This is a genomic window from Pseudomonas sp. S3_B11 (assembly GCF_054667715.1).
Genome location: NZ_CP162749.1, coordinates 5,503,162 through 5,559,946, shown reverse-complemented (window position 1 = coordinate 5,559,946; position 56,785 = coordinate 5,503,162). Strand labels below are relative to the sequence as shown.

Annotated in this window: 49 protein-coding genes, 1 tRNA gene and 2 pseudogenes (2 of these 52 running past the window's edge); 29 read left to right on the top strand and 23 right to left on the bottom strand. The window is 61.3% G+C overall.

The features are described from left to right. The 9 genes and pseudogenes from AB4O22_RS24920 to panM form a co-directional block, all read right to left on the bottom strand. Positions 1 to 79, bottom strand: the 5' portion of a protein-coding gene (locus AB4O22_RS24920) for a biliverdin-producing heme oxygenase (protein WP_003196803.1). The gene continues 527 nt to the left of window position 1, outside the view; only the first 79 of its 606 coding nucleotides appear in the window; the start codon lies at positions 77 to 79; its stop codon lies off the left edge, out of view. A 161-nt stretch (positions 80 to 240) separates the two neighbouring features. Then, positions 241 to 756, bottom strand: a pseudogene (locus tag AB4O22_RS24915) (PDDEXK nuclease domain-containing protein); the annotation flags it as partial. A gap of 126 nt (positions 757 to 882) precedes the next feature. Further along, positions 883 to 1,290, bottom strand: coding sequence for a hypothetical protein (locus AB4O22_RS24910; protein WP_003196808.1), 408 nt, complete (start codon positions 1,288 to 1,290; stop codon positions 883 to 885). 61 nt (positions 1,291 to 1,351) lie between these two features. Then, positions 1,352 to 1,681, bottom strand: a complete 330-nt coding sequence (locus AB4O22_RS24905; RefSeq protein ID WP_003196810.1) for a DHCW motif cupin fold protein — start codon at positions 1,679 to 1,681, stop codon at positions 1,352 to 1,354. A gap of 116 nt (positions 1,682 to 1,797) precedes the next feature. Then, a tRNA-Phe gene (locus tag AB4O22_RS24900) sits at positions 1,798 to 1,873 on the bottom strand. A gap of 102 nt (positions 1,874 to 1,975) precedes the next feature. After that, complete coding sequence (locus AB4O22_RS24895; RefSeq protein ID WP_003196814.1) at positions 1,976 to 2,248, bottom strand: oxidative damage protection protein; 273 nt, start codon at positions 2,246 to 2,248, stop codon at positions 1,976 to 1,978. Then, the gene (gene mutY / locus AB4O22_RS24890) at positions 2,245 to 3,312 is read right to left on the bottom strand and encodes an A/G-specific adenine glycosylase (protein ID WP_003196816.1); all 1,068 of its coding nucleotides are present in this window, start codon (positions 3,310 to 3,312) and stop codon (positions 2,245 to 2,247) included. Before mutY ends, AB4O22_RS24895 begins: the two co-directional genes overlap by 4 nt. Next, entirely contained in the window at positions 3,309 to 5,540 is a 2,232-nt protein-coding gene (locus AB4O22_RS24885; protein ID WP_460097368.1) for an AsmA family protein, read from the bottom strand. The genes mutY and AB4O22_RS24885 overlap by 4 nt, the downstream gene beginning before the upstream one ends. Positions 5,541 to 5,723: 183 nt before the next feature. Further along, positions 5,724 to 6,122 (bottom strand): aspartate 1-decarboxylase autocleavage activator PanM, encoded by a 399-nt coding sequence (panM, locus tag AB4O22_RS24880; RefSeq protein WP_223471092.1) that lies wholly within the window; start codon positions 6,120 to 6,122, stop codon positions 5,724 to 5,726. Positions 6,123 to 6,384: 262 nt separating this feature from the next. Here panM and AB4O22_RS24875 point away from each other — a divergent pair, with 262 nt between their 5' ends. The 7 genes from AB4O22_RS24875 to AB4O22_RS24845 all read left to right on the top strand — a co-directional run bounded on the left by AB4O22_RS24875 (position 6,385) and on the right by AB4O22_RS24845 (position 12,184). Further along, on the top strand, positions 6,385 to 8,046 hold the full coding sequence (locus tag AB4O22_RS24875) for an OFA family MFS transporter (protein WP_003196821.1): 1,662 nt from the start codon (positions 6,385 to 6,387) through the stop codon (positions 8,044 to 8,046). 282 nt (positions 8,047 to 8,328) lie between these two features. Further along, complete coding sequence (gene hisB / locus AB4O22_RS24870; protein WP_003186751.1) at positions 8,329 to 8,922, top strand: imidazoleglycerol-phosphate dehydratase HisB; 594 nt, start codon at positions 8,329 to 8,331, stop codon at positions 8,920 to 8,922. Next, the gene (gene hisH / locus AB4O22_RS24865; RefSeq protein ID WP_003196824.1) at positions 8,922 to 9,560 is read left to right on the top strand and encodes an imidazole glycerol phosphate synthase subunit HisH; all 639 of its coding nucleotides are present in this window, start codon (positions 8,922 to 8,924) and stop codon (positions 9,558 to 9,560) included. Before hisB ends, hisH begins: the two co-directional genes overlap by 1 nt. Beyond that, on the top strand, positions 9,560 to 9,814 hold the full coding sequence (locus AB4O22_RS24860; protein ID WP_003196826.1) for a DUF2164 domain-containing protein: 255 nt from the start codon (positions 9,560 to 9,562) through the stop codon (positions 9,812 to 9,814). Before hisH ends, AB4O22_RS24860 begins: the two co-directional genes overlap by 1 nt. Before the next feature lie 42 nt (positions 9,815 to 9,856). After that, positions 9,857 to 10,594, top strand: a complete 738-nt coding sequence (gene hisA / locus AB4O22_RS24855; protein ID WP_003196828.1) for a 1-(5-phosphoribosyl)-5-[(5-phosphoribosylamino)methylideneamino]imidazole-4-carboxamide isomerase — start codon at positions 9,857 to 9,859, stop codon at positions 10,592 to 10,594. Positions 10,595 to 10,603: 9 nt separating this feature from the next. Next, entirely contained in the window at positions 10,604 to 11,374 is a 771-nt protein-coding gene (hisF, locus tag AB4O22_RS24850; RefSeq protein ID WP_003196830.1) for an imidazole glycerol phosphate synthase subunit HisF, read from the top strand. A 63-nt stretch (positions 11,375 to 11,437) separates the two neighbouring features. Then, positions 11,438 to 12,184: a substrate-binding periplasmic protein gene (locus AB4O22_RS24845; protein WP_223471091.1), complete on the top strand. Its 747-nt coding sequence runs from the start codon at positions 11,438 to 11,440 to the stop codon at positions 12,182 to 12,184. A gap of 23 nt (positions 12,185 to 12,207) precedes the next feature. Here the strand turns inward: AB4O22_RS24845 and AB4O22_RS24840 are convergent, their stop codons facing one another. The 4 genes and pseudogenes from AB4O22_RS24840 to gpmI all read right to left on the bottom strand — a co-directional run bounded on the left by AB4O22_RS24840 (position 12,208) and on the right by gpmI (position 17,403). Further along, a complete protein-coding gene (locus tag AB4O22_RS24840; protein WP_223471090.1) occupies positions 12,208 to 12,990 on the bottom strand; it encodes a divergent polysaccharide deacetylase family protein in 783 nt (260 codons plus the stop codon). A gap of 1 nt (position 12,991) precedes the next feature. Further along, on the bottom strand, positions 12,992 to 14,308 hold the full coding sequence (locus AB4O22_RS24835; RefSeq protein WP_003196836.1) for a S41 family peptidase: 1,317 nt from the start codon (positions 14,306 to 14,308) through the stop codon (positions 12,992 to 12,994). Positions 14,309 to 14,340: 32 nt separating this feature from the next. After that, positions 14,341 to 15,632, bottom strand: a pseudogene (locus AB4O22_RS24830) (murein hydrolase activator EnvC family protein). 241 nt (positions 15,633 to 15,873) lie between these two features. Beyond that, complete coding sequence (gene gpmI / locus AB4O22_RS24825; RefSeq protein WP_013692069.1) at positions 15,874 to 17,403, bottom strand: 2,3-bisphosphoglycerate-independent phosphoglycerate mutase; 1,530 nt, start codon at positions 17,401 to 17,403, stop codon at positions 15,874 to 15,876. A 152-nt stretch (positions 17,404 to 17,555) separates the two neighbouring features. On the opposite strand from gpmI, the gene AB4O22_RS24820 reads away from it, so the two are divergent. From AB4O22_RS24820 to secB, 3 genes are read left to right on the top strand one after another with little or no spacing between them, the layout of a single operon-like run. After that, complete coding sequence (locus AB4O22_RS24820; RefSeq protein WP_003196840.1) at positions 17,556 to 17,969, top strand: rhodanese-like domain-containing protein; 414 nt, start codon at positions 17,556 to 17,558, stop codon at positions 17,967 to 17,969. A gap of 1 nt (position 17,970) precedes the next feature. Beyond that, positions 17,971 to 18,225 carry a glutaredoxin 3 gene (gene grxC / locus AB4O22_RS24815; RefSeq protein WP_003196844.1) on the top strand — a complete coding sequence of 85 codons (255 nt, stop codon included), beginning with the start codon at positions 17,971 to 17,973 and terminating at the stop codon, positions 18,223 to 18,225. A gap of 41 nt (positions 18,226 to 18,266) precedes the next feature. Then, a complete protein-coding gene (secB, locus tag AB4O22_RS24810) occupies positions 18,267 to 18,749 on the top strand; it encodes a protein-export chaperone SecB (protein WP_057449148.1) in 483 nt (160 codons plus the stop codon). A 177-nt stretch (positions 18,750 to 18,926) separates the two neighbouring features. Here secB and trmL read toward each other — a convergent pair whose 3' ends face one another. Then, entirely contained in the window at positions 18,927 to 19,382 is a 456-nt protein-coding gene (gene trmL, locus AB4O22_RS24805; protein WP_003196848.1) for a tRNA (uridine(34)/cytosine(34)/5-carboxymethylaminomethyluridine(34)-2'-O)-methyltransferase TrmL, read from the bottom strand. On the opposite strand from trmL, the gene AB4O22_RS24800 reads away from it, so the two are divergent. Then, positions 19,381 to 19,821 carry a hypothetical protein gene (locus tag AB4O22_RS24800; protein WP_013692070.1) on the top strand — a complete coding sequence of 147 codons (441 nt, stop codon included), beginning with the start codon at positions 19,381 to 19,383 and terminating at the stop codon, positions 19,819 to 19,821. The genes trmL and AB4O22_RS24800 overlap by 2 nt on opposite strands. Before the next feature lie 541 nt (positions 19,822 to 20,362). Here AB4O22_RS24800 and ntrC read toward each other — a convergent pair. The 6 genes from ntrC to glnA form a co-directional block, all read right to left on the bottom strand. Continuing rightward, entirely contained in the window at positions 20,363 to 21,799 is a 1,437-nt protein-coding gene (ntrC, locus tag AB4O22_RS24795) for a nitrogen regulation protein NR(I) (protein WP_013692071.1), read from the bottom strand. Further along, positions 21,796 to 22,881, bottom strand: coding sequence for a nitrogen regulation protein NR(II) (gene glnL, locus AB4O22_RS24790; protein WP_053117539.1), 1,086 nt, complete (start codon positions 22,879 to 22,881; stop codon positions 21,796 to 21,798). The genes ntrC and glnL overlap by 4 nt, the downstream gene beginning before the upstream one ends. 253 nt (positions 22,882 to 23,134) lie before the next feature. Next, entirely contained in the window at positions 23,135 to 23,758 is a 624-nt protein-coding gene (locus AB4O22_RS24785; protein ID WP_460097366.1) for a DUF4124 domain-containing protein, read from the bottom strand. Continuing rightward, positions 23,755 to 24,273, bottom strand: a complete 519-nt coding sequence (locus tag AB4O22_RS24780) for a DUF4124 domain-containing protein (RefSeq protein WP_460097365.1) — start codon at positions 24,271 to 24,273, stop codon at positions 23,755 to 23,757. Before AB4O22_RS24780 ends, AB4O22_RS24785 begins: the two co-directional genes overlap by 4 nt. Positions 24,274 to 24,597: 324 nt before the next feature. Beyond that, positions 24,598 to 25,161: a chorismate mutase gene (locus AB4O22_RS24775; RefSeq protein ID WP_028237803.1), complete on the bottom strand. Its 564-nt coding sequence runs from the start codon at positions 25,159 to 25,161 to the stop codon at positions 24,598 to 24,600. Between the two features lie 121 nt (positions 25,162 to 25,282). Beyond that, positions 25,283 to 26,689 carry a type I glutamate--ammonia ligase gene (gene glnA / locus AB4O22_RS24770; protein WP_003196860.1) on the bottom strand — a complete coding sequence of 469 codons (1,407 nt, stop codon included), beginning with the start codon at positions 26,687 to 26,689 and terminating at the stop codon, positions 25,283 to 25,285. A 328-nt stretch (positions 26,690 to 27,017) separates the two neighbouring features. On the opposite strand from glnA, the gene thiI reads away from it, so the two are divergent. Then, entirely contained in the window at positions 27,018 to 28,472 is a 1,455-nt protein-coding gene (gene thiI, locus AB4O22_RS24765; protein ID WP_460097363.1) for a tRNA uracil 4-sulfurtransferase ThiI, read from the top strand. A 138-nt stretch (positions 28,473 to 28,610) separates the two neighbouring features. Then, on the top strand, positions 28,611 to 30,431 hold the full coding sequence (gene typA, locus AB4O22_RS24760) for a translational GTPase TypA (RefSeq protein ID WP_003186725.1): 1,821 nt from the start codon (positions 28,611 to 28,613) through the stop codon (positions 30,429 to 30,431). A 206-nt stretch (positions 30,432 to 30,637) separates the two neighbouring features. Here the strand turns inward: typA and AB4O22_RS24755 are convergent, their stop codons facing one another. Beyond that, the gene (locus AB4O22_RS24755; RefSeq protein WP_003196865.1) at positions 30,638 to 31,075 is read right to left on the bottom strand and encodes a YkgJ family cysteine cluster protein; all 438 of its coding nucleotides are present in this window, start codon (positions 31,073 to 31,075) and stop codon (positions 30,638 to 30,640) included. Positions 31,076 to 31,328: 253 nt separating this feature from the next. Here AB4O22_RS24755 and AB4O22_RS24750 point away from each other — a divergent pair, with 253 nt between their 5' ends. From AB4O22_RS24750 to AB4O22_RS24730, 5 genes are all read left to right on the top strand, one after another. Further along, positions 31,329 to 33,779, top strand: coding sequence for a glycogen/starch/alpha-glucan phosphorylase (locus AB4O22_RS24750; RefSeq protein ID WP_003196867.1), 2,451 nt, complete (start codon positions 31,329 to 31,331; stop codon positions 33,777 to 33,779). 316 nt (positions 33,780 to 34,095) lie between these two features. Beyond that, a complete protein-coding gene (locus tag AB4O22_RS24745) occupies positions 34,096 to 37,734 on the top strand; it encodes a DUF2339 domain-containing protein (protein WP_460097361.1) in 3,639 nt (1,212 codons plus the stop codon). Then, positions 37,731 to 39,107, top strand: a complete 1,377-nt coding sequence (locus tag AB4O22_RS24740) for a DUF3999 domain-containing protein (RefSeq protein ID WP_042956372.1) — start codon at positions 37,731 to 37,733, stop codon at positions 39,105 to 39,107. The genes AB4O22_RS24745 and AB4O22_RS24740 overlap by 4 nt, the downstream gene beginning before the upstream one ends. A 234-nt stretch (positions 39,108 to 39,341) precedes the next feature. Further along, the gene (locus AB4O22_RS24735) at positions 39,342 to 40,352 is read left to right on the top strand and encodes a class 1 fructose-bisphosphatase (RefSeq protein ID WP_014336119.1); all 1,011 of its coding nucleotides are present in this window, start codon (positions 39,342 to 39,344) and stop codon (positions 40,350 to 40,352) included. A gap of 3 nt (positions 40,353 to 40,355) precedes the next feature. Beyond that, on the top strand, positions 40,356 to 40,952 hold the full coding sequence (locus AB4O22_RS24730) for a DUF924 family protein (protein ID WP_460097358.1): 597 nt from the start codon (positions 40,356 to 40,358) through the stop codon (positions 40,950 to 40,952). 132 nt (positions 40,953 to 41,084) lie between these two features. Here the strand turns inward: AB4O22_RS24730 and AB4O22_RS24725 are convergent, their stop codons facing one another. Beyond that, complete coding sequence (locus AB4O22_RS24725; protein ID WP_013692077.1) at positions 41,085 to 42,977, bottom strand: methyl-accepting chemotaxis protein; 1,893 nt, start codon at positions 42,975 to 42,977, stop codon at positions 41,085 to 41,087. A gap of 282 nt (positions 42,978 to 43,259) precedes the next feature. Here AB4O22_RS24725 and AB4O22_RS24720 point away from each other — a divergent pair, with 282 nt between their 5' ends. Together AB4O22_RS24720 and AB4O22_RS24715 are read left to right on the top strand one after the other, a co-directional pair. Beyond that, a complete protein-coding gene (locus tag AB4O22_RS24720) occupies positions 43,260 to 43,514 on the top strand; it encodes a hypothetical protein (protein ID WP_003196877.1) in 255 nt (84 codons plus the stop codon). 31 nt (positions 43,515 to 43,545) lie between these two features. Next, positions 43,546 to 44,115, top strand: a complete 570-nt coding sequence (locus AB4O22_RS24715) for a lipocalin family protein (protein WP_027911769.1) — start codon at positions 43,546 to 43,548, stop codon at positions 44,113 to 44,115. A 120-nt stretch (positions 44,116 to 44,235) separates the two neighbouring features. On the opposite strand, the gene AB4O22_RS24710 is transcribed toward AB4O22_RS24715, so the two are convergent. Continuing rightward, complete coding sequence (locus tag AB4O22_RS24710) at positions 44,236 to 45,600, bottom strand: formimidoylglutamate deiminase (protein WP_223471082.1); 1,365 nt, start codon at positions 45,598 to 45,600, stop codon at positions 44,236 to 44,238. A gap of 143 nt (positions 45,601 to 45,743) precedes the next feature. On the opposite strand from AB4O22_RS24710, the gene hutC reads away from it, so the two are divergent. From hutC to hutH (AB4O22_RS24665), 9 genes are all read left to right on the top strand, one after another. Continuing rightward, positions 45,744 to 46,454 carry a histidine utilization repressor gene (gene hutC, locus AB4O22_RS24705; protein WP_460097757.1) on the top strand — a complete coding sequence of 237 codons (711 nt, stop codon included), beginning with the start codon at positions 45,744 to 45,746 and terminating at the stop codon, positions 46,452 to 46,454. Further along, on the top strand, positions 46,451 to 47,020 hold the full coding sequence (locus AB4O22_RS24700) for a HutD/Ves family protein (protein WP_460105894.1): 570 nt from the start codon (positions 46,451 to 46,453) through the stop codon (positions 47,018 to 47,020). Before hutC ends, AB4O22_RS24700 begins: the two co-directional genes overlap by 4 nt. A gap of 397 nt (positions 47,021 to 47,417) precedes the next feature. Beyond that, a complete protein-coding gene (gene hutU / locus AB4O22_RS24695) occupies positions 47,418 to 49,106 on the top strand; it encodes a urocanate hydratase (protein ID WP_003196887.1) in 1,689 nt (562 codons plus the stop codon). A gap of 148 nt (positions 49,107 to 49,254) precedes the next feature. Then, positions 49,255 to 50,721: a purine-cytosine permease family protein gene (locus tag AB4O22_RS24690; RefSeq protein ID WP_223471080.1), complete on the top strand. Its 1,467-nt coding sequence runs from the start codon at positions 49,255 to 49,257 to the stop codon at positions 50,719 to 50,721. Positions 50,722 to 50,791: 70 nt separating this feature from the next. Then, positions 50,792 to 51,760 carry an ABC transporter substrate-binding protein gene (locus tag AB4O22_RS24685; RefSeq protein ID WP_223471079.1) on the top strand — a complete coding sequence of 323 codons (969 nt, stop codon included), beginning with the start codon at positions 50,792 to 50,794 and terminating at the stop codon, positions 51,758 to 51,760. 71 nt (positions 51,761 to 51,831) lie between these two features. Then, a complete protein-coding gene (locus AB4O22_RS24680; protein WP_003196893.1) occupies positions 51,832 to 52,683 on the top strand; it encodes an ABC transporter permease in 852 nt (283 codons plus the stop codon). Beyond that, entirely contained in the window at positions 52,680 to 53,510 is an 831-nt protein-coding gene (locus AB4O22_RS24675; RefSeq protein ID WP_003196894.1) for a quaternary amine ABC transporter ATP-binding protein, read from the top strand. The genes AB4O22_RS24680 and AB4O22_RS24675 overlap by 4 nt, the downstream gene beginning before the upstream one ends. Positions 53,511 to 53,680: 170 nt before the next feature. Then, on the top strand, positions 53,681 to 55,204 hold the full coding sequence (hutH, locus tag AB4O22_RS24670) for a histidine ammonia-lyase (protein WP_223471078.1): 1,524 nt from the start codon (positions 53,681 to 53,683) through the stop codon (positions 55,202 to 55,204). Between the two features lie 129 nt (positions 55,205 to 55,333). Then, positions 55,334 to 56,785: the 5' portion of a histidine ammonia-lyase gene (hutH, locus tag AB4O22_RS24665; RefSeq protein ID WP_003196898.1), read on the top strand. The gene runs 81 nt beyond the window's last position; the window shows 1,452 of its 1,533 coding nt (coding positions 1–1,452); the start codon lies at positions 55,334 to 55,336; its stop codon lies off the right edge, out of view.

Below are 56,785 nucleotides of genomic sequence, written 5' to 3'. Positions count from 1 at the left end.
TTTCCAGTGCGACGTGCAGTTCAGCGGTTTCGGTCCGCAATGCCTGGATCAGAGAAGGGTGGGGCGCGGCCGGTGACATGCAGGATGAAGCTCGTTGACTGAAGCATTGCTGGAAAAAAAGCGCGCCAATCTTACATGGGTTTTTTGAGTGTGCGCTCATCAGGTTGGCCTTCACTTCTTCAAGTCGCGGTACCCGATTGCCGCCCCTCTTCAAGTCGCGCCTGTTCGCGATCCAGCTCGTACAAAGCACTTGAGCAGGTAGTTGTAGAAGACCAGGTCGATGTAGAAGTCTTTGCTTTCGGTGCTGATGCGCTGTTGGCGGGCGACAAAGGCGAAGCCTTTTCCCAGTTCCAGAAGGAAGCCTTGTAGCTGGTCGATCAGGGCTTGTTCGAGGTCGGTTTCCAGCGGCATGCCGGTATTGGGCAATCCTAGGAACTCAAGGACCACGGGATCCCTGACGATGTCCCTGGGACCGAAATCCTGCTTCTCAAGATTGGCGGCCGCTTCCTGCTCTACCGCAGGCCGGTCGTGGCTTGCCAGGAGACGTTCGTAATAGAACGTGCCGATCTGTCGTTCCAAGGCGCGGGTGGACCAGTTTTGAGTGACGGCTTCTTTCATGTACCAACGGCATGCATTCGCATTTTCGACGCGTGGCAGCGTTCGATAGTGAGTCCAGCTCAATTCGTGACGCAGTGCGTCACAGATTGGAAACGCCTGATAAAAGAGGCGCATGTAGCGCAAATTTGAGAGGAAAAATAGCTGATTGACGCAGGACGGGTATGACGCCGTCCCATGTTGGTTGACCTTGGCTTGTAGGAACTATTCCCGCAGCCTGTCAGCCACCGCGAACCCCTTCGCCACAAAGCGCTTGGCGGGTGACAGTCAGACCTTGCCTTGCGCCAGTGCCTGGGATGCAGCCACATAATCGGCCTGGAATTGCTTGCTTTCCACCCAATCCAGCGCGGTCTGTTCATCCACACCGGTGGTCAAGCGGCGGTATTCGATCAATGCGGTAAAGATGAAGTCGGTCGCTTCTTCCTCACCTTCCTGCTCCAGCACCAGCTCCAGCAGTGGATGCCCCAGGAAGGCGATGCACATGGCCTGCTGGCTGATCTTTTCGGCAGCGCCCATGAGTTGGAACATCTCCGTCAGGTCCACGGTTTCCAGATCGATGCGCTCGTCGTTCGGGTCGAGGAAATCGTTCGGCGCAGCAGCACGCTTGGTACGGTTCTGCTTGGCTTTCGCCTTGGCGCGCTGGCTGCGCTTCTGCTGTTTGTTCGCCGATGACATAGTCGGATTCCTGATGGATAAGGCTATCTATCCTACAGCTTCAGCGGGAGTGCTTCGAATCTCAATCCACTACGAAGAGCGTAGCCCCCGATGAAGTGGAGGATCGATGGGGCTCGGCCTGGTCGGCTACCTGGTAGCTCATGCCGGGTTTGAGCAAAAATTGCCGGCCATCTTCAAGTTCAGTATTGAGCTCGCCCTTGAGGCAAAACAGGATGTGGCCCTTGGTGCACCAATGGTCGGCCAGGTACCCCGGCGTATATTCCACCATCCGCACGCGAATGTTCCCGAACTGTTGGGTGCGCCAATAAGCGATTCCGGTGATGCCTGTGTGCTCGGTGGGTTCGATGGTTGACCAATCGGTGGTGCCAAAGGGGATGCCGGTGATGTCCATGTCGACTCGCTTGCTGGAGGGGAGCGGACGAATGTAGCCGAGTCGATAAGGCGGAGGAAGAAAATCCCGGACAATAAAAAACCCCGATCAATTTCTTGATCGGGGTTTTCGGTATTTGGTGCCCAGAGACGGAATCGAACCGCCGACACGGGGATTTTCAATCCCCTGCTCTACCGACTGAGCTATCTGGGCAACGGGGCGCATTAAACGGGTTTTTCAGGGGGGCGTCAAGCAAGTTTTCAAAAAATATTTAACTATTACCGTCGCTTACGATCCGCCCCCGTACTGAACAGCTTATTCGGACGGCGGTACGTAGCCTTCGGCCTTGGCGTAATCTTCGCCGGAAAAGTACTTGTCCATCTCGCCCTGAAGGTATTTGCGATCTTCAGCGTTCATCATGTTCAGGCGTTTTTCATTGATCAGCAGGGTCTGGTGTTTCTGCCAGTCGGCCCAGGCCTTGGCCGAGACGTGGTCGTAGATGTCCTGGCCCTTGGCGCCCGGGAAGGGTGCACGTTCCAGGCCTTCCAGTTCTTCTTTGTACTTGCGGCACATGATGGTGCGGGTCATTGCAACTCTCCTGCGTTCATTACGGCAGCCGCGCGTTCGAGCAAGGTTTTGACCGGGGCGGCAAGGCCCAGGCGCGGCGGGGTGGCGAGGTTATACCAGAGCCAGTCGGCCTCGGCCACGTGATGGCCGGTTTCCCGGACCCGGACCAGCCAGGGTTCGATCGCCAACTGGAAGTGGCTGAAGGTGTGCACCAGGCTTGGCATTTCCTGTTGGCTGCCCAACTCCAGCGAGTGTTGCAGGGCCAGATGCTGCAGGTCGTCGAGGTCGTCAAGTTCCGGCAGGCTCCACAGACCGCCCCACAGCCCCGTGGAAGGGCGACGGTAAAGCAGGATCGCGCCTTCGTGGTTTGCCAGCATCGGCATCAAGGTGCGCTTCTTGGGCACTTCCTTGCGAGGCTTGGGAATCGGGTAGCGGGTTTCCAGGCCCAGCATGTGGGCCTCGCAGCCTTGCTTCAGCGGGCAGAGCAGGCAACTGGGCTTGCTACGGGTACAGAGCGTGGCGCCCAGGTCCATCATCGCCTGGGTGTAGGCGTTGACGCGGTCCTGTGGCGTGAAGCGCTCGGCGGTGGCCCACAGCTGTTTCGCAACCTTGGGTTCGCCTGGGTAGCCTTCCTGGGCGGTGAAGCGCGCCAGTACCCGCTTGACGTTGCCATCGAGAATCGGCGCCCGCAGGCCCATGCTGATGCTGGCAATGGCACCGGCGGTGGACAGGCCGATCCCCGGCAACTCGGTGAGTTTTTCCACGTCCCGGGGAAATTCGCCGCCGTACTGCTCGACGACGATTTTCGCGGTTTTCTGCAAGTTGCGCGCACGGGTGTAATAGCCCAGCCCGGTCCACAGGTGCAGCACTTCGTCCTCCGGCGCGGCGGCCAGGGCTTGAACGGTGGGCAGCGAGGCCATGAACCGGTCGAAGTAGTTGAGCACGGTACTGACCTGGGTCTGCTGCAACATGATTTCCGAGACCCACACCCGATAGGGCGAGATGGCTTGTTGCCAGGGCAAATCGTGGCGCCCGTGGCGGTCGAACCAGTCCAGTACGGCGGTGGAAAACTGCTCGGCTCTCATCGCTTGAACAGCCCCTTGAGTGCATCTTTGAGTTCGGGGCTGACCTTGTCGCCCAGCTTCTCATCAATCTTGTCGCCGAGACGGTCACCGGCCAGTTTCGCCGCGACCTTGCCCAGCCCGTCGTTGTCCAGGCGGCAGGCCTTGGCGCCCAGTTCCAGCGGGCCGCGGCAGCGCAATGGCCATTCGACGTCGACGTAGCGTTCATTGACCTGGCAGGCCGGGTCGGGCATGTCGCTCTTGTCGCCTTCGACGATGACGCCGACGCGATAGTCCATGCCCAGTACCCGCAGGTCGATGTCGCCGTTGCCGTTGACGGTCATGCCGGGGATGCGGACTTTCAGGTCCGGGTTGTTGGCAACGCCATTGTTGAAGGTGAGATTGCCGTTGAGTTGCTGGAACGGCGTGTCCTTGCCCCGGGGTTCGCCGCTGAGGGTCTTGCGATTGAGGGTGGCGATGCCTTTGCACAATTGCTGTTCGAGGTTGGCATTGAGCAGCACGCCATCGTTGATGACGAACCCGGCGGTGCCGTTGAGGCTGTCGATCAGGGCTTTCTGGCTATTGCCGCTGGCGGTGATCGCGCTGTTGACGGTGACCAGGCCTTTGACCGGCGGATTCTTGCCTTGGCTTTCGATGATCTTCTCGGCAGGGACCCGGTTGATGCGCGTTTGCAGGCTCAGTTGCGGCGTAGGCTGGCGCACGTCCAGGGTGCCCTTGGTTTCGAAGTTGCCGCTGTACAGGTCGCCTCGCAGATTCTCCAGGGTCAGCAGGCCGCCCAGGCCGATAGCCTTGAGCGCAGCGTTCTGGATCGGCAGTTTATCGAGAGTCAGTTGCCCGAAGGTCAGGTCGGCATCGAGGTCCAGCTTGCTCAGGCGTTCCACTGGAAACAGTCGATCGTTACTCCAGGCGCCCTGGGTCGGGGCGCTTGGCAGCGGTGTACTGCCGGCACCGACCATGGCGCTGGCTTCGGTGTTGCTGACTTCGGCCTCACGGGCTGCCTTGGAACTGTCGGCTTCGGCGGACTTCGGTGCCAGGTAACGGTCGACGTTGAACGTGTCGGCCTTGAGCTGCGCGCGCAGGGACTGCTTGGCAAAGTCCTCCACGGCGATGCGACCGCTGAAGTTGCTGTCGTCCACTTTCAGGTTGATGTCGTTGAACTCGACACTGGTTGGCGTACCGGCAATGCGGCTGGACAGCTCGACCTTGCTCAGGCTGCCTTCGGCCATGGCTGGGAGTTTCTGGCCAACGCTGTCGACGAACTTCGCCAAGTCGAACTGGGCGATCGACACGCCGCCATTCAACTGCGGAGTCTTGTCGAGGTCATTGACCTTCAGTTCACCCAGGGCGCGCAGTTGATTGAGCGACAGTTTGATGCCGGTCCATTCGGCGACGTTTGCGGCTTTGTCCAGGAACAGTTGGCCTTGGGCGGCGAAGTTCAGGGTCTTGCCCTGCAAGGGGTCGCCAGTGGCTTCGCCGGACAGTTTCAGGTCTTCGAACTTGTAGCGCTTCAAGGCACGTTCGAAGCGCAGTTCACCCGTCACTTCGGTGCGTACGCGTACGGCGGGCTGGTTGCTGGACAGGAATGCGGTCAGGGTGACCGGAATGTTGGTGGAGTCATGGACCGGGCCGGTGCTCAGTTGAATGCTCTCGGCCGTGAACAGCTTGCCGGTCTGCTCGTCGGTGTATTCGACCCGGGCGTTGTTCACGGTCAGGCTGTCGATATCCAGTCGGGTCGGCTGGGCAGGTTTTTCTGCCGGGGTGCTGACAGGTGGGGTCGGTTGTTCAGCCGGCACGGGTGCCGGCGCGTTCGCCGTCGACGCAGAGGCCGGCACCTTGCCGATGTCTTCCCAGTTGCCGTGCCCGCTCTTGTCACGGTTGAGCCGCAGGTTCAGGCCTTCGACCCGCACATCGCTCATTTGTACTTCCCGGCGCAGCAGCGGTATTACCCGGACCGAAAGGCCGAGCATCTGCAGGTCGGCGAAAGGCTGGGTCGGACTGGCCAAGGTAGCGACGCTGGCGTCGTGCAACTCAAGGCCCAGCCACGGAAACAGGCTCCAGCCGATGTCGCCATTGAGGGTCAGCTCGATGTGGGCCTTGTCGCGGGCTATCTGGCGGATCTCTTCTTTGTAGTCGTTGGGATCGAACAGGTGGGTCAGGGCAAAGCCCAGGGCCACGATGATCAGCAACAGCCCGAGAAGTACCAGACCCAGGATTTTGCCGAACGCTTTCATGGGCGAATCCTTGTAGGTTGAGTTCAAAATTTAGCCGGGAGTATAACGCTGTGGGTTGGTGGTGGTGCGTTGGGACCGCAAATCCACTGTGGGAGCGAGCTTGCTCGCGATAACGGTGTGACAGTCAATGAAGGTGTTGCGTGTACGACCGCCGTCGCGAGCAAGCTCGCCCCACAGTGGTTTCTAATCCTGGGCCAGCATCAGTTCCAGCTTGGCCGCCAGCGCCTGGGCTTGCAGATGCCCGGCCGGGGCCAACAAGTGCAGCTCGGCACCGTTTAGCGCGGCCAGTCGCCGGGCTTCGCTCACCAACCGTTCAGCCACGCCACGGCGACGGGTAACGCTTCGTACGCACAGGTGGGACAAGCGCCAGGCGTTCTGGTGCCGTTGCAGACGTGCTGCACCAAGCAGTCGGTCATTGAAGCGTGCCGCGATCAGCGAGCCTTCCTCGAGGCATTGCGCGATCAATTGCGTGGCATCGCTAAACGGTTCGAACAGCCAGGCCGGGGCATCCCGGTAGATTTTCTGCAGATCCTGCTGGTCTTGGCAGGTGGCTTCGTTCAGGTGCTCGACGACGATGGGCATACGGATTCCTGAAAAATAAACGGTTCACGCCCTACAGAAAGTCAGTAATGGCGCGATAAGACAGATGAAACGAAAAAGGTGATATCACTTTGATTCTTCTGTAACGATCAAATGGTAACCTTTGCCTGTTCGCCCGTCTTTCTGCGACGTAATGTCGCACTAATATGGAGCTTTACCAGAAAATACAGTCATGCCTGCGTGCAATGAAGGCTGACGGTGATGCGTGACTGGCGAACCATTCTAATAACTGGGGGATACACAAATGAGCACGAGCATCACGGCCGGCGGCGTCGCCGACCAGCCTGCGTTCCTCTCCAAGGAACGCATCATCGCCAAGCCCGGTTTCAACCGGTGGCTGGTTCCACCGGCCGCACTGGCCATTCATCTCTGCATCGGCATGGCCTACGGCTTCTCGGTGTTCTGGCTGCCACTGTCCAAAGCCTTGGGTGTCACCAAGCCTGTGGCCTGTGCACCGGATATGAGCTTCATCTCGCAAGTCTTTTCGTCCCAATGTGACTGGCCGATCTCGATGCTCGGTTGGATCTACACCCTGTTCTTCATCTTCCTGGGTTGCTCGGCAGCCATCTGGGGCGGCTGGCTGGAACACGCCGGGCCACGCAAGGCCGGCGTTGTATCGGCATTGTGCTGGTGCGGTGGCCTGCTGATTTCCGCGCTGGGTATCTATACCCACCAGATCTGGCTGATGTGGGTCGGTTCCGGGGTGATCGGTGGTATCGGCCTGGGCCTGGGCTACATCTCCCCGGTGTCGACCCTGATCAAGTGGTTCCCGGACAAGCGTGGCATGGCCACCGGCATGGCGATCATGGGCTTCGGCGGCGGAGCGATGGTCGGTGCTCCGCTGGCTGCGGCGCTGATGAGCCATTTCGCTTCGCCAACCGGCGTGGGCGTATGGCAGAGCTTCCTGGTCATGGCCGCGATCTACTTCGTGTTCATGATCGGTGGCGCCTTGTCGTACCGCGTTCCGCCAACCGGCTGGAAGCCTGAAGGCTGGACCCCGGCACCGAAGAAAGCCGCGAACGCGATGATCACCCATCGCCACGTTCATGTGAACGTTGCCTGGAAAACCCCGCAGTTCCGTCTGGTATGGCTGGTGCTGTGCCTGAACGTATCCGCCGGTATCGGCATTCTCGGCATGGCTTCGCCACTGTTGCAGGAAGTGTTCGGCGGCAAGTTGCTCGGCAATGACCTGCCTTTCGGTCAGTTGGACGCCGTGCAACTGGGCCAGATCGCGGCCATCGCCGCTGGTTTCACCGGTCTGCTGAGCCTGTTCAACATCGGCGGCCGGTTCTTCTGGGCATCCTTCTCGGATTACCTGGGTCGTAAAAACACCTATTTCGTGTTCTTCGCCCTGGGCTTTGCCCTGTACGCGCTGATCCCGAACCTGGGTCACCTGGGCAGCGTCGCGCTGTTCGTGGCGGCGTTCTGCATCATCCTGTCGATGTACGGCGGCGGTTTCGCCACTGTGCCGGCCTACCTGGCGGACCTGTTCGGTACGCAAATGGTCGGCGCGATCCACGGTCGTCTGCTGACTGCCTGGGCAGCGGCGGGCGTGCTGGGTCCGGTACTGGTGAACTACCTGCGTGAATATCAACTGAGCATCGGCGTTGAACGTGCCGCGGCCTATGACATCACCTTGTACATCCTCGCCGGCCTGCTGGTGCTGGGCTTCCTGTGCAACCTGCTGGTCCGTCCGGTCGCCGACAAGTACTTCATGACCGACGCCGAACTGGCCGCCGAACAGGCGCTGGGCCATGACAAAGGCGCCGACAGCACCACTTCGCTGGAGTGGAAAGCTGCGCCGGGCACCAAGCCCCTGGCGATCGCCGCCTGGCTGGTGGTGGGCATTCCATTGGCGTGGGGTGTGTGGGTGACCCTGCAGAAGACGGCGGTGTTGTTCCACTAAGACCGTTGCCCTGACCATCAGGTGAGGGCAAACCTTGTGGGAGCGAGCTTGTGTGGGAGCGAGCTTGCTCGCGATGAGGGCGTGTCAGTCGACATCATGTCGGCTGACCCACCGCTATCGCGAGCAAGCTCGCTCCCACATTTGTTTTATGTGTGGTGAAAGCTTGTATGGACATGTCTATCGCCGACAACCCGTCAGGGATATCACCTCCCGTGTTTCTGTTTGCCGCTCGCGCCCCTATAATGGCTGCCTTTTTCGCCCAATGATTTTGCGGAGCTGGTGATGGCCGAACGTAAGGCGTCTGTCGAGCGCGACACTCTGGAAACCCAGATCAAAGCCTCGATCAACCTGGATGGCACCGGAAAGGCCCGGTTTGATATCGGCGTGCCTTTTCTTGAGCACATGCTGGACCAGATCGCCCGTCACGGGCTGATCGACCTGGACATCGTCAGCAAGGGCGACCTGCATATCGACGACCACCACACGGTGGAAGATGTCGGTATCACCTTGGGCCAGGCCTTTACCAAAGCCATCGGCGACAAGAAGGGCATCCGTCGCTACGGCCATGCCTACGTGCCGCTTGATGAAGCGCTGTCGCGCGTGGTCATCGACTTCTCCGGCCGTCCGGGCCTGCAGATGCATGTGCCGTACACCCGTGCCACCGTCGGCGGCTTCGACGTTGACCTGTTCCAGGAATTTTTCCAGGGCTTCGTCAACCACGCCAACGTGACCCTGCACATCGACAACCTGCGCGGGCACAACACCCACCACCAGATCGAAACCGTGTTCAAGGCTTTCGGCCGCGCGCTGCGCATGGCCGTCGAGCTCGATGACCGCATGGCCGGCCAGATGCCTTCCACCAAGGGCGTCCTGTAATGCAGACGGTCGCGGTTATCGACTACGGCATGGGCAACCTGCACTCGGTGGCCAAGGCCCTCGAGCACGTGGGTGCCGGCAAGGTGCTGATCACCAGCGATGCCGACGTGATTCGCGAAGCCGACCGGGTGGTGTTTCCCGGCGTCGGTGCGATTCGTGATTGCATGGCCGAGATTCGTCGCCTGGGCTTCGACAAGCTGGTGCACGAAGTCAGCCAGGACCGTCCGTTCCTGGGCATCTGCGTGGGCATGCAAGCCTTGCTCGAGCACAGCGAAGAGAACGACGGCGTCGATTGCATTGCCATGTTTCCAGGCCAGGTGAAGTTTTTCGGCAAGGGCCTGCATGAAGACGGCGAGCACCTGAAAGTCCCGCACATGGGCTGGAACGAAGTGAAGCAGACGGTGGATCACCCGCTGTGGCACAACATCCCGGACCTGGCGCGCTTCTACTTCGTGCACAGCTACTACATCGCCGCCGGTAATGCGCGGCAGGTAGTGGGCAGCGGTCACTATGGCGTCGATTTCGCCGCGGCCCTGGCCGATGGCTCGCGCTTCGCCGTGCAGTTCCACCCCGAGAAGAGCCATACCCATGGCCTGCAACTGTTGCAGAACTTCGCAGCGTGGGACGGGCGCTGGTAATGGCCCGCAAGAAACCGCCGATCCTCACCCTCACGTCCGAGCAGGAGAGTGAAGCGAACCGCAAGATCCAGCGGTTCATGGAGGACCGTTTCGAGCTGGACCTGGGCTCGTTCGAAGCGGCGGAAATTCTTGACCTGTTTACCCGCGAAATTGCTCCGCATTATTACAACAGGGCGATTTTCGATGTGCAGACGCACCTTAAAGAAAGGTTCGAAAGCATTGAAAGCGACTTGTGGGCGCTCGAGAAAAACTGATTTTCGAGCCAAGCTGAATATTCGTATTTGAAGGTTTGCCAGATGCTGATTATCCCCGCTATCGATCTCAAGGACGGCGCTTGCGTACGTCTGCGTCAGGGCCGCATGGAAGACTCCACGGTGTTTTCCGATGACCCGGTGAGCATGGCCGCCAAGTGGGTGGAGGGCGGCTGCCGTCGCCTGCATCTGGTCGACCTGAACGGCGCCTTCGAAGGACAACCGGTCAATGGCGAAGTGGTCACGGCCATTGCCAAGCGCTACCCGAACCTGCCGATCCAGATCGGCGGCGGCATTCGTTCGCTGGAAACCATCGAGCACTACGTCAAGGCTGGCGTGAGCTACGTGATCATCGGCACCAAAGCCGTGAAGGAGCCCGAGTTCGTTGCCGAAGCCTGCCGCGCTTTCCCGGGCAAGGTCATCGTTGGCCTGGACGCAAAAGACGGTTTCGTCGCCACTGACGGTTGGGCTGAAGTCAGCACCGTACAGGTGATCGACCTGGCCAAGCGTTTCGAAGCCGACGGTGTGTCTGCCATCGTCTACACCGACATCGCCAAAGACGGCATGATGCAGGGCTGCAACGTTCCATTCACCGCCGCCCTGGCCGCCGCGACGAAGATCCCGGTCATCGCTTCCGGTGGCATCCATAACCTGGGTGACATCAAGGCACTGCTCGACGCCAAGGCGCCGGGCATCATCGGTGCGATCACCGGTCGCGCGATCTACGAAGGCACCCTGGACGTCGCCGAGGCCCAGGCCTTCTGCGATACCTATAAAGGCTGAGGACTCACCATGGCGCTGGCCAAACGCATCATCCCTTGCCTGGACGTGGACAACGGCCGGGTGGTCAAGGGCGTCAAGTTCGAGAACATCCGTGATGCCGGCGACCCGGTGGAAATTGCCCGTCGCTACGACGAACAGGGTGCGGACGAGATCACCTTCCTCGACATCACGGCCAGCGTCGATGGCCGTGATACCACGCTCCATACCGTCGAGCGCATGGCCAGCCAGGTATTCATCCCGCTGACCGTGGGCGGTGGCGTGCGCACCGTGCAGGACATCCGCAACCTGCTCAATGCCGGTGCCGACAAGGTGTCGATCAACACTGCGGCGGTGTTCAACCCGGAATTCGTCGGTGAAGCGGCCCAGCACTTCGGTTCGCAGTGCATCGTCGTGGCCATCGACGCGAAGAAGGTCTCCGGCCCGGGCGAAACCCCGCGCTGGGAAATCTTCACCCACGGCGGCCGCAAACCCACGGGCCTCGATGCCGTGGAGTGGGCGAAGAAGATGGAAGGCCTGGGCGCCGGTGAAATCCTGCTGACCAGCATGGACCAGGATGGCATGAAGAACGGCTTCGACCTCGGTGTCACCCGTGCCATCAGCGATGCCCTGGGCATTCCGGTGATCGCTTCCGGCGGCGTCGGCAATCTGCAACACCTGGCCGACGGCATCCTGGAAGGTCATGCCAGCGCGGTGCTGGCGGCGAGCATTTTCCACTTTGGCGAGTACACCGTGCCGGAAGCCAAGGCCTACATGGCGCATCGCGGTATCTGCATTCGCTGATCGCTGGACACCATGGCGGGCCCAAGGCACTCTTGGGCACACCATGGATTGCGGTAGCCCGACATGCTCAAACGCCTCGTTCTTGCCTTTGCCGGTGTCACGCTGCTGCTCGCAGGTACCGTCCGCGCCGCTGATACATCGCTGGTGTTGCTGACGGAAAACTTCCCCCCGTACAACATGGCCAAGAACGGCAAGAACTTCGCTCAGGACGAGAACATCCATGGCATTGCCGTGGACATCGTCCGCGAAGTCTTCAAGCGTGCCGATATTTCCTACAGCCTGACACTGCGTTTCCCCTGGGAGCGGATCTACAAACTCGCCTTGGAAAACCCTGGCTACGGTGTTTTTGTCATGGCGCGGTTGCCGGAGCGTGAAAGGCTTTTCAAATGGGTTGGCCCCATCGGTCCGGATGATTGGATCATGCTCGCCAAGGCCGACAGCAAGATCGCCCTAGGTTCGCTGGAGCAGGCGCGCCAATACAAGGTCGGGGCCTACAAGGGCGACGCGATTGCCGAGACATTGGCCAAGCAAGGGCTGAACCCGATTGTCGTGTTGCGCGATCAGGACAACGCCAAAAAACTGGTCAACGGCCAGATCGATCTGTGGGCCACCGGCGATCCTGCCGGGCGTTACCTGGCGCGTCAGGAGGGGGTGACCGATCTCAAGACCGTGCTGCGCTTCAACAGTGCCGAGTTGTACCTGGCCTTGAACAAGGACGTGCCTGACGACGTGGTTGCCCGGCTTCAAAAGGCCCTGGATGAATTGCGCAAGGAAGGTGAAGTGGACGCGATCATGGCGCGGTATCTCTGAAGGTTGCGCCAGCCGGGTCGCCGCTACCGATAAACCCCATCCTTCCCATGCCCGACCATCGCCCGATTGCTGCGCAGGCTGATCATCGACTTGATGTCGATCCATTCGACGCCCTGGGCCTTGAGCTTGGGTAGTTCGCGTTCGAGCACGGCCAGGGTCTGTGGGTAGGGGTGGCCGATCATCACGGCCGAGCCTTGCCGGCGGGCCAGGTCGATAGCGGTCTGGAGCTGGCGGGCGATGGCCGTTTCGGTGCGCTCGTCGTCCAGGAACACGTCCCGCGACACGCTGGCGAGGCCGATCTTCTGCGCCTCGGCGGCGGCGACGGTCTGGGCGCTGGTGCGGCTGTCGACGAAAAATTTGTGTCGCTGCTGCAAGTTCGCCATCAGCCAGGCCATGGCCTGGGGTTGGGCGGTCATGCGGCTGCCCATGTGGTTGTTGATCCCGCTGGTATAAGGCACGGCAGCGAACGCGGCGTCGAGGCGCTTGCCCAGTTCTTCGATGGGCAGCTCCGGATGCCAGGCGAACGGCCCGGTGGCCGGGTCCATGGGCATGTGCAGCATGACCAGTTTGCCGGCACGATGGGCTTCGCGGGCGAATTCGGCGGCGTGGGGCGTGTCAGGCATGATCGCGGTGGTGACCGGGCCGGGGAGGGCCAGTACCCGGCGATCCCGGGGCAGGTTTTGCCCCAGGTCGTCGATGATCAGGCTCAGGTAGGCCTTGTGCGGTGGAGCGGGTGAAGCGGCGGGCGCAGCAAAGGCAGTGCCCGCCAGGCAGCACAACAGGCCGAGGATGAAGCGCCGGCCCATCTCAGCGGCCGGAAGTGATGTTCAACCCTTTGAGCAGGCTCAGGGCCTGGGCCAACTGGTAGTCGTCATCCTGTGGCATTGGCTTGGCCTTGCCACCGGAACCGGTCGGTTTGTCGGCGCCGCCGTTGCCATTGCCCAGGTGACCTTGCAGGTCGGCTTCCTTGAAGTATTCGCCGTCCTGTTCGTTGGTGATCTTGGCCTTGCGCACCTCGATGTCCGGGACGATGCCCTGGGCCTGGATGGAGCGACCGTTGGGCGTGAAGTACAGCGCGGTGGTGATCTTCAGGGCGCGGTCGTTGTTCAGTGGCAATACGGTTTGCACCGAGCCTTTGCCGAAACTGGTGGTGCCCATGACCACGCCACGCTTCTGGTCCTGCAGGGCGCCGGCGACGATTTCCGATGCCGAGGCGCTGCCACCGTTGATCAGCACCACCAATGGCACGGCTTCGCTCAGGTCGTTGCCGGTGGCCGAGAAGCGCAGCTCGGAATTGGCGATGCGGCCCTTGGTGTAGACGATCAGGCCCTTGGTGATGAAGTGATCCACCACTTCCACCGCCGATTGCAGCACGCCGCCGGGGTTGTTGCGCAGGTCCAGGACCAGGCCGTTGAGCTTCTTGCCGTTGTCCTTGCGCATCTTGGCCAGGGCCTTGGCGACTTCTTCGCCGGTCTTGACCTGGAATTGGGTGATGCGGATGTAACCGTAGCCCGACTCCAGCAGCTGGCTCTTCACACTCTTGACCTGGATGACCGCCCGCGTGAGGGTCACGTCGAACGGCGTGCCACCGTCGCGCACCAGGGTCAGGGTGATCTTCTGGCCGATCTTGCCGCGCATCTTGTCCACGGCTTCGGTCATGCTCTGGCCGCGCGTCGGCTGGCCGTTGATCTTGACGATGAAGTCACCGGCCTGGATGCCGGCCTTGGAAGCAGGCGTGTCGTCGATCGGCGAAACCACTTTGACGAAACCGTCCTCGCTGCCGACCTCGATGCCCAGGCCGCCGAATTCGCCGCTGGTGCTTTCCTGCAGCTCGGCAAAATCCTCCGGCCCCAGGTAGGCCGAATGCGGATCAAGGTTGCTGAGCATGCCTTTGATGGCGTTCTCCAGCAGTACTTTGTCGTCCACCGGTTCGACATAGGCGGCCTTGATCCGGTCCATGACCTCGGCAAAGGTGCGCAGTTCGTCCAGCGGCAGCGGGGCCTTGGTGGTCGCGGCTGTGGCGGCGGGTGCCGACGGGGCCGGTTCGGCGGCGAAAGCCAGGGGCGCACCGATCACCAGGGCGATCGTCAGGGCCAGCGAGGTAAGGCGGGACAAATGCAGCATGTCGAACGAACTCCTTAATAGGATGGGCGCGCTTATCCTTGCGCACGACACCATTGGGCCGGGTCACTGGGGCGACCCTGCTGACGAATAGCGAAATACAGTGCTGGCGTATCCTGCCCGCCACTGTTGCCGACCGTGGAGATGGACTCACCGGCCTTGACCACATCCCCCGCGGACTTGAGCAGCGTCTGGTTGTGGCCGTACAGGCTCAAATAACCGTTGCCGTGATCCAGGATCACCAGCAGGCCGGCGCCGCGCAGCCAGTCGGCGAAGACCACGCGCCCGCCATGCACGGCATGCACCTGGCTGCCGGCGGAGGCGCTGATCATCACGCCGTCCCACTTGGTGCGGGTGTCGTCGCCGCGGGTTTCACCGAAGCGCGCAAGCAGTCGACCATTGACCGGCCATGGAAGTTTGCCCCGCGCCGACGCAAAAGCGCCGCCGAAGGTTTCGCCATCACTGGAAACCAGCGCGCCGGGGCTTGATTTCACCGGCTTGCGCGGCGCGTCGCCGGCATCTGCGTCGGCCTGGGCTTCACGCAAACGCTTTTTTTCGGCTTCCTGCTGGGCGATCAGCGCTTTCTGGCGCGCTTCTTCTGCCTCTCGAGCCTGGCGGGCCAGGGTTTCTTCGATGGTTTTCAACACATTGGCCAGTTCGGCCTGGTCCTGCTCGCGGGCCTTGAGCTTGCTGTCGCGAGCCTTCACGTCGTCATTGAGCTTGGCCAGGGCCACCTGGCGTTCCTTGCGAACCTTCTCGAGTTCTTCGCGCTGGGTGTCGAGGCTGCTTTTCTGCACCAGCAACTGGGCTTGCTGCAGTTCGATGTCTTTTTCGACATTGGCCAGTTGGCGCAGGGTTTCGTTGAAGTTCTTGAGCTGTTCCAGGCGGGCCTGGCTCAGGTAATCGTAATAAGTCAGGGTGCGGGCGAATTTCTCGGGATTCTGCTGGTTGAGCAGCAGCTTGAGGTATTCCTGGCGACCGTTCTGGTAGGCGGCCCGGGCCTGGATGGCGATCAGCTTTTGCTGTTCAGTGCGCGCGCTCTGGAGTTTTTTTTCTCTCCATCGAGTCGTTGCAGCTCGGATTCGCTTTTCTTCAGCTCTTTTTGCAGGGCGTCGACTTGTTTCTCCAGATTGCCCATCTCGGTCTCGGTGCCGCGCAGGTCTTTCTGCACGCTGGATTTCTCTTCCTGCAACTTGCCCAACAGTTTTTTCAGCTCGGCAATGTCCTGGCGCGTGGCTTCCAACTGTTGTTGGGTTTGCGCGCGCTCGTCGGCAAAGGCCGGTTGGAGCAAGCAGGTCAGAGCGAGGGCTATCAGGACGCGAAGCATAGAGGCGGGCGACACCAGGGAAAGGGACGGCCTAGTATGCCCGCCCCACGCTGCAAAAAAAACGCCCATTTGGGGCTGTGTGATAACTGGAGCGGTGCAGGGCACTTATTTCCCGCCAAACCCCTGTGGGAGCAAAGCCTGCTCGCGATGACGTCAGCACATCCAGCGAAAATGTAGATTGTCAGATTGCTATCGCGAGCAAGCTTTGCTCCCACAGGGTTTGCGGTGATTGTTGGATCAATCAGACCAGGATCGACGTCCCGGTCATCTCCGCCGGCTTCTCCATGCCCAGCAACATCAGCATGGTCGGTGCCACGTCAGCCAGCACGCCACCGTCACGGACCTTGAAATTGCGCTTGCCGACATAGATGAACGGCACCGGCTCGGTAGTGTGGGCGGTGTGGGCCTGGCCGGTGGATTCGTCGGACATCTGCTCGACGTTGCCGTGGTCGGCCGTGATCAGTGCTTCGCCGCCGACCTTTTCCAGGGCCTCGACGATGCGGCCAACGCAGGTGTCCAGGCATTCCACGGCCTTGACCGCCGCCTCGAACACGCCGCTGTGGCCCACCATGTCACCGTTGGCGTAGTTGACCACGATCACGTCGTAACGCTGGTTTTCAATGGCCTCGACGATGCGGTCGGTCACTTCCGGCGCGCTCATCTCCGGTTGCAGGTCGTAGGTGGCGACTTTGGGCGAGGGGATCAGGATGCGTTCTTCGCCCGGGAAGGGTTCTTCACGGCCGCCGGAGAAAAAGAACGTCACGTGGGCGTACTTTTCGGTCTCGGCGATGCGCAGTTGGGTCTTGCCATTCTTCGCCAGGTAGTCGCCCAGCACGTTTTCCAGGCTGCCGGCGGCGAAGGCCGATGGCGCGGGGATGCTGGCGGCGTATTGGGTCAGCATCACGAAACCGGCCAGTTTCGGCTGGCGAGCGCGTTCGAATTCCTTGAAGTCGTCTTCGACAAACACGCGGGTCAGTTCGCGAGCGCGGTCGGCGCGGAAGTTCATGAACACCACGGCATCGCCGTCCTCGACCTTGACCGGTTCGCCGATGGTGGTGGCCTTGACGAATTCGTCGCTTTCACCACGCTCGTAGGCGGCTTGCAGGCCTTCCTGGGCGGTGGCGGCATTGAATTCGGCGCTGCCGTCGACGATCAGGTTGTAGGCCTGGGACACGCGGTCCCAGCGGTTGTCACGGTCCATGGCGTAATAGCGGCCGATGAGGCTGGCGATGCGCCCCTTGCCGAGTGCCTGGAATGCTGCGTCCAGGAGTTCGATCGACGACGTGGCACTTTTCGGTGGCGTGTCGCGGCCATCGAGGAACGCGTGCAGGTAGATCTGCTCGGCGCCGCGCTTGAAGGCCAGTTCGGCCATGGCGATCAGGTGGTCCTGGTGGCTGTGCACGCCACCGTCGGACAGCAGGCCCATGAAGTGCACGGCCTTGCCGGCGGCCACGGCTTTATCCACGGCGGCGCAGATGGTCGGGTTTTCGAAGAACTCACCGTCGCGGATCGATTTGGTCACGCGGGTGAAGTCCTGATACACCACGCGGCCTGCGCCGAGGTTCATGTGGCCGACTTCGGAGTTGCCCATCTGCCCGTCCGGCAGGCCGACGTCCATGCCGCTGCCGGAGATCAGGCCGTTGGGCACGGTGGCCCACAAACGGTCCAGCACAGGCTTGTTGGCCGAATACACGGCGTTGGATTCGTGGCTTTCACTGTGACCGAAGCCGTCGAGAATCATCAGGACCAAAGGTTTAGGCGTGGTAGTCATGGAATCCACTCGTGGCGGGTTAAAAGAAGACGATGGAAAAGGGACGGGCAGTTTAAAGGTAAGTTCCGACGGCGTCACCGCCGGGCGGGGTTTGGCCGGCCTTGTGTGCTGTGTATACTGGCCGACATTTTAACGCCCTGGAACCTCCTTCGATGGTTGCTCACCTGATTGAATTTGCCACTAACCACTACATTCTCGTCGGTATCTTCGTCGTACTGCTGGCGTTGCTGGTAGCCCATACGATGCAGGGTGGCGGTCGCAGCCTCAGTACCGCCGAGCTGACGGCGCTGGTCAACAAGGATGCCGGCGTGGTGGTGGACATCCGCCCGAGCAAGGATTACGCCGCTGGCCACATTGTCGGGGCGGTGAATATTCCCCAGGACAAACTGATCGCCCGCATCGGCGAGCTGGAAAAACACAAGGCCAAGACACTGATCCTGGTAGATGCCCAAGGCCAGCACGCCGGCACCCACGCCCGCGAGCTGATGAAGTCCGGTTTCACCGCCGCCAAGCTGTCCGGCGGTGTTGCGAGCTGGAAAGCCGACAATCTGCCCCTGGTGAAGTGAAATGTCCCACGTCGTTGTCTATTCCAGCGATTACTGCCCCTATTGTTCCAGAGCCAAGTTCCTGCTCCAGAACAAAGGCGTGGCCTTCGAAGAGATCAAGGTCGACGGCAAGCCGCAACTGCGCGCCCAAATGGCCCAGAAGGCCGGGCGCACGTCCGTGCCGCAGATCTGGATCGGCAGCACCCACGTGGGCGGTTGCGATGATCTGTTCGCCCTGGAGCGCGCCGGCAAGCTCGACGCACTGCTCAAGGCCTGAATTTCCCACTGACAAGAACCTGAAAGTAAGAAGGATCTGCGATGACTGACCAACAGAACACAGCTGCCAGCGAAGAAGAAACCGCACCGCAATTCTCCTTGCAGCGCATTTATGTACGTGACCTGTCCTTCGAGGCCCCGAAAAGCCCGGCGATCTTTCGCCAGCAGTGGGAGCCGAGCGTAGGCCTGGACCTGAACACTCGCCAGAAAGCCCTGGAAGACGACTTCCACGAAGTGGTGCTGACCCTGTCGGTTACCGTGAAAAACGGTGACGAAGTGGCGTTCATCGCCGAAGTGCAACAGGCCGGGATCTTCCTGATCAGGAATCTGGATGCCGCTTCGATGAGCCACACCCTCGGTGCGTTCTGCCCGAATATCCTGTTCCCTTACGCCCGCGAAACCCTGGACAGCCTGGTGACCCGCGGTTCGTTCCCGGCCCTGATGCTGGCCCCGGTGAACTTCGATGCCCTGTATGCGCAAGAACTGCAGCGCATGCAGCAAGAAGGCGGCGCGACCGTTCAGTAAGCGGCGTCGCTTCTGTTCGCAAGGCACAAAACTTGTGGGAGCGAGCCCTGTGGGAGCCGAGCTTGCTCGCGATGAACGATGACGCGGTTTTGCAGTTGAACCGTGTCGACCTCATCGCGAGCAAGCTCGGCTCCCACAGGCTCGCTCCCACAGGTGTTTCTGGCTGACAGGCAGGGCTCAGGCGAAGCCGTTCTGCCGCCACGCCTCATAAACCGCCACCGCCACGGTATTGGACAGGTTCAGGCTGCGGCAGCCTTCGCGCATTGGCAGGCGCAGGCGCTGGTCGGCGGGCAGGGCGTCCAGCACCTCGGCCGGCAGGCCACGGCTTTCCGGGCCGAACAGGAACGCATCACCGGCGACGAAGCTGGCGTCATGGAACGGCCGCGAACCCTTGGTGGTAAAGGCGAACAGGCGCGGATGCCCGAGGCTTTCCAGACAGCTGGCAAGGTCGGCGTGACGCTGCAAGGTGGCATACTCGTGATAGTCGAGACCGGCACGGCGCAGGCGCTTGTCGTCCATGTCGAAGCCCAGCGGTTCGATCAAATGCAGGTGGCAGCCGCTGTTGGCGCACAACCTGATGACATTGCCGGTATTCGGCGGAATTTCCGGTTGAAAAAGGATGACGTGAAACATGCACGGCTCCGCAGATGAAGATGAGCGGCATTCTACGCTGCAAACCGACCGACGTTCGAAGCTAATGCCTCGGGTGATGGGCTCGTTGGCGATCTTCGGCATGATGGTCGGATTGATGATCGGACGCCTGACCACGCCCGAACCGAGCGTGCTGCAGCAGGTCGAGGTGATTGACGGTGGGGTGGTGGCCTGGTTCAACACCGAACCCAAGCTGCACGGGGAAGTCATCGACGGCTCGGTGGCGCTGTTGTTCGAAGCGCAAGGGCGATCGCAGAACGGCCAGTTAAAGCTCAACGGCAAGGACGTGAACTGGCGGGTGCGGTTGAGTGACAAGGGGTTGTTGCTGACGCTGGTGGCGGCGCGTCCGTTGCGCGGGGCGTGGACCTCCAGCGAGGTCGATGACCGCTGGCGGCTGGAGGTCCGTCTCCAGGAGCAATAAAAGAGGGAATCCCCGGCCTGCCTGTACCAAGGTCCCCAAAACGGGAGGGCTTACCGCGAAGGTCCAGCCCTGGTGTAAAGAAGGGAAACCTTGACCTGCCTGTATCAAGGCCCCCAAAACAGTGGGCTCGATGAGCCCGGTATAAAAGAGGGGAATCCCCGGCCTGCCTGTACCAAGGTCCCCGAAACTGGGTAGTGATTGAGTTATTGCAGGGGGCGTGCCAGTTTTGAATGGCTTGTCACAAAAACACTGCTGGCGATGCTGAAAGCCCCGTATTCCGGGGCTTTTGTTTTTGTTTGTGCGGTTTTTTTCGAACTGGATCGATTGGTTTTGGCTCGTTGTGCATGCGCAATTGCGGTTCGCAGTGCATTGATGCGGTGCACACAGTCCTTTAAACAGCATCGTCGGATCGCCGCCCGGAGCAAGCTCGCTCCCACAGGGGATCTGCGGTGAACACAAATTTTGTGCCTGATGCAGAACCATTGTGGGAGCGAGCTTGCTCGCGATTGGCCTTCAAGATCAGCGAAGGGTTAAAGCCCGATCAGCCCTCATCCCCGTCATCATCATCCCCACCGTCGACCTTCATCCCCAATTCCTTGATCTTGCGGGTCAAGGTATTGCGGCCCCAACCCAGCAGCACCGCGGCGTCGCGGCGGCGGCCGGCGGTGTGCTTGAGGGCGGTTTCGATCATGATTCGCTCGAAACTCGGCACGGCGCTGTCCAGCAGGCTCGACTGGCCACGGGACAGGGCCTGGTCGGCCCACTGGCGCAGGGCTTGCTCCCAGTTGGTCACCGGGGCCGAATCCTGCGGCAGGCTCAACAGCTCTGGTGGCAGGTCGCTGATGTGCACTTCGCGACCTGAAGCCATTACCGTGATCCAGCGGCAGGTGTTCTCCAGCTGACGCACGTTGCCCGGCCACGGCAGGTTCTTGAGGTATTCCTCGGTTTCGCTCTTGAGCAGCTTGGGCTCGACCGCCAGTTCCTGGGCCGCGCGGCTGAGGAAGTGCCTGGCCAGGGTCGGGATGTCTTCGCGACGGTCCGCCAGGCGCGGGATATGAATGCGGATCACGTTCAGGCGGTGGAACAAGTCCTCACGGAATTTGCCGGCGTGAACCAGGGTTTCCAGGTTCTGGTGGGTCGCGGCGATGATGCGCACGTCCACCTTGACCGGCGTATGCCCGCCCACCCGATAGAACTCGCCGTCGGCCAGTACGCGCAGCAAGCGCGTCTGGGTGTCCGCCGGCATGTCGCCGATTTCATCGAGGAACAACGTGCCGCCGTCGGCTTGCTCGAAGCGCCCGCGCCGCAGGTTGGCCGCGCCGGTGAACGCACCTTTTTCGTGGCCGAACAGCTCGGACTCCATCAGGTCCTTGGGAATCGCGGCCATGTTCAGCGCGATGAACGGCGATGCCGCCCGTGGACTGTGACGGTGCAGGGCGTGGGCCACCAATTCTTTGCCGGTGCCCGACTCGCCGTTGATCAGCACGGTGATGTTGGAGTGGCTCAGGCGCCCGATGGCGCGAAACACTTCCTGCATCGCCGGCGCTTCACCGATGATTTCCGGGGTGCGGGCCAGGGCTGGCACCTCTTCCATGCCCTGTTGTTCCTGGGCATGTTGATTGGCGCGCTTGACCAGCGACACGGCTTCATCGACGTCGAATGGCTTGGGCAGGTATTCGAAAGCGCCGCCCTGGTAGGACGCCACGGCGCTGTCCAGGTCGGAATGGGCGGTCATGATGATCACCGGCAGCCGTGGATGCTGTTCGCGAATCCGCGCCAGCAGGTCCAGGCCGCTGGCGCCAGGCATGCGGATGTCGGAGATGATGACGTCCGGTTGCTGACGCGCCAGGCGACTCATTACTCCATCGGCGCTGTCGAAGCTCTGGGTGGTCATGCCTTCCTGTTGCAAGGCTTTTTCCAGGACCCAACGGATAGAACGGTCGTCATCGACGATCCACACGGTTTCACTACGGCTCATGTCGATGTGGCTCCTTGTTCCAGTGGCAGGAAGATCGAGAAGGTGGTGTGGCCGGGGTGGCTTTCACACTCGATCAAGCCCTGATGCTGACTGATGATGTTCTGGGTAATGGCCAGGCCCAGCCCGGTACCGTCCGGACGGCCGCTGACCATGGGAAAAAAGATGGTTTCCTGCAGCTCGGCAGGGATGCCCGGGCCGTTGTCGATGATTTCGATCTTGGTCACCAGGCGATGGCGCACATGGCCGATGGTGAACTGGCGCATGGCGCGGGTACGCAGGCTGATGCGCCCCAGGCGTAGCTCGTTCTGGCTGCTGATGGCTTGCATCGCGTTGCGCACGATGTTCAGCACGGCCTGGATCATCTGCTCGCGGTCGATCAAGACATCGGGAATGCTCGGGTCATAGTCGCGCACCAACGTGATGCAGCCTTGGCTTTCGGCTTCCACCAGGCTGCTGACGCGCTCCAGCACCTCATGGACGTTGCACATCGCCAGCGACGGCAGCTTGTTCGAGCCGAGCATGCGGTCCACCAGGTTCCGCAGGCGGTCGGCTTCTTCAATGATGACGTTGGTATAGTCCTTGAGGCTTTCTTCCGGCAGTTCGCGGGCGAGCAACTGCGCCGCGCCACGAATCCCGCCGAGGGGGTTCTTGATCTCGTGGGCCAGGCCGCGCACCAGCATCTTGCTGGTTTCCTGCTTGGACAATTGCGCTTCTTCCTTGGTGATACGCAGCAAGCGATCACGCGGGTGGACTTCCAGCAACAGCAGGGTGGCGCCGTTGTTCAGGATCGGCGTAACCGCGTAGTCCACGGTCAGGGTCTGGCCGGTCAGCGCGGTCAGCATCGCTTCGCGCTTGGTGAACGGATGGGCCTGTTCCACCGCCTGGCGCAAGGAGTTGAGTGCTTCGGCGGACTCGGTGAACAACTCGCTGATGAACTGCCCGTGGCTGCGCTGGCCACTGACGGCCAGGAGCATCTCGGCCGCCGGGTTCATGTACTCGAGGCGCAGTTCGGCGTCGAGCAGGATGGTCGCGGTGGTGAGGTTGTCGAGCAGCAAGCGGTGTAGTGCGTCGCTAATGGTCATCAGGACCTCTTTTGGAGCGTAGCAACTCGGGACCGGTCCCAAATTGCGCGCGCGATTAATGCGCTGTTACAAGGAAAATGCAAAAACCAAACCAAGGCTCCGAAAAGAAGCGTTTAGAGCCTCAAAAGGGTGTTTTTCGCCCAGTTGCGTGGCGTTCTGCCAGCTTTTTCGGGTACTTTCGAACCAAAATGGGTTTGGAAACTGAGTAGCGTGCAATGGTTTGCACCAATATAGTGCGCCAACCTGAGCGGCATCAGAAGAACGGCAGGATGCTGCTTTTTTCTTCTTCAGGCTTTTCGGCGAGGGGGCACTCGGGGCGTTGACCGTAATCGGCCGTGGCGCAGGGTTTGATGCGGCGCTTTTGCGCCAGGGACATGCGTTGCATATGGAAGGGTTGGTTGGCGGTGCGTTCGACGATGCGGTCCTGCTCATCGAGGATTTCTACCGCCAGTTGATGGGTGCCTCGATCGATGTTGCTCAAGGCAAACACCGGGCTCGGCCCCGGCGCGCCTGTTGGCTGGCCGTCGAGCAACAGGCGATAGCGGTGGCCTTTTTTCAGGCCGGGTTCGCTGGTGACGCTGACGATCAGTTCGCCTGCGGTGCTGCGTATCGTCGCGTCCGGCTCGGGTATCAACAGCCGGAGCATTTCGTAATGAAACAGGGGCTCGGGCCGGGCTTCGGGCATGGGCGCCGAGGTTGTGCCCGGGGGCGGCGTCGGCATCCGGTTGCCGGGTGGCAGTTGGACTTTCTTCGCATTGCCGGGGCGCGGCTGATCGGTGAAGACGCGATTACCTTGGGCATCGATGTAGGTGTAGACCTGCGCCACCCCAGGCAGCGCCGCCAGCGCCAGGCTAAGCGCGAGCAGCCAGCGGATCATGGCTGGTGCACCCGCTGCACGGTGAACGTGACGGTCTTGCTTTGTTGCACGAGGGTGTCCCCGTCGATGACTTGAACCGCCAGGCTGTGCTCGCCCCGATCGATGTTCACCAATTGCAGGCGTGGCACGTTGGACGGCTGGCCGTAGGGTTGGCCGTCCAGCAATAGCTGGAACAGATGCGGGCTCTGCAGGCGCGGTTGCGCTCGGACGCCAACGGTGAAGGTGCCATTGTTGGCGCGCAGGGCCTCGTCGGTGGGGATGTCCGTCAGTACCAATGTTTCGTAGGCATTGCGCGGCTCGTCGCTGTTGGCGGGGGCTGGCGGTGTGTTCGGGCTGGCTGGGGATTGGCGTTCGATACTGTTGAGCGGCGGCAACTCCACCGTCTGGGCTGGTACGCCTTGGGGCGGCTGGTTGCTGTAGGCGGTGTTGCCGTCGGCGTCGGTGTACTTGTAGATCTGCGCGGCGGCGGGCAGTGCTAACAGCAACAACAGGATGATTGGAAAACCACGACCCATGGAAAAATCGACCGAAAACTAAAAGTGATGGGTTGCAGCATAGGTCAGGGAGGGTGACTGACCCAAGTTGTTGCACATAACCCCTGTGGGAGCGAGCTTGCTCGCGATAGCGGTATGTCAGTCACTGAGATGTTGGCTGAGCCGGCCCCTTCGCGAGCAAGCCCGCTCCCACAGGGGATCTGCTGTGAACACAAATCTTGTGCCCGATGCAGAACCACTGTGGGAGCGAGCCTGCTCGCGAAAGCGGCGTGTCAGACGCTGAGATGTTGAATGTAAAGGCCTCATAGCGAGCAGGCTCGCTCCCACAAGGGGAGGTGGGGTGCCTCAGGATTTTGTGGAGATACACAGCTCTCCGGTCGCTCGGATCAGGGCGAGGCGGTGCACCGGGTGCTGCTTGTTGTGGTGGGTGGCTCGGGCCAGCCATTGCGGGCACTGCGGGTCGGTGCGGTAGGGGGCGAAATCGGCCAGTTGTTGCAGCAGGCGTTTTTGCAGTCGATCGAGTTGCGGGCGGATCTGTCCCACCAGGTCCGGACGTGGGAGGTCCGGGGCCTTGCCTTCCAGGGCCCAGTCGGACAGGTTGATGTACTGCACCATTTTGTTGGCTTCTATCTGGGCGGCGAAAAACGCTTCCACGGTTTCGCCACTCAGCTTGTAGGCCGGTGCCTGGGCAACGGCGGCAGCAATGACTTCACGCTCGCGCTGACGGTCTTCTACCGGTTTATGGCTGTCCCATTTGCTCAACGCCACTTGATCGCCAAGGGCCAGGCGTTCGCCAATGGCGTTAAGCAACGGGGTAAGGGCCTCAGGGGCGGGAGCCGAGGCGGCTTCGGCGGTGGAGGCCAGCAGTGCGGCAGACAGGGCAAGGCAGAGCTTGAAGCGCAAAGTCATGGGCAATCTCGTCTTCTATGGGGGAGCGACGAGGCATCATGCACGTAACCTGCGCCCATAAAAAAGGCCTCCCGAAGGAGGCCTCTCTTTATTCACGCCGTGCGTGGCGGCGTTTACTGGATCAGCAGCTGTAGTACAGCTCGTATTCCAGTGGGTGTACGAAGGTGCGAACCTTGATTTCTTCTTCGCTTTTCAGTGCGATGTAAGCGTCGATGAAGTCATCGCTGAATACGCCGCCCTTGGTCAGGAAGGCACGGCCCTTGTCCAGCTCTTCCAGGGCTTCTTTCAGGCTGCCACACACCTGTGGAATTTCCTTGGCCTCTTCAGGCGGCAGGTCATACAGGTTTTTGTCAGCGGCATCGCCAGGGTGGATCTTGTTCTGGATACCGTCCAGACCGGCCATCATCAGTGCAGCGAAGGCCAGGTACGGGTTGGCAGCCGGATCCGGGAAGCGTGCTTCGATACGGCGGGCTTTAGGGCTGTTCACGTAAGGAATACGGATCGAGGCGGAACGGTTGCGAGCCGAGTAGGCCAGCATGACCGGGGCTTCGAAGCCTGGTACCAGACGCTTGTAGGAGTTGGTCGACGGGTTGGTGAAGCCGTTCAGGGCCTTACCGTGCTTGATGATACCGCCGATGAAGTACAGGGCGGTGTCCGACAGGCCGGCATAGCCTTCGCCTGCGAAGGTGTTCTTGCCGTCTTTGGAAATCGACATGTGAACGTGCATGCCCGAACCGTTGTCGCCGTACAGTGGCTTCGGCATGAAGGTCGCGGTGCGACCGTAGGCGTCGGCAACGTTGTGTACGCAGTACTTCAGGGTCTGGACTTCGTCAGCCTTCTTGACCAGCGTGTTGAACTTCACGCCGATTTCGTTCTGGCCGGCAGTTGCCACTTCATGGTGGTGAACTTCGACGGTCTGGCCCATTTCTTCCAGTGCGTTGCACATGGAGGTACGGATCTCGTGGTCGTGGTCGAACGGTGGAACCGGAAAGTAGCCCCCTTTAATACCTGGACGGTGGCCTTTGTTGCCGCCTTCCACGTCCTGGTCGGACATCCACGAACCTTGTTCGGAGAAGATCTTGAACATGGAACCGGAGATATCGGACTTGAATTTGACCGAGTCGAAGATGAAGAACTCAGGCTCAGGACCGAAGAAAGCGGTGTCGCCGATACCGGTGGACTTCAGGTATTCCTCGGCGCGGTGGGCGATGGCGCGCGGGTCGCGGTCATAGCCTTGCATGGTCGAAGGTTCGATGATGTCGCAGACCAGGATCAGGGTCGGCTCTTCGGTGAACGGGTCCAGGACGGCAGTTTCGTCGTCCGGCATCAGGATCATGTCGGAGGCTTCGATGCCTTTCCAGCCGGAGATGGAGGAACCGTCGAACATTTTCCCGATTTCAAAGAATTCGTCGTCCAGCGCATCACGGGCCGGCATGGTCACGTGATGTTGAGTACCTTTGGTGTCAGTGAAGCGCAGATCAATCCACTTGACGTCATGATCTTTGATGAGTTGAACCGACTTCGACATATGTCCTCCGGGTGGCTTCGGGCGGGTAGTGGAGTGCCCTTAGATATGGGTGATGCCGGCGCGAATACTCTGCCATGGCAACCTGCCTCACAAGGGAGCAAATTGCATGCCAGTGCCCCAGCATGGGTTTTTTGCACCAAATCCACGCTTTTAAAGGCGTAAATCAAAGATTGTCAGACAATAACGCACTGCAATGTGGCGTCATCAATCGATAATGACCTGTTTTGGTGCATGCAAAACCATCTGCACATAAACTGGTTAAACCTTGAGCAATTTCCGCTATAATCCGCGCCCCCCTTTTTCGGCTGGCCGTTCGCGCGCTGTTTTCATGAAACTAATCGTAAAAGTCTTCCCCGAGATCACCATCAAGAGCCGCCCGGTACGGATGCGTTTCATCCGCCAGTTGGCCAAGAACATCCGTGCCGTGCTCCGAGACCTGGACCCGGCCGTGGTGGTGAACGGCGTGTGGGACAACCTCGAGCTGGAAACCCGTGTCAGCGAACCCAAGGTCCTGAAGGAAATGACCGAGCGCCTGAGCTGCATGCCGGGCATCGCGCATTTCCTGCAAGTTGATGAATACCCGCTGGGGGATTTCGATGACATCCTCGCCAAGTGCATGCTCCATTATGGTGATGCCCTGGCCGGCAAGATTTTTTCGGTGCGCTGCAAGCGTGCCGGCAAGCACCCGTTCAGTTCGATGGATGTGGAGAAGTACGTCGGCAGCCAGTTGCGTCGACAGTGCGCCGCGGCCGGTATTTCGCTGAAAGACCCGCAGATCGAAGTGCGCATCGAAATTCGCGACCAGCGGTTGTTCGTGATCCACAGCCAGCACAACAGCATCGGCGGTTACCCGCTGGGTTCGCTGGAGCAGACTCTGGTGCTGATGTCCGGCGGTTTCGACTCCACGGTGGCCGCCTACCAGATCATGCGTCGCGGCTTGATGAGCCATTTCTGCTTCTTCAACCTCGGTGGGCGTGCCCATGAACTTGGCGTGATGGAAGTGGCGCACTTCATCTGGAAGAAGTACGGCAGCTCCCAACGCGTGTTATTTGTGAGTGTGCCGTTCGAAGAAGTCCTGGGCGAGATTCTCGGCAAAGTCGATAACAGTCATATGGGCGTCATTTTGAAGCGTATGATGTTGCGCGCCGCTTCACGAATTGCCGACCGCCTGCAAATCGATGCGCTGGTGACCGGCGAGGCGATCTCCCAGGTGTCGAGCCAGACGCTGCCGAACCTGTCGGTGATCGACTGCGTGACCGAGAAACTGGTCTTGCGGCCGCTGATTGCCAGCCACAAGCAGGACATCATCGACCAGGCCAATGAAATCGGCACCGCCGAGTTTGCCCGGCACATGCCGGAATACTGCGGCGTCATCTCGGTCAATCCGAAGACGGCGGCCAAGCGCGGGCGGGTGGAACACGAAGAGAAAGAATTCGACATGGCGGTGCTCGAGCGTGCGCTCGAAAACGCCAGGCTGGTGCCAATCGATCGAGTCATCGATGAGTTGGGCCAGGACATTCAGATTGAAGAAGTCGGCGAAGCGCTGGCCGGTCAGATCATCATCGACATCCGTCACCCGGACGACGCTGAAGACGACCCGCTGAGTATCGTCGGCATCGAGGTAAAAACGATGCCGTTCTATGCAGTGAACGCGCGTTTCAAGGAACTGGACCCTACTCGCCAGTACCTGCTGTATTGCGACAAAGGCGTGATGAGTCGCCTGCATGCCCACCATTTGCTCAGTGAGGGGCATGCCAATGTGCGCGTTTATCGACCGAGCTAAGTGCCCGGGGCTGTTTGCCTGTGGCCTGCGTCACCGGCCCCCCGACGCCGCCGACAGGCTGTAACGGCCTTGTCGGACTCAACGTAAATCGCTGCCACGACCTGTCAGCACACCGAATCCTCTGATCGAGATACACAAGTGATCGAAAATCTACGCAACATCGCCATCATTGCTCACGTTGACCATGGTAAGACCACCCTGGTAGACAAACTCTTGCGTCAATCCGGCACTCTGGAGCGCAACGAGCTCAACGACGAGCGCGTGATGGACTCCAACGACCAGGAAAAAGAGCGCGGTATTACCATCCTGGCGAAAAACACCGCCATCAACTGGAATGGCTACCACATCAACATCGTGGACACCCCGGGCCACGCCGACTTCGGTGGTGAAGTAGAGCGCGTGATGTCGATGGTTGACTCCGTGCTGCTGCTGGTTGATGCCCAGGACGGCCCTATGCCGCAAACCCGCTTCGTGACCAAGAAGGCTTTCGAAGCCGGCCTGCGTCCGATCGTGGTCATCAACAAGGTTGACCGTCCAGGCGCGCGTCCGGACTGGGTTCTGGACCAGATCTTCGACCTGTTCGACAACCTGGGTGCCACCGAAGAACAGCTGGACTTCAAAGTCGTCTACGCCTCGGCCCTGAACGGCATTGCCGGTCTGGACCACACCGCCATGGCTGAAGACATGACCCCGCTGTACCAGTCGATCGTCGACGACGTACCGGCGCCGAAAGTCGACCGTGACGGTCCGTTCCAGATGCAGATCTCGGCACTGGACTACAACAGCTTCCTGGGTGTTATCGGTGTTGGCCGTATCGCCCGTGGTCGCATCAAGCCGAACACCCCGGTGGTTGCCATCGACGCCGACGGCAAGAAGCGCAACGGTCGTATCCTCAAGCTGATGGGTCACCACGGCCTGCACCGCATCGACGTTGAAGAAGCAGCTGCCGGCGACATCGTCTGCATCAGCGGCTTCGAGCAACTGTTCATCTCCGACACCCTGTGCGACCCACTGAACGTCGAAGCGATGAAGCCGTTGACCGTCGACGAGCCTACCGTTTCCATGACCTTCCAGGTCAACGACTCGCCATTCTGCGGTAAAGAAGGCAAGTTCGTGACCAGCCGTAACATCAAGGAACGCCTGGACAAAGAGCTGCTCTACAACGTTGCCCTGCGCGTTGAAGAAGGCGACTCGGCCGACAAGTTCAAGGTCTCCGGCCGTGGTGAGCTGCACCTCTCGGTACTGATCGAAACCATGCGTCGCGAAGGCTTCGAAATGGGCGTGGGCCGTCCTGAAGTGATCATCCGCATGGTTGATGGCGTCAAGCACGAACCGTACGAAAACGTGACCATCGACCTGCCGGAAGAATCCCAGGGCGCGATCATGGAGCAAATGGGCCTGCGTAAAGGCGACCTGACCAACATGGTTCCGGATGGCAAGGGCCGTGTGCGCCTTGAGTACAACATCCCGGCTCGTGGCCTGATCGGTTTCCGTAACGAGTTCCTGACCCTGACCTCCGGTGGCGGCATCCTGACTTCGATCTTCGATCGTTACGACGTGATGAAGTCCGGCGACATGTCCGGCCGTCAGAACGGTGTCCTGGTATCGGTTGCGACCGGCAAGGCACTGACCTACTCGCTGGAAACCCTGCAAGCGCGCGGCAAGCTGTTCGTCGAGCACGGCCAGGATATCTACGAAGGTCAAATCGTTGGCTTGAACAGCCGCGACAACGACCTGGGCGTGAACCCAACCAAAGGCAAGAAGCTCGACAACATGCGTGCTTCGGGCAAGGACGAAACCATCGCCCTGGTTCCGCCGGTCAAGTTCACCCTGGAGCAAGCGCTGGAGTTCGTGCAGGAAGACGAACTGTGTGAAGTGACGCCTAAGTCGATTCGCCTGCGTAAGAAAATCCTTGGTGAAAGCGAGCGTACCCGCGCTGCCAAGAAAAGCGGCAACTGAGTTTCGACTTAGTTAGCAGCTAAAAAAACGCCCCCGGTCGTGAGATCGGGGGCGTTTTTTTATGCCTGGGGTTTATGTGTCGCTTGTCAGGGCCCTATCGCGAGCAGGCTCGCTCCCACAGTGGATCTTCAGTGGATACAGACCTCGTGTGGGAGCGAGCTTGCTCGCGATAACGGTGGTTCAGACACAGCTGAACCATCAGTCGATCAAAATTTGTCCAGCGTCCGCGGATTACGCTCGCGCTCCACTTCCTTGGGCTTGTAGGCGCAATAGCCTGGCCGTGGTCCAACCCGCGGATGGTTGCGGCAGGTGTCCGGGCGTTTCTCGTAAATGGTGCACAACCGGCTCTTGCGGTCCAGATAGAGGCAATCGTTGTTGCTCATGCGCTGGAGCGTGAAGATCTCGGACTTCTGGTTGTAGCGCTCGACGATCCCTTCCTTTTGCAGGCGCTTGGCGATGTTCTTCGGCGGGTCGCCCAGTTCGAACTCATCGACGATGCCAATGCGGATCAGGTCCTTGATCTTGACCTCCACCGGTAGCGTGCAGCAGCTCGACACACAGGAACCGCACATCGGGGCGGAGTACTTGGCCCAGGTATCGAGTCGATCGATCTCCGCGGCGGCGATCAGGTTGGGCTTCATCATCACGGTTTACCAGCATGCATCAGGGCGCGCGATCATACCGGGACTGGTGAAATTTTGAACGACCATCCGCCAGTTTTTTTTCAACCCGGCCAAACCCGCCCGGATCGGCACGGCCCCTGCATTCATTCGGGCATCCGGCAATTCCATGGCGACGATTCTCCGACACTCGGGGAAATCCACCGAACCAAGAGCCTGTACCGTCTGTCAGACCGTCTAGGCTCAGACAATTCCATGCTCGTTCGAGGTCTTATCAATGACTCAAGAACCACTTGTTCGCGAAGCTGAAGTTGCCGCATTTCGCGACGCCGTGTTGACCAAACTCACTTATGCCGTTGGCAAGGACCCGGATCATGCGTTTGATCACGACTGGTTCGAAGCTATCGCCCTCGCCGCCCGCGACCACATGGTCGATCACTGGATGGACCACACGCGACAGATCTACCGCAAGGGCCAGAAGCGCGTCTATTACCTCTCCCTGGAATTCCTCATCGGTCGCTTGCTCTACGACAGCCTGAGCAACCTCGGCCTGCTGGACACGGCGCGCGAGGCCCTGACCGAGCTGGGCGTGGACCTGGAGCGCATTCGTCTGCTCGAGCCGGATGCAGCATTGGGCAACGGCGGTCTTGGCCGCTTGGCCGCGTGTTTCATGGAAAGCATGTCGACCCTGGGCATCGCCGGCCATGGCTATGGCATCCGTTATGAACACGGCCTGTTCCGCCAGGCGATTGTCGATGGCTGGCAGCAGGAGCAGACCGAGCACTGGCTGGACTTCGGCAATCCGTGGGAGTTCGAGCGGCCGGAAGTGGTCTACCCGATCGGCTTTGGCGGCAGCGTCGAGACCGTCACCGATGAGGCGGGTAAAACCCGGCAAGTCTGGTCCCCGGCCGAAACCGTGCGGGCGATTGCCTATGACACGCCGGTGGTAGGCTGGCGCGGTGCCAGCGTCAATACCCTGCGCCTGTGGCGCGCCCGAGCCGTGGAAGACCTTCACCTGGAACGCTTCAATGCCGGCGACCACTTGGGTGCGGTAGCGGAAGTGGCCCGGGCCGAAAGTATTTCCCGCGTGCTGTACCCGGCCGACAGCACCGAGGCTGGCCAGGAACTGCGCCTGCGCCAGGAATACTTCTTCGTGGCCGCCTCGCTCCAAGACCTGCTGCGCCGTCATCGCAACATGCACACCTCGGTGCTGACCCTGGGCGACCATGCGGCGATCCAGCTCAACGACACTCACCCGTCCATTGCCGTGGCCGAGCTGATGCGGCAACTGGTGGACGTCTACGACGTGGCTTGGGACGCGGCCTGGCAGATCACCCAGGACACGCTGTCCTACACCAACCACACGCTGCTGCCCGAAGCCCTGGAAACCTGGCCGGTGGGGCTGATGGAGCGCATGTTGCCCCGGCACATGCAGATCATTTATCTGATCAATGCCCAGCACATCGATTCGCTACGGGCCAAGGGCGTGCACGATTTCGATGTGCTGCGCTCGGTTTCGCTGATCGAAGAGGACAACGGCCGCCGGGTGCGCATGGGTAACCTGGCGTTCCTCGGTTCCCATAGCGTCAACGGCGTGTCCGGGTTGCATACCCAACTGATGCGCAGCACGGTGTTTTCCGAGCTGCACAAGCTCTATCCGGATCGGATCAACAACAAGACCAACGGCATCACCTTCCGCCGCTGGTTGTTCCAGGCCAACTCCGAATTGACCTCGATGATGGTCGATGCCCTCGGCCCAAGCGTGCTCGACAACCCCGAGGAGCGCTTGATCGAACTGGAACCGTTTGCCGACAAGCCGGCGTTTCGCAAGCAGTTCGCCGAGCAGCGCCTGCACAGCAAGAAGGCCCTTGCTTACTTGATCCACGAGCGGCTGGGGATTGCCGTGAACCCGGCGGCGATGTTCGACGTGCAGGTCAAGCGAATCCACGAGTACAAGCGCCAGTTGCTCAACCTGATGCACACCGTGGCGCTGTACCAGGCGATCCGCGCCGAGCCGGAAGTGGACTGGGTGCCGCGGGTGAAGATCTTCGCCGGCAAGGCCGCCGCCAGTTATCACCAGGCCAAGCTCATCATCAAGCTGACCAACGACATCGCCCGGGTGGTGAACAACGACCCGACCGTACGTGGCTTGCTCAAAGTGGTGTTCCTGCCCAACTACAACGTCAGCCTGGCCGAAAGCATCATTCCGGCGGCGGACCTGTCGGAGCAGATCTCCACGGCCGGTTTCGAGGCGTCGGGCACCAGCAACATGAAGTTCGGCCTCAACGGCGCGCTGACCATCGGCACCATGGACGGCGCCAACGTGGAGATGCATGAGCGCGTCGGCGGTGAGCACATGTTCATCTTCGGCCTGACCGCCGAGCAGGTGGAGGCCCGCAAGCAAAACGGTGAGTTCAGCGCCGCGCCGGACATCGCCGCGTCCCATCGGCTCAATGATGTGCTGCAGGCGATTCGTGGCGGGGTGTTCTCGCCGGATGATCCGATGCGCTACGCCGGGCTCGTGGACTCGTTGGTGGACTACGACCGCTTCCTGGTCTGCGCCGACTTCGACTCGTACTGGAACGCCCAGGCCAAGGTCGAAGAGCGTTGGCACGACTCCAAGCAATGGTGGCGTTCGGCGGTGCTCAACACCGCGCGCATGGGCTGGTTCTCTTCGGACCGGACCATCCGCGAATACGCCACCGACATCTGGAAAGCCCTGGAGTAGCATTTGCTGTAAGAAATGTGAGCGAAGCCCAACGGCGGTTGGGCTTCGTCGATATACTAGGCGCCAGTTTCGCCGGGCTATGTGGCCGGGCTCAGCACTGGAAGTGCCAACAATCCAATGTGGGGGGGCTGTGTGGGAGCAAGGCTTGCCCGCGATGAAAACGCCGCGGTCTCTTGAGGACCGCAGCGCCTGGATCGCGAGCAAGCCTTGCTCCCACACAACTCGCTCCCACAGGGTTTGGGGGGTTCCACTAGACTGATCCAGGCACCGCATCACCCCGGTTACGCCCGCAACGGGCCGCTTAGGGATATCGACCATGCAATGGATCTTGACGCTGTTGGGCCTGGCACTCGGCTGGGTGGTGGACGAGTCGTTTGCCGATGCGCTGATAGGCGCGCTGGTGGGGCTTGGCATCGCCCAGGCGTTTCGATTGGGGCGCCTGGGTATCCAGGCGGCCAAGCAACAGATCTTGTTGCAAGAGGCCCAGCAGAGCTTGCTCACGTTGGAAGCCCGTCTGACGGTTCTCGAACGCGGCAAGATGGCCGAATCGAGTGAGCCGGCGCCAGCGCCCGAGGTTGTCGTGCCCCAGGCTGCGAAGCCCGAGACGCGCACCGAGCCAGAGCTTGTCTGGGAATTGCCGCCAGACCTCGAACCCGTTCCCGCGATGGCCACCCAGGCCAGCCAGCCGTTGCCCGATGACGTTTGGAAACCCGCGCCAACCACTTCCAGTCGGCGTGCCGAGCGTGATTTCGCGCCGCTGCCCCTGGAGCCGATGCCCTTGGAACCGAGGGTTTCGAAACCCGCGGCCTCCCGTGACCCGAATCTGTTCGACCGCGCCGTGATTGGTGCGCGCAACTGGCTGTTCGGCGGCAACACGGTTCTGCGGGTCGGCGTGGTGCTGTTGTTCCTCGGCCTGGCGTTTTTGCTGCGCTATGCCACCGAAGGCATGGTGGTGCCGATCGAGTTGCGTTACGCCGGCGTTGCGGCCAGCGCGTTGGGCCTGTTGGGCCTGGGCTGGTGGTTGCGCCAACGCAACAGCAACTATGCGCTTATGCTCCAGGGCACCGGGATCGCGGTGCTGTACCTGACAGTGTTCGCGGCCATGCGCCTGCATCCGTTGCTCGACTCCAAGGCGGCCCTGGGCTTGCTGGTCGCGGTGACGGTGTTCTCGGCAATCCTGGCGATTACCCAGAACGCCTTGGGCCTGGCCGCGGCTGCAGCGCTGGGCGGGTTTGCCGCGCCGATCCTGACCTCCACCGGCAGTGGCAATCACGTCGCGCTGTTCAGCTATTTCATCCTGCTCAACGCCGGCATCCTCGCGATTGCCTGGTTCAAGGCCTGGCGCCTGCTCAACCTGATCGGCTTTGTCGGCACCTTCGGCATCGGTTTCGCCTGGGGCATGCGCTCCTACACACCGGAACTGCTCTGGAGCACCGAACCGTTCCTGATCCTGTTCTTCCTCATCTACCTGGCGATTGGCTTGCTGTTCACCCGGCGCAAGTTGCTGGAAATGAGCGATGCTCCCGAAGACGCCAGCCGCGATGCGCTGTTGCACTGGTCGGCGCGCAAGGGCGATTACGTGGACGGCACCATGCTGTTCGGCCCGCCGCTGGTGGGCTTCGGCTTGCAGTTCGCGTTGGTGCAGCATTTCGAGTTCGCCGCTGCGTTCAGCGCCCTGGCCCTGGGCATGATCTACATGGGCCTGGCGCGGGTATTGATGGGCGGTCGCGCCCTGTTGCTGGCGGAAACCTGCCTTGCCCTGGGGGTGATTTTTGCCAGCCTGGCGATCCCCTTGGGGCTCGACGCCCGCTGGACCGCAGCGGCGTGGGCCGTGGAAGGCGCGGGGATCTTCTGGCTGGGCCTGCGCCAGCAGCGCCCATTCGCCCGGGCTTTTGCCTTGTTGCTGCAATTGGGCTCGGCACTGGCGTTCGTCAGCGAATTGCGTATCGGCGACGGCAGCCTGCTCGATGGTTCAGCGCTGGGCGCGTTGATGCTCGGCGGCGCCTTGCTGTTCACCTTCTACCAACTGCACAAGGCTGAACCTGAACACAGCGCCAATTGGGAGCGCCGAGGCCTGCCGGTGCTGGCTGTGCTGGGGTTGAGTTTCCTCTATCTGCTGGCACCGCTGTTCTTCTTCACCCACGGCACCGCCATTGCCTGGGCCCTGGCTGGATTGGCAACGCTGTTTGTTGGCCTGCGCCTGCAGTCGCGCAGCTTCCTGTTCAGCGCATTTGGGGTGCAATTGCTTGGCGGCGCGCTGTTCCTGCTGCGCTTGCAAGGCGCCGAGGGGGATTCGGCGGTGGTGTTCAGCGCGGGCTGGAGCGGCTTGCTCAGCGCCTCGCTGATCGGCCTGGCGTTGATTGGCGGCATGTTGCTGGCGGCACGTGATGACATGGTGCGCAACGATGTCCGGTTGCTGCGTGGCTTGTCGGTGGTGTTGCTGGCGGGGCTGGTGCTGATCAACCTTGCGGTGCTGTTCGTCCTGCCGTGGCAAACGGCGAGCGGTGTGTGGGCGGCCAGCGGCTTGTTGATCATCTGGCTGAGCCTGTACCTGAAACAGCGCGTGAGTTTTGTCTTCGGCCTGCTGTTGCAACTGCTGGGCGGTGCGGCATTCCTGACGGCGGGGCCGGCGCTGTTGGGGCCGCTCAACGCCGAGGATCTGCGACCGCTGGCCCACAGCGGCTTCTGGACGCCGCTGGTGCTGGGGCTCGCAGCCCTGGTGGGCGCATGGCGCCTGCAACGGGCGCACGCGGCGCGGGAACTCGAGGTCTTGAGCTTGCAGCGCCTGTCCGAGCTGCTGCTGATCTGGGGCGCCGGTTGGTGGGCGCTGGCGTGGGTCAGCGAAGTATTGCGCTTTGCCCCGGCAAACCTGCAGGGCAGTTGGCTGCTGCTGGTTGCGGTGATCAGCGTGGCGGTGTGGACAGTCTTGGCGCAGCGCTTGAAATGGCCGGCGCTGGGGCTGCTGTGTACTTTGTTGATTCCGGCGGCGGGCTGCGTGCTGGTGGCAACGGGGCACAGCCACTATCACCCGGCCGCGAATTTCGGCTGGCTGGCCTGGCTGGCGGTATTTGCCGTGCATTTCCTTTCTCTCAAGCGCCTGGCGCCGATGCTGCCGGCCCCGGCGCGCAGTACGGCCCATGTGCTCGGTTGCTGGTTGCTGATGGCGGTGTTGATGCTGGAGTTGCGTTACGGCCTGCTGTTGCTGTCCGAGCAGTACAACGCCTGGCGCTGGCTGGCCTGGGCGATCCTGCCAGGCCTTTACCTGGTGCTGATGGCCACGCCGCGTGCCTTGCCGTGGCCGGTATCGGCCCAACCGCGCGAGTACCGTGTCTACGCGGCGGCGCCGATGGCGTTGTTGATGCTCGGTTGGTTCTGGCTGACCAACACCTTCAGCGATGGCAACTCAGAGCCGCTGCCTTATGTGCCGTTGCTCAATCCCTTGGAGCTGGGCCTGCTGTTCGCCTTGTTCGGTATCTATGTCTGGGCCCGCAATGCCGTGGAGCAATCGACGAACCGTTGGAATCGCGTCGGGCACATCGCTCAGTTGATCGCCGGTGTGTCGCTGTTCGCGTTCTTCACCGCCCTGGTGATGCGCAGTGCCCACCAGTGGATGGGGGTGCCATACGAGCTGGACGCGCTGCTCGAGTCGATGTTCGTGCAGGCCGGGTTGTCCATTGTCTGGACCCTGATCGCCCTGGGGCTGATGATCGGTGGGCATTTGCGCCACCGTCGTGAAGTGTGGCTGATCGGCGCGGCGTTGATCGCGGTGGTCGTGGCCAAGCTGTTCTTTGTCGAATTGAGTAACCGTGGCGGTCTGGCGCGGATTGTTTCGTTTATCGGTGTAGGCGTGTTGCTGTTGGTAGTGGGCTATTTTGCGCCGCTGCCGCCCAAGCGCCCGGAGACGGTCGTGCAGGATGAGCCGCCTATGCCTGTCAGTGAGGGAGTGTCGTCTTGAGTCGCAAGTTGAGTCGGATCGGGCTGGGCGTGGTGGGGTTATGGGCGGCATTGTCGGCCGTGGCCCAGGAGCAACCGACGGATTTTGCCCATCAGGTGCCAATGGCCTTGAGCGGCGAGGGGCCGTGGTATCGCCTCCCGTTGCCCCTGGACGTGCAGTTGCAGGCGCGACAGACCGACCTGAGCGATCTGCGGGTCTTCAACGCGGCCGGCCAGGCCCAGGCCTACGCCCTGGTGCGCGAGTCGGCCCAGAGCCGGGAAAACCGCACCCTCACCGACGTGAAGTGGTTCCCGCTGTACAACGCCGCCGATGACAATGAGCGCGCGCCCAGTGTGCGGGTGCAATCGAATGCCAACGGCACCTTGGTGGAAGTCCAACCCTCCAGCCGGCTCGAAGCTGGGGAGGAGGAGCTGCGTGGCTGGCTGCTGGATGCCAGCGCGATCAAGGCACCGTTGCAGCAGTTGGTGCTCGACTGGACCAGTGAGCGCGACGGTTTCCAGCGGTTTACCATCGAAGCCAGTGACGACTTGCAACACTGGCAGTCGTGGGGCGAAGGCCAGGTGGCGCGCTTGACCTTTGCCGATGAGCGAGTCGAGCAGCATGAAGTGAGCTTGCCGGGGCAATCGGCGCGTTACTTGCGGTTGTTGTGGGATTCGCCGTCCTCCGCGCCGATCCTGACCTCGGCCCAGTTGCAAAGCGCCAGCCGCGAAAGCTTGCCGTTGCCACTGGCCTGGTCGCAGCCATTGGCCGGCAGCACCGTGAAGGCTGGTGAATACACCTGGCAGTTGCCCATGGGGCTGAACATCGAGCAGGTGCAGGTCGAGCTGAGCCAGGCCAACAGCTTGGCGCCGGTGACCTTGGCCGGTCGCCGTGAAAGCAGCCATCCGTGGCAGCCGCTGGGCAGTGGTTTGCTCTATCGCCTGACCCAGAATGGCCAGGATGTGTTGCAAAACCAATTGCAACTGTCTGGCCAGACCGTACAGCAATTGAAATTGACCGTGGACGAGCGTGGCGGTGGTCTGGGCAGCGAAGCCCCGGCCCTGCGCTTTGCCGTGCGTCCGACCCAGGTGGTGTTCCTGGCGCGCGGCGAAGGACCTTACAGCCTGGCCCTGGGCAGCGCGACAGTGAAAGCGGCCAGCTTGCCCTTGACCACGCTGGTGCCCGATTACAAACCGTCGCGCCTGGCAACGCTGGGTACGGCGACCGTGAACGGCGCGGCCACGTCGACCCCGGCTGCGGCCACGGCAACCACGCCTGCGACGGTCGATACCAATTGGAAGAAAATCGGCTTGTGGGCGGTGCTGCTGCTCAGCGTGCTGTTCCTCGCGGCGATGGCGTTCAGCCTGCTGCGCAAGCCGCCGGTCAAGAGTTGAGGTGATTCATCGCGAGCAAGCTCGCTCCCACAATAGGCCACGTTCGTCGCAGCAACTCGGTCAACTGTGGGAGCGAGCTTGCTCGCGATAGCGTTCTCTCAACCAACAGAAATACCCAAGCGAACCGCTACCCCGTGAACTCAATCCTCCATTCCCCGTCTCATAGGAGGAATTAAGTCCCGACTCGCGCTAAACTGCGCTGGTTTTTCCGCCCCCTATTCTTCGGAGCCGTCCATGTCCCGCGTTACCTTGAGTCGCTATTTGATTGAGCAGACCCGCAGCAACAACACCCCTGCCGATCTGCGCTTTTTGATCGAAGTGGTGGCGCGTGCATGCAAGGAGATCAGCCACGCCGTCTCCAAAGGCGCGCTGGGTGGTGTCCTGGGCAGCATGGGCACCGAAAACGTGCAGGGCGAAGTGCAGAAGAAGCTCGACGTGCTGTCCAACGAAATCCTGCTCGAAGCCAACGAATGGGGCGGTCACCTGGCCGGCATGGCGTCCGAGGAAATGGACAATGCCTACCAGATCCCGGGCAAATACCCCAAGGGTGCCTACCTGCTGGTATTCGACCCACTGGACGGTTCGTCGAACATCGACATCAACGCACCGGTTGGCACCATCTTCTCGGTACTGCGTTGCCCGAACGAATACCTGAGCCAGAACGAAGCCTTGAATGAAAAGGCCTTCCTGCAGCCAGGCACCGAGCAGGTCGCAGCCGGTTATGCCATCTACGGCCCTCAGACCATGCTGGTGCTGACCCTGGGCGACGGCGTCAAGGGCTTTACCCTGGACCGCGAGATGGGCAGCTTCGTATTGACCCACGAAGACATCACCATTCCTGAAACCACCCAGGAATTCGCCATCAACATGTCCAACCAGCGTCACTGGGAAGCTCCGGTAAAACGCTACGTCGAAGAGTTGCTGGCGGGCGAAGAAGGTCCGCTGAAGAAGAACTACAACATGCGCTGGGTCGCCGCGATGGTTGCCGATGTGCACCGTATCCTGACCCGTGGCGGTCTGTTCATGTACCCGCGCGACAGCCGTGAGCCGTCCAAGCCGGGCAAACTGCGTCTGATGTACGAAGCCAACCCGATGTCGTTCCTGGTGGAACAGGCGGGCGGCGCTTCCACCGACGGCCACCAGCGTATCCTCGATATCAAGCCCGACGGCCTGCACCAGCGCGTGGCCGTATTCCTCGGCTCGAAGGAAGAAGTGGCGCGCGTCACGGCCTACCACAAGGAGTAAATCATGGCCGAGCCCTGGCAGCCGTTGCTCGATTGGTGGTTTGGTTCAGCCAAGACACCGGACGAGATATCGGCTGACAGAGGCAAGCTGTGGTTCGGCAAACGCCATGATCGCCAGGCCAACGAGCGCTTCGGCGACCTGGCCGAGCAGGCACTGACCGGCGAATTGACCGACTGGGCGCAACGCCCGGAAGGTTGGCTGGCCCTGGTGCTGCTACTCGACCAACTCCCGCGAATGATCTTCCGCGACACCCCCAAGGCCTTCTCCGGTGACCTGCGTGCCCAGGCGCTGGTAGCCCAGGGCATGGCTGCGGGTTTCGACCGGCAACTCAAACCGATCCAACGCGTATTCATCTACCTCGTGCTCGAACACTGCGAAAGCCTCGCGGTGCAGAACGAGGCCGTGTCGCGGTTTATCGACCTGGTGCGAGAACAACCGGAGGCGCAGCGGGCGGTGTTTGAAGACAACCTGGATTATGCCGAACGGCATCAGAAGATCATTGCCCGGTTTGGGCGCTTTCCCCATCGCAATGCGGTGTTGGGGCGCGAGTCTACAGCTGAGGAAGTGGAATTCTTGAACAGGCCTGGGTCCAGGTTCTGATTTTGCTGTGAGGCTGATACCGTCTTCGCGAGCAGGCTCGCTCCCACACTGGATTTTCGTTGAGCGCAAAATGTGCGTCCGCTGAAGTTCTAATGTGGGAGCGAGCCTGCTCGCGAAGAGGCCGCAAAAGCACTAGATCCGGAAACTACCCACCAACTGCTTCAACCGCGCCGCCTGCTGCTCCAGGTCGGCACAGGCCCGCAAGGTGGCTTGCAGGTTTTCCACGCCTTCCTGGTTCAGGGTGTTGATCTCGGTGATATCGACGTTGATCGACTCCACCACGGCGGTCTGTTCTTCGGTGGCGGTGGCCACGGACTGGTTCATGCCGTCGATTTCACCAATACGCTGGGTCACGCTGCCCAGGCGTTCGCCGGCCTGGTTGGCGATGCCGACGCTGCTTTCGCTCTGGCGCTGGCTGTCGGTCATGGTCAGTACCGCTTCCCGGGCGCCGACTTGCAGTTCTTCGATCATCTTCTGCACTTGCTGCGCCGAATCCTGGGTGCGGTGGGCCAGGTTGCGCACTTCATCGGCCACCACCGCGAAGCCGCGCCCGGCTTCACCGGCACGGGCCGCTTCGATGGCGGCGTTAAGGGCGAGCAGGTTGGTCTGCTGGGAAATGCTGGTGATCACCTCAAGAATCTGGCCGATGTTCACCGTGTTGCTGTTCAAGGTTTCGATGTTGCCGCACGAATCGCTGATCTTGGCCGACAACTGTTGCATGGCCGCGATGGTTTTATCCACCACTTGTTGGCCATCTTCGGCCAGGCTGCGCGCATCGCTGGAATGCTGCGAGGCGAGGGCGGCGTTCTGGGCGATTTCCTGGGCGGCGGCACCGAGCTGGTTGATGGCCGCGGCCACGCTGCTGGTGCGCGAAGCCTGCTGGTCGGAGTTGAACATCGACGAGTTGGACGCGCTGACCACGCGCAGGGCGACTTCGTTGACCTGGCCGGTGGCCGAGGCCACTTCACGGATCGAGGTATGAATGCGTTCGACAAAGCGGTTGAACGAAGTCCCCAGCGCGCCGAATTCGTCGTGGCCGTGGATGACCAGGCGCCGGGTCAGGTCGCCTTCGCCTTCGGCGATGTCGTGCATGGCGCGGCCCATGGTCAGCAGCGGCTGCATCAGCACGCGGATCAACATGCCGAGCAGGGCGATGATGAATACCACGGCAATGACCATGGCGATCAGCGCCGACGTACGGAACTCACTGAGCATCGCCAGCGCGGTGTCCTTGTCGAGCACCAGCGCCACGTACCAGTCGGCTCCCGGCACGCCGTTGACGTGGGTGAAGGAGATGAATTGGGTCTTGCCGTCGAGGTCGACTTCTTTCACGCCCGGGCTGATTTGAGGCGCGCCGTTAGGGTAGGCCTCGGCCAGGGTCTTGAGCACGCGCTTGCTGTCGGGGTGGATCAGGATCTTGCCGTCGGCACTGACGATGAACGCGTGGCCGTGGCCGCCGAAGTTCAGCGAGTTGATGATGGCGCTGACGCTGGACAGGTCGATGTCCGCACCGGCCACGCCGATCATCTGGTTCTGGTGCTGCACCGGGGTGGCGACGGTAATCACCAGCTTGCCCGACGAGGCGGCGATGTAGGGTTCGGTGACGATGGTTTGCTGTGCGCTGTTGGCGGCCTTGTACCAGCCACGGGCACGCGGGTCGTAATCGGCGGCGCGATTGCCGGCCGGTACCGAGAACATCACGCCGTCGGTGCCACCAAAATAACTGAGCTGGAAATTGCTGGTGTAGGCCGGCAGGCCTACGGCGCGCTTGAGGCTGTCGGCACTGCTGCCGTCCACGGCAATCTGCTGGGCCAGCGATTGCAGCAACTGGATGCGGCCGTCGACCCACGTCTGGATGTTGCGGCTGGTCAGGCTGCCGAGTTCCTGCATGGAGGTTTCGGTGCTGGCATTCAAGCTCTGGCGTTGACGATAGTCGTTGAACAGGATGAAACAGGCGAATGCAACGGCCACCACGAGGGCGGCAGCCAGCAGGATTTTATGGCTGAATTTCATGTTTCTGGTCATTAATAACACTACCGCGGAGGGACGGGTCAGGACGGGCTGTCAATTTGCCATAACGCATTGGTTTGCGCTGTTTCTTTTTATCGGCGTGCCAGACCGCCCCATCAGCGGTAGCGGTTCAATTCCGACGAAATGCACGACGCTGTCACAAAGTGAGTGTTTCACCGATGAAACACCTGCCCAGACCCAATAAATACCGGGGGTGTAGGGGAACCAGATAGGGGTTTTCTCTTCTAAGCTTCTGGTTGGCACCTGCCACCCCCCTTCCGTTCCAGGAGTTACACCATGTCGCTGCGATCTATCGCCTTGTTGTTTGTGTGTGTCGTATTGACTGCATGCAGCAAGGTCAACCAGGAAAACTACTCGAAGCTGTCGGCTGGCATGCCCAAGTCTGAAGTCGAAACGTTACTGGGGAAACCGACCGATTGTTCAGGCGCGCTCGGCATGTCCAGCTGCACCTGGGGCGACCAGAAAAGCTTTATCAGCGTGCAGTACGCCGGTGACAAAGTGTTGATGTTTTCCGGCCAAGGCCTGAAGTAAACCGAGGCCAGAGGCCTGCGGGAGAAAAATAATGATGCGGTTAGTTTTTGTGCTTTTGGCTGGCCTGATTTTGGCTGGCTGTGCCACTTCTGGCGAAGATCCGCTGGCACCCAAGACGGTCAACAGCGTCAATCTCAAGCGCTACCAAGGGACCTGGTATGAGTTGGCCCGCCTGCCCATGTATTTCCAGCGCAATTGCGCGCAATCGGAAGCTCACTACACCCTCAAGCCAGACGGCAACGTGGGAGTGCTCAATCGCTGCCTGACCTCGGACTGGCAGTGGGAAGAAGCCAGGGGCACCGCCACGCCGCAGGTGCCGGGCAAGACCGACAAGCTCTGGGTCGAGTTCGACAACTGGTTTTCGCGGATCGTGCCGGGCGTGGCGAAAGGGCAATACTGGGTGTTGTACGTCAGCGATGACTACAAGACCGCCATCGTCGGCGACCCAAGCCGTCGCTACATGTGGCTGCTGTCCCGTACACCGACCGTCAATAGTGTCGTGCGCGAGGAGCTGCTGAGCAAGGCACGCCAGCAGGGCTACGACACCACGCGCCTGATCTGGCGCGCGTCGGATCGACAGATGGCCAAGACCTCGAACTGACTGTCACCCGAAAACCGAAGTGGGAGCGAGCTTGCTCGCGATAGCGGACTTTCAGTCAACATGTATGTTGAAGGTAAAGGCCCTATCGCGAGCAAGCTCGCTCCCACAGGGTTGATTGGGTCAGCCTAAAAGTTCGCGCAGTACCTGGGTAAACGCCCGGGCGCTTTGCTCTTCGCCGGCATGCCGCCCATCGCGCACCACCCACCGACCGCCGACCATCACATCGCGCACCTGGCGATCGCCGCCGGCAAACAGCCAGCGATTGAGGATGCCGTCGCCCTGGGCCGTGGCCAGGTACGGGTCGCTGCCATCGAGCACCAGCCAGTCGGCGCGCTTGCCGATTTCGAGGGTACCGATCGGTTGTCCCAGGGCCTGGGCTCCGCCTTCCAGCGCCGCATCGAACAAGGTGCGGCCGACCATCGGCTGATCCGCCCGATACAAGCGGTTGCGCCGTTGATCCCGCAGGCGCTGGCCATATTCCAGCCAGCGCAATTCTTCGACCACGCTCAGCGATACATGGCTGTCAGAGCCGATCCCCAGGCGCCCGCCCTGGGCGAGGAAATCCACGGCCGGGAAAATCCCGTCCCCCAGGTTGGCTTCGGTGGTCAGGCACAGGCCGGCAATCGCCCGGCTCCTGGCCATGAGGCTGACTTCCTGGGCGTTGGCGTGGGTGGCGTGGACCAGGCACCAGCGCTGGTCGACTTCGGTGTTTTCGTACAGCCATTGCAGCGGACGGGCGCCGCTCCAGCTCAGGCAATCGTCGACTTCCTTCTGCTGTTCGGCAATGTGAATGTGCACCGGGCACTCGCGGTCACTGGCGGCCAGCACATCCTGGATCTGCCCGGGCGTCACGGCACGCAGCGAGTGGAAGCACAGACCCAGCGCCTGGGACGGCTGCCCGGCCAGGATCGGCTGCAAGCGCGACTGAAGCTTCAAGTAGTTTTCGGTGCTGTTGATGAACCGGCGCTGCCCGTCATTGGGCGCCTGGCCGCCAAAACCGGAGTGGCTGTAGAGCACCGGCAGCAGCGTCAGGCCGATGCCAGCGGCGCTGGCGGCGTGGCTGATGCGCAGGGCCAGCTCCGCCGGGTCGGCGTAGGGCGTGCCATCGATGTCGTGGTGCACATAGTGGAATTCGGCGACCGAGGTGTAGCCGGCCTTGAGCATTTCGATGTACAGCTGGCGGGCAATGATGCCGAGTTGGTCGGGACTGATTTTTCCGACGAGGCGGTACATCAAGTCGCGCCAGGTCCAGAAACTGTCGTTGGGATTGCCTGCCACTTCCGCCAGCCCGGCCATGGCCCGTTGGAAGGCATGGGAGTGCAGGTTCGGCATACCCGGCAACAGCGGACCGCCCAGCCGTTCGGCGCCGTCTGCGTGGGAACCGGCCTGGATATGGGTCAGGACGCCTTCGGCATCGACCTCAAGACGTACATCATGGGCCCATCCACTAGGCAGCAGCGCGCGTTCGGCAAAGAAGGCGGACATGGTTCAACCTCATCGTGCGTAATTTGTATATACATATACAGACGTTTGCCTGGCCGGTAAACTCCGGCAAGCTAGCAACCTTATCCGCAGAACAGGGAACCGCCGTGCCGACTCCGCCTGCCAAACAGCCGCTGGCCGCAAACATGGGTGACAGTCCGGCACCCCTGTACGCCCGCGTCAAACAGATGATCACCCAGCAGATCGACAGTGGAAACTGGCCGCCGCATTACCGCGTGCCGTCGGAAAGCGAACTGGTCAGCCAACTGGGCTTCAGTCGCATGACCATCAACCGTGCGCTGCGGGAAATGACCGCCGACGGCCTGTTGGTGCGCATGCAGGGTGTCGGTACCTTCGTGGCCGAGCCCAAGAGCCAGTCCGCGTTGTTCGAAGTGCATAACATCGCCGACGAAATCGCCGCCCGTGGCCATCGCCACACTTGCAAGGTCATTACCCTGGAAGAAGAGGCGGCCGGTTCCGAGCGGGCCCTGGCCCTGGATATGCGCGAAGGCCAGAAAGTGTTCCATTCGCTGATCGTGCATTTCGAGAATGACATCCCCGTGCAAATCGAGGACCGTTTCGTCAACGCGCTGGTGGCGCCGGACTACCTCAAGCAGGACTTCACCGTGCAAACGCCCTACGCCTATCTGAACCAGGTCGCGCCGCTGACCGAGGGCGAGCATGTGGTCGAGGCGATCCTGGCCGAGCCGAGTGAATGCAAGTTGTTGCAGATCGAAAGGGGCGAGCCGTGCCTGTTGATCCGCCGCCGCACCTGGTCCGGGCGCCAGCCGGTGACCGCCGCCCGTTTGATTCATCCGGGGTCCCGCCACAGTCTGGAAGGGCGCTTTCATAAATGAGCCATTTGAAGGTTTTACTCGCGGCAGACTACCCACGCATGCCGTGGAAAAACGGTGGCGGCAGCACCGAAGAAATCACTCGCGATGCCGGCACCGGCCTGGAAGGTTTCGGCTGGCGCCTGTCGATTGCCGACATTGGTGAGTCGGGCGGCTTCTCCACCTTCGCCGGTTACGAGCGGGTCATCAGTGTCTTGCAGGGGAGCGGCATGACACTGAACGTCGATGGCCAAGTCACGCGGGCTTTGCATCCGCTGGACCCTTTTACGTTCAGCGGCGAGAGCCATGTGTTTTGCACACTGCTGGGCGGACCGATTCGTGACTTCAACCTGATCTACGCGCCGCAGCGTTACCGCGCGCGGTTGCAGTGGTTGGGCGGCCAGCAGCGGTTTTTCAGTGACGCGCAAACGGTACTGGTGTTCAGTGCCGCCCCGGGACTGGCTATCAAGGTCGGTGAGTCCGCCGTTGATTTGGGCCTCTACGACTGTTTGCAACTGAGCAGTAACACCGGGTTGGTGGATGTCTCCACTCACGGTCAATGCTGCGTGATTGAGCTGACGGCCCGCTAATTTCAGCTTCTTGAGTACCCTGTGGGAGAAAGCCTTGCTCCCACAGATAAACACCCTCGCCACAAGGTGCCTGCCTGCTGTTTCTTCTGCGCACCAACTTGTTACCGAATGCCCCAGCGTGGCGCAACACCACGCTTCTGTGACCCTCCGATTTCCCCCCTCGAAAACCCTCTTGAAAAATTTCATGCCGCTCAGCAGCCCTTAAATCACAAGGCTTTCAGCCAATTCGCCAGCGGTTTCTGAATATCGTCTCCAACAAGTTGGCCGCTTGATTGCATATGCTTGTACATACAAGTAAAGACGTATGCGTATGAGTCTCCGATATTCAACGCAACGTTCGCTAAATCGCTGCCCACTGCCCGGGCTGGTCTGGATTGATCGCTGAGGAGTTTTTGCTGTGACCGACGCTACCCGCAAACCCGAAAAATACCGTGACGTTGAAATCCGTGCCCCTCGCGGTAACACGCTGACCGCCAAGAGCTGGCTGACTGAAGCGCCGCTGCGCATGTTGATGAACAACCTCGACCCGGAAGTGGCCGAGAACCCCAAGGAACTGGTGGTCTACGGTGGCATTGGCCGCGCGGCGCGCAACTGGGAGTGCTACGACAAGATCGTCGAAAGCCTGACCAACCTGAACGACGACGAAACCCTGCTGGTGCAATCCGGCAAGCCGGTGGGCGTGTTCAAGACCCACAGCAACGCCCCTCGCGTGCTGATCGCCAACTCCAACCTGGTGCCGCACTGGGCCAGTTGGGAGCACTTCAACGAACTCGACGCCAAGGGCCTGGCCATGTACGGCCAGATGACCGCCGGCAGCTGGATCTACATTGGCAGCCAGGGCATCGTGCAAGGCACTTATGAAACCTTCGTCGAGGCCGGTCGCCAGCACTACGACTCCAACCTCAAGGGTCGCTGGGTCCTGACCGCCGGCCTGGGCGGCATGGGCGGTGCGCAGCCCTTGGCCGCTACCCTGGCCGGTGCGTGCTCGCTGAACATCGAATGCCAACAGGTGAGCATCGATTTCCGCCTGAAAACCCGCTACGTCGACGAGCAAGCCAAGGACCTCGACGACGCCCTGGCGCGCATCGAGAAATACACTGCCGAAGGCAAGGCGATTTCCATCGCGCTGTGTGGGAACGCTGCCGAGATCCTGCCGGAAATGGTCCGTCGTGGTGTGCGCCCAGACATGGTCACCGACCAGACCAGCGCCCACGACCCACTCAACGGCTACCTGCCGGCCGGTTGGACCTGGGACGAATATCGTGCCCGCGCCAAGACCGAACCCGCCGCCGTGGTGAAGGCCGCCAAGCAATCGATGGCCGTCCACGTCAAAGCCATGCTGGCCTTCCAGAAAATGGGCGTGCCGACCTTCGACTACGGCAACAACATCCGCCAGATGGCCCAGGAAGAGGGCGTCGAAAATGCCTTCGACTTCCCTGGTTTCGTCCCGGCTTATATCCGTCCGCTGTTCTGCCGCGGTATCGGCCCGTTCCGCTGGGCTGCGCTGTCCGGTGATCCGCAGGACATCTACAAGACCGACGCCAAGGTCAAGGAACTGATCCCTGACGACGCCCACCTGCACAACTGGCTGGACATGGCCCGCGAGCGCATCAGCTTCCAGGGCTTGCCGGCACGTATCTGCTGGGTTGGCCTGGGCCAACGCGCCAAGCTGGGCCTGGCATTCAACGAGATGGTGCGCAGCGGCGAATTGTCGGCCCCGATCGTGATCGGCCGCGACCATCTGGACTCCGGTTCCGTGGCCAGCCCCAACCGTGAAACCGAATCCATGCAGGACGGTTCCGATGCGGTTTCCGACTGGCCGTTGCTCAACGCCTTGCTCAACACCGCCAGTGGCGCGACCTGGGTTTCGCTGCACCACGGTGGCGGCGTCGGCATGGGCTTCTCCCAGCACTCGGGCATGGTGATCGTCTGCGACGGTACCGACGAAGCGGCCGAGCGCATTGCCCGCGTGCTGCACAACGATCCGGCCACGGGCGTGATGCGTCATGCCGATGCCGGTTACCAGATCGCCATCGATTGCGCCAAGGAACAGGGGCTGAACCTGCCGATGATTACCGGCAAATAAACCGGGCCCCCCTGTGGGAGCGAGCTTGCTCGCGATAGCGGTGGATCAGTACCGGTTCCGTCTACTGACACGCCCTCATCGCGAGCAAGCTCGCTCCCACAGGAGTGCGGCGCAATTGAATTGCAGAACAATCCACAGAGGTTGAACCATGGCTGTCACCAGCACACGTGCAAGCAGCAAGCCGTTGATCGAGAAACGTTCGATCGACTACATCCCGGAAACGGAGAGACACGGCCGATTGTTGAGCCAGTTCACCCTCTGGATGGGGGCCAACCTGCAAATCACGGCAATTGTCACCGGCGCATTGGCGGTGGTGCTTGGCGGTGATGTGTTCTGGTCGTTGATCGGTTTGCTGATCGGCCAACTGCTCGGCGGTGGCGTCATGGCGTTGCATGCCGCGCAAGGGCCCAAGCTTGGCCTGCCGCAGATGATCTCCAGCCGGGTGCAGTTTGGTGTGTATGGCGCGGCCATCCCGATCGTGCTGGTGTGCCTGATGTACTTGGGTTTCACCGCAACGGGAACCGTGCTTTCCGGCCAGGCGCTGGGCCAGTTGTTTGGCGTCAGCGACAGTGTCGGCATCCTCATTTTCGCCAGCGTCATCGTGCTGGTCACGGTGCTCGGTTATCGGGTGATTCACTTCATTGGCCGTGTCGCCAGCATCATTGGTGTGATCGCCTTCGTTTACCTGTTCGCTCGTCTGATGAGCCAGACGGACGTTGGCGCACTCTTGCAAATCCGCCATTTCAGCTGGAGCAGTTTCCTGCTTGCGGTGTCGCTCGCGGCATCCTGGCAGATCGCCTTCGGCCCCTACGTGGCGGACTATTCGCGTTACCTGCCGAGCAAGACTTCTTCGGTGAAAACCTTTTTTGCCGCGGGCGCCGGTTCAGTCATCGGCGCACAGGTGGCGATGATCCTCGGCGTGTTTGCCGCGGCCTCGGCCAATGGGCAATTCGCCGGTCACGAAGTGGCCTACATCGTGGGCCTGGGGGGCACCGGTGCCACCGCCGCGCTGCTGTATTTCAGCATCGCATTCGGCAAGGTCACCATCTCCACGCTGAACTCCTACGGCAGCTTCATGTGCATCGCGACCATCATCAGCGGTTTTCGTGGTCACCTGAACGTAACGCGCTTGCAACGTCTGGTCTTCGTGCTGGTCATCGTCGGCGCTGCGACGCTGATCGCGCTGCTCGGCCAGCACTCGTTCCTCGGCGCGTTCAAGTCCTTCATCCTGTTCTTGCTGGCGTTCTTTACGCCTTGGAGTGCGATCAACCTGGTGGACTACTACTGCATCACCCGCGAGCGCTATGACGTGCCGGCACTGGCCGACCCGAACGGTCGCTACGGTCGTTGGAACGCCCTCGGCATCAGCGTCTATGTCTTCGGCGTACTGGTTCAACTGCCATTTATCGCCACCAAGTTCTATACCGGTCCGCTGGTGGCAGCCATGGGCGGTGTGGATATTTCCTGGATCATCGGTCTGGTGGTTCCGGCGGCGCTGTATTACGTCGTCGCCAAGAAGTGGCACAGCGCTGTACCCGATCAATTGATCCTGCCAATCGAGCAGGACACGGTTGACGCACAACCGAGCAGGGCGGGCCGCATTCAAGCGGTCTGATGGGACGTTGACAGGGCTGGATGCCTATTGACTGCCGTAAGCCAATCCAACTGATTAGGAGCGTCACATAATGAAGTCGAACAAGACCCTGCTGACCACATTGCTTTCCATGGGCCTGCTGGCCAGCGCTGGCGCCACACAAGCGGCGGGTTGGTGCGAGTCGGGTAAACCGGTGAAGTTCGCCGGCCTGAACTGGGAAAGCGCCATGCTGCTGACCGACGTCCTGCAAGTGGTGCTTGAAAAAGGCTACGACTGCAAGACCGACAGCCTGCCAGGCAATTCCATCACCATGGAGAACGCCCTGAGCAGCAACGACATCCAGGTATTTGCCGAAGAGTGGGTCGGCCGCAGTGAAGTCTGGAACAAGGCCGAGAAGGCCGGCAAGGTAGTCGGCGTCGGTGCCCCGGTCGTGGGTGCCATCGAAGGCTGGTACGTGCCGCGCTACGTGGTGGAAGGCGACGCCAAGCGCAAGCTCGAAGCCAAGGCACCAGGCCTGAAGAACATCGCTGACCTGGGCCAGTACGCCGCCGTGTTCAAGGACCCGGAAGAACCGTCCAAGGGCCGCTTCTATAACTGCCCGGCCGGCTGGACCTGCGAGCTGGACAACAGCGAAATGCTGAAAAACTATGGCTTGGAAAAAACCTACACCAACTTCCGTCCAGGTACCGGCCCAGCGCTGGATGCGGCAGTGCTGTCGAGCTACAAGCGCGGCGAGCCGATCCTGTTCTACTACTGGTCGCCAACGCCGCTGATGGGCCAGGTGGACCTGGTGAAACTGGAAGAAAAACCGGGCGTGGATAAAAGCGTGAGCATCAAGGTCGGCCTGTCCAAGACCTTCCACGACGAGGCACCTGAATTGGTGACGGTGCTGGAAAAGGTCAACCTGCCGATCGATATCCTGAACCAGAACCTCGGGCGCATGGCCAAGGAACGAATCGAGTCGCCGAAACTGGCGAAGATCTTCCTGAAGGAACATCCTGAAGTCTGGCACGCCTGGGTAAGCGAAGACGCTGCCAAGAAAATCGACGCGGCTCTGTAGGTCGAATACTTCCCGGCCAACCGTAGGGCTGGCCGGGACGTTCACCGCATCCACTTGATCGAGAGTCTCTTATGTTTCCCGAAAGCTTTACCTTCTCCATTGCCGATTGGGTCAACGGTTGGGTCGACTCCCTGGTGACCAACTATGGCGATGTGTTCCGGCACATCTCCGACACCCTGCTGTGGGCCATCGTCAATCTCGAAGGCCTGCTGCGCATGGCGCCCTGGTGGCTGATGCTGGCTATCGTCGGTGGCATCGCCTGGCACGCCACCCGCAAGGTCGTCGCCACGGCGGTGATCGTCGGCCTGCTGTTTCTGGTGGGCGCGGTGGGCCTGTGGGACAAGCTGATGCAGACCCTCGCGCTGATGCTGGTGGCGACGCTGATCTCGGTGTTGATCGGCATTCCGCTGGGCATTCTCTCGGCACGCAGCAATCGCCTGCGTTCGGTGCTGATGCCGTTGCTGGACATCATGCAGACCATGCCGAGCTTCGTGTACCTGATTCCGGTGTTGATGCTGTTCGGCCTGGGCAAGGTCCCGGCGATTTTCGCCACGGTGATCTACGCCGCGCCGCCACTGATTCGCCTGACTGACCTTGGCATCCGCCAGGTGGACGGCGAAGTGATGGAAGCCATCAACGCCTTCGGCGCCAACCGCTGGCAACAGCTGTTCGGCGTGCAACTGCCCCTGGCCCTGCCGAGCATCATGGCCGGGATCAACCAGACCACCATGATGGCCCTGTCGATGGTGGTCATCGCCTCGATGATCGGCGCCCGTGGCCTGGGTGAAGACGTGCTGGTGGGCATCCAGACCCTCAACGTCGGACGCGGCCTGGAAGCCGGGCTGGCGATCGTGATTCTCGCCGTGGTCATCGACCGCATTACCCAGGCCTATGGTCGTCCTCGGCACGAGGTGAGCAAATGAGCAACGCAGCCATCAGCAAGATCGAAGTCAAGAATGTCTTCAAGATTTTCGGCAATCGCTCCAAGGAGGCCCTGGAGCTGATCCGCCAGAACAAGACCAAGGACCAGGTGCTGGCCGAAACCGGCTGCGTGGTCGGCGTTAACGACTTGTCGCTGAGCATCGGCACCGGTGAGATTTTCGTGATCATGGGCCTGTCCGGTTCCGGCAAGTCCACGTTGGTGCGCCATTTCAACCGGCTGATCGACCCTACCAGCGGCGCGATCCTGGTGGACGGCGAAGACATCCTGCAACTGGACATGGACGCCTTGCGCGAATTTCGCCGGCACAAGATCAGCATGGTGTTCCAGAGCTTCGGCCTGCTGCCCCACAAGAGCGTGCTGGACAACGTCGCCTATGGCTTGAAAGTGCGCGGCGAGAGCAAGCAGGTGTGCGCCGAGCGGGCATTGCACTGGATCGATACCGTGGGCCTGAAGGGCTACGAGAACAAATACCCGCACCAGCTCTCCGGTGGCATGCGCCAGCGTGTCGGCCTGGCCCGGGCCTTGGCGGCGGACACCGACATCATCCTCATGGACGAAGCCTTCAGCGCCCTCGACCCACTGATCCGCGCGGAGATGCAGGACCAGTTGCTGGAACTGCAAAAGACCCTGCACAAGACCATCGTGTTCATCACCCACGACCTCGACGAGGCCGTGCGCATCGGCAACCGCATTGCGATCCTCAAGGACGGCAAGCTGATCCAGGTCGGCACGCCTCGGGAGATCCTGCACTCGCCGGCGGATGAGTATGTCGATCGGTTTGTGCAACGGCGGGCGGCGGTGGTTTGAGGGATTTGTGGTGGCTGGGCTGGCGTCATCGCGAGCAAGCTCGCTCCCACAAGGGGGCCTCCTTTGTTCACACATTTTGTGTCCAAAGGAAATCCCTGTGGGAGCGAGCTTGCTCGCGATAGGGCCGGCAAAGCTGCATCAATGTTCAAGTTGCAAGCATGAGGTTGAAGATGTCCCAGGCTGAAAAAATCGTAATCACCGGCGCCCCGCTGCGCTGGCAGGAGGTCGTCGCCGTCGCGCGCTTCGGCGCTGTGCTCGAGCTGTCGACCCAGACCTGGGCGCGGATCGACAATGCCCAGGCCATCGTCCAGCGCATCGTCGCAAGCGGCGAGCGCGCCTATGGCGTCAACACCGGCCTGGGGGCCTTGTGCAATGTTTCGCTCAAGGACGAACAACTCAGCCAACTGTCGCGCAACACCCTGCTCAGCCATGCCTGTGGCGTCGGTGCGCCGCTTTCCGATGAGCAGACCCGGGCGATTATCTGCGCCGCTATCCTCAACTACAGCCAAGGCAAGTCCGGCATCCATCGCCGGGTGGTCGAAGCGCTGCTGGCCCTGCTCAATCGCGGCATCACACCGCAAGTGCCGTCCCAAGGTTCGGTGGGTTACCTGACCCACATGGCCCACATCGGCATCGCGCTGCTGGGCGTCGGCCAGGTCAGCTATCGCGGGCAGATAATCCCGGCGCAACAGGCCCTGGCCGCAGAGAGTTTGCAACCGGTGCAACTGGGGGCCAAGGACGGTCTGTGCCTGGTCAACGGCACGCCGTGCATGACCGGTCTGAGCTGCCTGGCCCTGGCCGATGCGACGCGGTTGGTGCAATGGGCCGATGTGATCGGCGCCATGAGTTTCGAGGCCCAGCGCGGGCAGATTGCCGCGTTCGATGCCGACGTCATTGCCCTCAAGCCGCACCCGGGCATGCAGCAGGTCGGCGTCAACTTGCGGGCACTGCTGGATGGCAGCGAAGTCATCGCCGCGAGCCTGGGCATTCGCACCCAGGACGCCTTGAGTATCCGCTCGATTCCCCAGGTGCACGGTGCGGCTCGCGACCAGTTGGCCCACGCCCGGCAACAGATCGAAACCGAACTCAACGCGGTGACCGATAATCCGCTGCTGCTGGGTACACCGGAGAACTTCCGGGTCATGTCCCAGGCCAATCCCCACGGCCAGTCGGTGGCGCTGGCGGCAGATCTGCTGGCGATTGCCATGGCTGAGATCGGCTCCATCGCCGAGCGTCGCCTCGACCGCTTGATCAATCCCCACGTCAGCGGCCTGCCGGCCTTCCTGGTGGCCAACCCCGGGGTGAACTCGGGGATGATGATCGTGCAATACGTCGCCGCGTCGCTGTGCGCGGAAAACAAGCAACTGGCGCAACCGGCGGTGCTCGACAATTTCGTCACCTCCGGGTTGCAGGAAGACCATCTGAGCATGGGCACCAACGCGGCCCTGAAGCTGCACCGGGCGCTGGAAAACTGCACGCAGATCCTCGCCATCGAATACCTGCTGGCCGCCCAGGCCTTTGAGTTTCTCAAGGCCCAGCGTTTCGGCGCCGGCACCGATATCGCCTGGAAACTGCTGCGCGAACGCGTCCCGGCCTATGACCAGGACCGCTGGCTGGCGCCGGACATCGCCAGTGCCGCCGGCCTGCTCAAAGACCCGAACGTGTTGCACCGCGTATTACCGAATTTGAATTGATCAAAAAAGCGCCAGCGTGCCAAGGCACCTCTTGCCCACAAGGCATCGCCCAAAAAGCGAAGGTGACGGATAACGGAACATTCCGGAGCGACTGGCGGGTGAAAACAAAACTCTCAAAAGGAGCAATACATGACTGCCTTAAACCTGATTCCCGGCCAATTGAGCCTGGCTCAATTGCGTGACATCTATCAGCAACCCGTGACCTTGAGTCTCGACGCCAGCGCGTCGGCGCAGATCGAAGCCAGTGTTGCCTGCGTTGAGCAGATCCTTGCCGAGAACCGCACCGCCTACGGCATCAACACCGGTTTCGGCCTGCTGGCCTCGACCCGTATCGCCAGCGAAGACCTGGAAAACCTGCAGCGCTCCCTGGTGCTGTCCCATGCCGCCGGGGTGGGCGAGCCGATCAGCGATGCGCTGGTGCGGCTGGTCATGGTGCTCAAGGTCAACAGCCTGAGCCGGGGTTTTTCCGGCATCCGTCGGCAGGTGATCGATGCGCTGATTGCGCTGATCAATGCCGAGGTCTACCCGCACATTCCGCTCAAGGGTTCGGTCGGTGCGTCCGGTGACCTGGCGCCACTGGCCCACATGTCCCTGGTGCTGCTGGGCGAAGGCAAGGCCCGCTACAAGGGCGAATGGCTGCCGGCCGTCGAGGCGCTGAAAGTGGCTGGCCTCGCGCCGCTGACCCTGGCCGCCAAGGAAGGCCTGGCGCTGCTCAACGGCACCCAGGTCTCCACCGCGTTTGCCTTGCGTGGCCTGTTCGAAGGCGAAGACCTGTTTGCCGGTGCCCTGGCCCTGGGCGGCCTCACGGTGGAAGCGGTGCTCGGCTCGCGTTCGCCATTCGATGCACGCATCCATGCCGCCCGTGGCCAGAAAGGCCAGATCGACGCCGCCGCTGCCTACCGCGATCTGCTGGGCGAGCGCAGCGAAGTTTCCGATTCGCACCAGAACTGCGACAAGGTCCAGGACCCGTACTCCCTGCGCTGCCAACCGCAGGTGATGGGCGCCTGCCTGACCCAGTTCCGCCAGGCCGCCGAGGTGCTGGTGATCGAGGCCAACGCGGTGTCGGATAACCCGCTGGTGTTCGCCGCCGAGGGCGACGTGATTTCCGGCGGCAACTTCCACGCCGAACCGGTGGCGATGGCGGCCGACAACATGGCCTTGGCGATTGCCGAGATTGGCTCCCTGAGCGAGCGACGCATTTCGTTGATGATGGACAAGCACATGTCGCAACTGCCGCCGTTCCTCGTCGCCAATGGCGGAGTGAACTCCGGCTTCATGATCGCCCAGGTCACCGCTGCGGCCCTGGCCAGTGAAAACAAGGCGCTGTCCCATCCCCATTCGGTGGACAGCCTGCCGACGTCGGCGAACCAGGAAGACCACGTTTCCATGGCCCCGGCTGCCGGCAAGCGTCTGTGGGAAATGGCCGAGAACACCCGTGGGATCCTCGCGGTGGAATGGCTCGCGGCTTGCCAGGGGCTGGACCTGCGCGGCGGTTTGAAGACCTCCGCGAAGCTGGAGCGGGCCCGGGGTCTGCTGCGTGCGCAAGTGCCGTTTTATGAGAAGGATCGCTTCTTTGCGCCG

Excerpts from the sequence above, each read along its gene's own strand:
- AB4O22_RS24910 (WP_003196808.1), bottom strand. The coding sequence starts at position 1,290 with ATGTCATCGGCGAACAAACAGCAGAAGCGCAGCCAGCGCGCCAAGGCG.
- AB4O22_RS24905 (WP_003196810.1), bottom strand. The coding sequence starts at position 1,681 with ATGGACATCACCGGCATCCCCTTTGGCACCACCGATTGGTCAACCATC.
- AB4O22_RS24895 (WP_003196814.1), bottom strand. The coding sequence starts at position 2,248 with ATGACCCGCACCATCATGTGCCGCAAGTACAAAGAAGAACTGGAAGGC.
- mutY (WP_003196816.1), bottom strand. The coding sequence starts at position 3,312 with ATGAGAGCCGAGCAGTTTTCCACCGCCGTACTGGACTGGTTCGACCGC.
- AB4O22_RS24885 (WP_460097368.1), bottom strand. The coding sequence starts at position 5,540 with ATGAAAGCGTTCGGCAAAATCCTGGGTCTGGTACTTCTCGGGCTGTTG.
- panM (WP_223471092.1), bottom strand. The coding sequence starts at position 6,122 with ATGCCCATCGTCGTCGAGCACCTGAACGAAGCCACCTGCCAAGACCAG.
- AB4O22_RS24875 (WP_003196821.1), top strand. The coding sequence starts at position 6,385 with ATGAGCACGAGCATCACGGCCGGCGGCGTCGCCGACCAGCCTGCGTTC.
- hisB (WP_003186751.1), top strand. The coding sequence starts at position 8,329 with ATGGCCGAACGTAAGGCGTCTGTCGAGCGCGACACTCTGGAAACCCAG.
- hisH (WP_003196824.1), top strand. The coding sequence starts at position 8,922 with ATGCAGACGGTCGCGGTTATCGACTACGGCATGGGCAACCTGCACTCG.
- AB4O22_RS24860 (WP_003196826.1), top strand. The coding sequence starts at position 9,560 with ATGGCCCGCAAGAAACCGCCGATCCTCACCCTCACGTCCGAGCAGGAG.
- hisA (WP_003196828.1), top strand. The coding sequence starts at position 9,857 with ATGCTGATTATCCCCGCTATCGATCTCAAGGACGGCGCTTGCGTACGT.
- hisF (WP_003196830.1), top strand. The coding sequence starts at position 10,604 with ATGGCGCTGGCCAAACGCATCATCCCTTGCCTGGACGTGGACAACGGC.
- AB4O22_RS24845 (WP_223471091.1), top strand. The coding sequence starts at position 11,438 with ATGCTCAAACGCCTCGTTCTTGCCTTTGCCGGTGTCACGCTGCTGCTC.
- AB4O22_RS24840 (WP_223471090.1), bottom strand. The coding sequence starts at position 12,990 with ATGGGCCGGCGCTTCATCCTCGGCCTGTTGTGCTGCCTGGCGGGCACT.
- AB4O22_RS24835 (WP_003196836.1), bottom strand. The coding sequence starts at position 14,308 with ATGCTGCATTTGTCCCGCCTTACCTCGCTGGCCCTGACGATCGCCCTG.
- gpmI (WP_013692069.1), bottom strand. The coding sequence starts at position 17,403 with ATGACTACCACGCCTAAACCTTTGGTCCTGATGATTCTCGACGGCTTC.
- AB4O22_RS24820 (WP_003196840.1), top strand. The coding sequence starts at position 17,556 with ATGGTTGCTCACCTGATTGAATTTGCCACTAACCACTACATTCTCGTC.
- grxC (WP_003196844.1), top strand. The coding sequence starts at position 17,971 with ATGTCCCACGTCGTTGTCTATTCCAGCGATTACTGCCCCTATTGTTCC.
- secB (WP_057449148.1), top strand. The coding sequence starts at position 18,267 with ATGACTGACCAACAGAACACAGCTGCCAGCGAAGAAGAAACCGCACCG.
- AB4O22_RS24800 (WP_013692070.1), top strand. The coding sequence starts at position 19,381 with ATGCACGGCTCCGCAGATGAAGATGAGCGGCATTCTACGCTGCAAACC.
- trmL (WP_003196848.1), bottom strand. The coding sequence starts at position 19,382 with ATGTTTCACGTCATCCTTTTTCAACCGGAAATTCCGCCGAATACCGGC.
- ntrC (WP_013692071.1), bottom strand. The coding sequence starts at position 21,799 with ATGAGCCGTAGTGAAACCGTGTGGATCGTCGATGACGACCGTTCTATC.
- glnL (WP_053117539.1), bottom strand. The coding sequence starts at position 22,881 with ATGACCATTAGCGACGCACTACACCGCTTGCTGCTCGACAACCTCACC.
- AB4O22_RS24785 (WP_460097366.1), bottom strand. The coding sequence starts at position 23,758 with ATGATCCGCTGGCTGCTCGCGCTTAGCCTGGCGCTGGCGGCGCTGCCT.
- AB4O22_RS24780 (WP_460097365.1), bottom strand. The coding sequence starts at position 24,273 with ATGGGTCGTGGTTTTCCAATCATCCTGTTGTTGCTGTTAGCACTGCCC.
- AB4O22_RS24775 (WP_028237803.1), bottom strand. The coding sequence starts at position 25,161 with ATGACTTTGCGCTTCAAGCTCTGCCTTGCCCTGTCTGCCGCACTGCTG.
- glnA (WP_003196860.1), bottom strand. The coding sequence starts at position 26,689 with ATGTCGAAGTCGGTTCAACTCATCAAAGATCATGACGTCAAGTGGATT.
- thiI (WP_460097363.1), top strand. The coding sequence starts at position 27,018 with ATGAAACTAATCGTAAAAGTCTTCCCCGAGATCACCATCAAGAGCCGC.
- AB4O22_RS24755 (WP_003196865.1), bottom strand. The coding sequence starts at position 31,075 with ATGATGAAGCCCAACCTGATCGCCGCCGCGGAGATCGATCGACTCGAT.
- AB4O22_RS24750 (WP_003196867.1), top strand. The coding sequence starts at position 31,329 with ATGACTCAAGAACCACTTGTTCGCGAAGCTGAAGTTGCCGCATTTCGC.
- AB4O22_RS24745 (WP_460097361.1), top strand. The coding sequence starts at position 34,096 with ATGCAATGGATCTTGACGCTGTTGGGCCTGGCACTCGGCTGGGTGGTG.
- AB4O22_RS24735 (WP_014336119.1), top strand. The coding sequence starts at position 39,342 with ATGTCCCGCGTTACCTTGAGTCGCTATTTGATTGAGCAGACCCGCAGC.
- AB4O22_RS24730 (WP_460097358.1), top strand. The coding sequence starts at position 40,356 with ATGGCCGAGCCCTGGCAGCCGTTGCTCGATTGGTGGTTTGGTTCAGCC.
- AB4O22_RS24725 (WP_013692077.1), bottom strand. The coding sequence starts at position 42,977 with ATGACCAGAAACATGAAATTCAGCCATAAAATCCTGCTGGCTGCCGCC.
- AB4O22_RS24720 (WP_003196877.1), top strand. The coding sequence starts at position 43,260 with ATGTCGCTGCGATCTATCGCCTTGTTGTTTGTGTGTGTCGTATTGACT.
- AB4O22_RS24715 (WP_027911769.1), top strand. The coding sequence starts at position 43,546 with ATGATGCGGTTAGTTTTTGTGCTTTTGGCTGGCCTGATTTTGGCTGGC.
- AB4O22_RS24710 (WP_223471082.1), bottom strand. The coding sequence starts at position 45,600 with ATGTCCGCCTTCTTTGCCGAACGCGCGCTGCTGCCTAGTGGATGGGCC.
- hutC (WP_460097757.1), top strand. The coding sequence starts at position 45,744 with ATGGGTGACAGTCCGGCACCCCTGTACGCCCGCGTCAAACAGATGATC.
- AB4O22_RS24700 (WP_460105894.1), top strand. The coding sequence starts at position 46,451 with ATGAGCCATTTGAAGGTTTTACTCGCGGCAGACTACCCACGCATGCCG.
- AB4O22_RS24690 (WP_223471080.1), top strand. The coding sequence starts at position 49,255 with ATGGCTGTCACCAGCACACGTGCAAGCAGCAAGCCGTTGATCGAGAAA.
- AB4O22_RS24685 (WP_223471079.1), top strand. The coding sequence starts at position 50,792 with ATGAAGTCGAACAAGACCCTGCTGACCACATTGCTTTCCATGGGCCTG.
- AB4O22_RS24680 (WP_003196893.1), top strand. The coding sequence starts at position 51,832 with ATGTTTCCCGAAAGCTTTACCTTCTCCATTGCCGATTGGGTCAACGGT.
- AB4O22_RS24675 (WP_003196894.1), top strand. The coding sequence starts at position 52,680 with ATGAGCAACGCAGCCATCAGCAAGATCGAAGTCAAGAATGTCTTCAAG.
- hutH (WP_223471078.1), top strand. The coding sequence starts at position 53,681 with ATGTCCCAGGCTGAAAAAATCGTAATCACCGGCGCCCCGCTGCGCTGG.